The 57,671-nt window shown below is 63.9% G+C and carries 49 protein-coding genes (1 of these 49 cut by a window edge); 24 read left to right on the forward strand and 25 right to left on the reverse strand.

Annotated elements, in window-relative coordinates; translation table 11 throughout:
• The first annotated feature begins 209 nt into the window (after positions 1-209).
• Positions 210-1,091 (forward strand): DUF2242 domain-containing protein, encoded by an 882-nt coding sequence (locus B2Y33_RS22660; protein WP_206406029.1) that lies wholly within the window; start codon positions 210-212, stop codon positions 1,089-1,091.
• 49 nt (positions 1,092-1,140) lie between these two features.
• On the opposite strand, the gene B2Y33_RS22665 is transcribed toward B2Y33_RS22660, so the two are convergent.
• The 4 genes from B2Y33_RS22665 to B2Y33_RS22680 form a co-directional block, all read right to left on the reverse strand.
• Positions 1,141-1,800, reverse strand: a complete 660-nt coding sequence (locus B2Y33_RS22665; protein WP_049696338.1) for a 3-oxoacid CoA-transferase subunit B — start codon at positions 1,798-1,800, stop codon at positions 1,141-1,143.
• Between the two features lie 9 nt (positions 1,801-1,809).
• Entirely contained in the window at positions 1,810-2,502 is a 693-nt protein-coding gene (locus tag B2Y33_RS22670) for a 3-oxoacid CoA-transferase subunit A (RefSeq protein WP_028688139.1), read from the reverse strand.
• 440 nt (positions 2,503-2,942) lie between these two features.
• A complete protein-coding gene (locus B2Y33_RS22675) occupies positions 2,943-3,983 on the reverse strand; it encodes an AraC family transcriptional regulator (protein WP_206406030.1) in 1,041 nt (346 codons plus the stop codon).
• Positions 3,984-3,987: 4 nt separating this feature from the next.
• Complete coding sequence (locus tag B2Y33_RS22680) at positions 3,988-5,106, reverse strand: nitrilase-related carbon-nitrogen hydrolase (RefSeq protein WP_196110723.1); 1,119 nt, start codon at positions 5,104-5,106, stop codon at positions 3,988-3,990.
• A gap of 186 nt (positions 5,107-5,292) precedes the next feature.
• Here B2Y33_RS22680 and B2Y33_RS22685 point away from each other — a divergent pair, with 186 nt between their 5' ends.
• Together B2Y33_RS22685 and B2Y33_RS22690 are read left to right on the forward strand one after the other, a co-directional pair.
• A complete protein-coding gene (locus B2Y33_RS22685) occupies positions 5,293-7,329 on the forward strand; it encodes an NADPH-dependent 2,4-dienoyl-CoA reductase (RefSeq protein ID WP_196110528.1) in 2,037 nt (678 codons plus the stop codon).
• A 42-nt stretch (positions 7,330-7,371) separates the two neighbouring features.
• Entirely contained in the window at positions 7,372-8,262 is an 891-nt protein-coding gene (locus B2Y33_RS22690; protein ID WP_206406031.1) for a 1-aminocyclopropane-1-carboxylate deaminase/D-cysteine desulfhydrase, read from the forward strand.
• Here B2Y33_RS22690 and B2Y33_RS22695 read toward each other — a convergent pair.
• Both B2Y33_RS22695 and B2Y33_RS22700 read right to left on the reverse strand, forming a co-directional pair.
• The gene (locus B2Y33_RS22695; protein ID WP_027916507.1) at positions 8,253-8,798 is read right to left on the reverse strand and encodes a cytochrome b; all 546 of its coding nucleotides are present in this window, start codon (positions 8,796-8,798) and stop codon (positions 8,253-8,255) included. The two genes, B2Y33_RS22690 and B2Y33_RS22695, sit on opposite strands and share 10 nt — an antisense overlap.
• Before the next feature lie 128 nt (positions 8,799-8,926).
• Positions 8,927-9,859: a DUF1853 family protein gene (locus B2Y33_RS22700; RefSeq protein WP_236165962.1), complete on the reverse strand. Its 933-nt coding sequence runs from the start codon at positions 9,857-9,859 to the stop codon at positions 8,927-8,929.
• 87 nt (positions 9,860-9,946) lie between these two features.
• Here B2Y33_RS22700 and B2Y33_RS22705 point away from each other — a divergent pair, with 87 nt between their 5' ends.
• The 10 genes from B2Y33_RS22705 (at position 9,947) to B2Y33_RS22750 (ending at position 21,581) form a co-directional block, all read left to right on the forward strand.
• The gene (locus B2Y33_RS22705) at positions 9,947-10,837 is read left to right on the forward strand and encodes an NAD(+) kinase (RefSeq protein WP_027916509.1); all 891 of its coding nucleotides are present in this window, start codon (positions 9,947-9,949) and stop codon (positions 10,835-10,837) included.
• Positions 10,837-11,808 (forward strand): metallophosphoesterase, encoded by a 972-nt coding sequence (locus tag B2Y33_RS22710; RefSeq protein WP_027916510.1) that lies wholly within the window; start codon positions 10,837-10,839, stop codon positions 11,806-11,808. The genes B2Y33_RS22705 and B2Y33_RS22710 overlap by 1 nt, the downstream gene beginning before the upstream one ends.
• Entirely contained in the window at positions 11,805-12,692 is an 888-nt protein-coding gene (locus tag B2Y33_RS22715; RefSeq protein WP_206406032.1) for a rhomboid family intramembrane serine protease, read from the forward strand. The genes B2Y33_RS22710 and B2Y33_RS22715 overlap by 4 nt, the downstream gene beginning before the upstream one ends.
• Before the next feature lie 13 nt (positions 12,693-12,705).
• On the forward strand, positions 12,706-12,966 hold the full coding sequence (locus tag B2Y33_RS22720; RefSeq protein WP_023533690.1) for a YeaC family protein: 261 nt from the start codon (positions 12,706-12,708) through the stop codon (positions 12,964-12,966).
• A complete protein-coding gene (locus tag B2Y33_RS22725; RefSeq protein WP_027916512.1) occupies positions 12,963-13,793 on the forward strand; it encodes a DUF2797 domain-containing protein in 831 nt (276 codons plus the stop codon). Before B2Y33_RS22720 ends, B2Y33_RS22725 begins: the two co-directional genes overlap by 4 nt.
• Positions 13,794-13,806: 13 nt before the next feature.
• On the forward strand, positions 13,807-16,464 hold the full coding sequence (gene pepN / locus B2Y33_RS22730) for an aminopeptidase N (protein ID WP_059183187.1): 2,658 nt from the start codon (positions 13,807-13,809) through the stop codon (positions 16,462-16,464).
• A 235-nt stretch (positions 16,465-16,699) separates the two neighbouring features.
• Positions 16,700-17,725 (forward strand): WD40/YVTN/BNR-like repeat-containing protein, encoded by a 1,026-nt coding sequence (locus tag B2Y33_RS22735; protein WP_027916514.1) that lies wholly within the window; start codon positions 16,700-16,702, stop codon positions 17,723-17,725.
• Between the two features lie 20 nt (positions 17,726-17,745).
• Positions 17,746-20,121 carry an efflux RND transporter permease subunit gene (locus tag B2Y33_RS22740; protein ID WP_027916515.1) on the forward strand — a complete coding sequence of 792 codons (2,376 nt, stop codon included), beginning with the start codon at positions 17,746-17,748 and terminating at the stop codon, positions 20,119-20,121.
• A gap of 76 nt (positions 20,122-20,197) precedes the next feature.
• The gene (locus B2Y33_RS22745; RefSeq protein WP_206406033.1) at positions 20,198-20,485 is read left to right on the forward strand and encodes a DUF5629 family protein; all 288 of its coding nucleotides are present in this window, start codon (positions 20,198-20,200) and stop codon (positions 20,483-20,485) included.
• Entirely contained in the window at positions 20,451-21,581 is a 1,131-nt protein-coding gene (locus tag B2Y33_RS22750) for a lactonase family protein (RefSeq protein ID WP_206406034.1), read from the forward strand. The genes B2Y33_RS22745 and B2Y33_RS22750 overlap by 35 nt, the downstream gene beginning before the upstream one ends.
• Before the next feature lie 24 nt (positions 21,582-21,605).
• Here B2Y33_RS22750 and B2Y33_RS22755 read toward each other — a convergent pair whose 3' ends face one another.
• The 9 genes from B2Y33_RS22755 to B2Y33_RS22795 all read right to left on the reverse strand — a co-directional run bounded on the left by B2Y33_RS22755 (position 21,606) and on the right by B2Y33_RS22795 (position 34,013).
• Positions 21,606-22,199 (reverse strand): glutathione S-transferase, encoded by a 594-nt coding sequence (locus B2Y33_RS22755; RefSeq protein ID WP_028688150.1) that lies wholly within the window; start codon positions 22,197-22,199, stop codon positions 21,606-21,608.
• A complete protein-coding gene (locus B2Y33_RS22760) occupies positions 22,196-25,840 on the reverse strand; it encodes an AAA family ATPase (RefSeq protein ID WP_206406035.1) in 3,645 nt (1,214 codons plus the stop codon). The genes B2Y33_RS22755 and B2Y33_RS22760 overlap by 4 nt, the downstream gene beginning before the upstream one ends.
• Positions 25,837-27,072 carry an exonuclease SbcCD subunit D C-terminal domain-containing protein gene (locus B2Y33_RS22765; protein ID WP_206406036.1) on the reverse strand — a complete coding sequence of 412 codons (1,236 nt, stop codon included), beginning with the start codon at positions 27,070-27,072 and terminating at the stop codon, positions 25,837-25,839. Before B2Y33_RS22765 ends, B2Y33_RS22760 begins: the two co-directional genes overlap by 4 nt.
• A gap of 132 nt (positions 27,073-27,204) precedes the next feature.
• Positions 27,205-28,833: a BatD family protein gene (locus tag B2Y33_RS22770; protein ID WP_027916521.1), complete on the reverse strand. Its 1,629-nt coding sequence runs from the start codon at positions 28,831-28,833 to the stop codon at positions 27,205-27,207.
• Positions 28,830-30,548: a tetratricopeptide repeat protein gene (locus B2Y33_RS22775; protein WP_128610648.1), complete on the reverse strand. Its 1,719-nt coding sequence runs from the start codon at positions 30,546-30,548 to the stop codon at positions 28,830-28,832. The genes B2Y33_RS22770 and B2Y33_RS22775 overlap by 4 nt, the downstream gene beginning before the upstream one ends.
• Positions 30,545-31,621, reverse strand: a complete 1,077-nt coding sequence (locus B2Y33_RS22780; protein WP_027916523.1) for a vWA domain-containing protein — start codon at positions 31,619-31,621, stop codon at positions 30,545-30,547. The genes B2Y33_RS22775 and B2Y33_RS22780 overlap by 4 nt, the downstream gene beginning before the upstream one ends.
• Complete coding sequence (locus B2Y33_RS22785; protein ID WP_027916524.1) at positions 31,614-32,108, reverse strand: DUF4381 domain-containing protein; 495 nt, start codon at positions 32,106-32,108, stop codon at positions 31,614-31,616. The genes B2Y33_RS22780 and B2Y33_RS22785 overlap by 8 nt, the downstream gene beginning before the upstream one ends.
• The gene (locus tag B2Y33_RS22790; protein WP_027916525.1) at positions 32,105-33,049 is read right to left on the reverse strand and encodes a DUF58 domain-containing protein; all 945 of its coding nucleotides are present in this window, start codon (positions 33,047-33,049) and stop codon (positions 32,105-32,107) included. The genes B2Y33_RS22785 and B2Y33_RS22790 overlap by 4 nt, the downstream gene beginning before the upstream one ends.
• A 4-nt stretch (positions 33,050-33,053) precedes the next feature.
• Positions 33,054-34,013 carry an AAA family ATPase gene (locus tag B2Y33_RS22795; protein WP_023533720.1) on the reverse strand — a complete coding sequence of 320 codons (960 nt, stop codon included), beginning with the start codon at positions 34,011-34,013 and terminating at the stop codon, positions 33,054-33,056.
• 398 nt (positions 34,014-34,411) lie between these two features.
• Here B2Y33_RS22795 and B2Y33_RS22800 point away from each other — a divergent pair, with 398 nt between their 5' ends.
• Positions 34,412-35,638: an MFS transporter gene (locus B2Y33_RS22800; RefSeq protein ID WP_027916527.1), complete on the forward strand. Its 1,227-nt coding sequence runs from the start codon at positions 34,412-34,414 to the stop codon at positions 35,636-35,638.
• A 104-nt stretch (positions 35,639-35,742) separates the two neighbouring features.
• Positions 35,743-36,015, forward strand: a complete 273-nt coding sequence (locus tag B2Y33_RS22805) for a PepSY domain-containing protein (RefSeq protein ID WP_027916528.1) — start codon at positions 35,743-35,745, stop codon at positions 36,013-36,015.
• Between the two features lie 60 nt (positions 36,016-36,075).
• Here the strand turns inward: B2Y33_RS22805 and B2Y33_RS22810 are convergent, their stop codons facing one another.
• The 8 genes from B2Y33_RS22810 to lysA all read right to left on the reverse strand — a co-directional run bounded on the left by B2Y33_RS22810 (position 36,076) and on the right by lysA (position 44,228).
• Entirely contained in the window at positions 36,076-36,324 is a 249-nt protein-coding gene (locus B2Y33_RS22810) for a CsbD family protein (protein ID WP_023533700.1), read from the reverse strand.
• Positions 36,325-36,444: 120 nt separating this feature from the next.
• Positions 36,445-36,909 carry a redox-sensitive transcriptional activator SoxR gene (gene soxR, locus B2Y33_RS22815; RefSeq protein ID WP_033695215.1) on the reverse strand — a complete coding sequence of 155 codons (465 nt, stop codon included), beginning with the start codon at positions 36,907-36,909 and terminating at the stop codon, positions 36,445-36,447.
• 34 nt (positions 36,910-36,943) lie between these two features.
• Complete coding sequence (locus B2Y33_RS22820; RefSeq protein WP_059183183.1) at positions 36,944-37,708, reverse strand: GntR family transcriptional regulator; 765 nt, start codon at positions 37,706-37,708, stop codon at positions 36,944-36,946.
• 85 nt (positions 37,709-37,793) lie between these two features.
• On the reverse strand, positions 37,794-39,305 hold the full coding sequence (locus tag B2Y33_RS22825) for an MDR family MFS transporter (RefSeq protein ID WP_059183182.1): 1,512 nt from the start codon (positions 39,303-39,305) through the stop codon (positions 37,794-37,796).
• On the reverse strand, positions 39,295-40,440 hold the full coding sequence (locus tag B2Y33_RS22830) for an HlyD family secretion protein (protein ID WP_196110529.1): 1,146 nt from the start codon (positions 40,438-40,440) through the stop codon (positions 39,295-39,297). Before B2Y33_RS22830 ends, B2Y33_RS22825 begins: the two co-directional genes overlap by 11 nt.
• A gap of 71 nt (positions 40,441-40,511) precedes the next feature.
• Positions 40,512-41,927: an efflux transporter outer membrane subunit gene (locus B2Y33_RS22835; protein WP_376744000.1), complete on the reverse strand. Its 1,416-nt coding sequence runs from the start codon at positions 41,925-41,927 to the stop codon at positions 40,512-40,514.
• 106 nt (positions 41,928-42,033) lie between these two features.
• Positions 42,034-42,744, reverse strand: a complete 711-nt coding sequence (locus tag B2Y33_RS22840) for an AraC family transcriptional regulator (RefSeq protein WP_088523051.1) — start codon at positions 42,742-42,744, stop codon at positions 42,034-42,036.
• Positions 42,745-42,995: 251 nt separating this feature from the next.
• Complete coding sequence (gene lysA / locus B2Y33_RS22845) at positions 42,996-44,228, reverse strand: diaminopimelate decarboxylase (protein ID WP_196110530.1); 1,233 nt, start codon at positions 44,226-44,228, stop codon at positions 42,996-42,998.
• A gap of 123 nt (positions 44,229-44,351) precedes the next feature.
• Here lysA and B2Y33_RS22850 point away from each other — a divergent pair, with 123 nt between their 5' ends.
• On the forward strand, positions 44,352-45,257 hold the full coding sequence (locus B2Y33_RS22850; protein WP_027916536.1) for a LysR family transcriptional regulator: 906 nt from the start codon (positions 44,352-44,354) through the stop codon (positions 45,255-45,257).
• Between the two features lie 40 nt (positions 45,258-45,297).
• Here the strand turns inward: B2Y33_RS22850 and B2Y33_RS22855 are convergent, their stop codons facing one another.
• Positions 45,298-45,651, reverse strand: coding sequence for a hypothetical protein (locus B2Y33_RS22855; protein ID WP_145280826.1), 354 nt, complete (start codon positions 45,649-45,651; stop codon positions 45,298-45,300).
• A 77-nt stretch (positions 45,652-45,728) separates the two neighbouring features.
• Here B2Y33_RS22855 and B2Y33_RS22860 point away from each other — a divergent pair, with 77 nt between their 5' ends.
• Positions 45,729-45,863: a hypothetical protein gene (locus B2Y33_RS22860; protein ID WP_255212324.1), complete on the forward strand. Its 135-nt coding sequence runs from the start codon at positions 45,729-45,731 to the stop codon at positions 45,861-45,863.
• Positions 45,864-45,924: 61 nt separating this feature from the next.
• Complete coding sequence (locus B2Y33_RS22865; protein ID WP_027916538.1) at positions 45,925-50,790, forward strand: NAD-glutamate dehydrogenase; 4,866 nt, start codon at positions 45,925-45,927, stop codon at positions 50,788-50,790.
• A 260-nt stretch (positions 50,791-51,050) separates the two neighbouring features.
• Here the strand turns inward: B2Y33_RS22865 and ppsR are convergent, their stop codons facing one another.
• Positions 51,051-51,869, reverse strand: a complete 819-nt coding sequence (gene ppsR / locus B2Y33_RS22870; RefSeq protein WP_027916539.1) for a posphoenolpyruvate synthetase regulatory kinase/phosphorylase PpsR — start codon at positions 51,867-51,869, stop codon at positions 51,051-51,053.
• Positions 51,870-52,046: 177 nt separating this feature from the next.
• Here ppsR and ppsA point away from each other — a divergent pair, with 177 nt between their 5' ends.
• The 6 genes from ppsA to B2Y33_RS22900 form a co-directional block, all read left to right on the forward strand.
• A complete protein-coding gene (gene ppsA, locus B2Y33_RS22875) occupies positions 52,047-54,422 on the forward strand; it encodes a phosphoenolpyruvate synthase (protein WP_206406037.1) in 2,376 nt (791 codons plus the stop codon).
• Between the two features lie 103 nt (positions 54,423-54,525).
• Entirely contained in the window at positions 54,526-55,518 is a 993-nt protein-coding gene (locus B2Y33_RS22880; RefSeq protein WP_128610645.1) for an alpha/beta fold hydrolase, read from the forward strand.
• A 95-nt stretch (positions 55,519-55,613) separates the two neighbouring features.
• A complete protein-coding gene (gene rraA / locus B2Y33_RS22885) occupies positions 55,614-56,105 on the forward strand; it encodes a ribonuclease E activity regulator RraA (RefSeq protein WP_023533704.1) in 492 nt (163 codons plus the stop codon).
• 27 nt (positions 56,106-56,132) lie between these two features.
• A complete protein-coding gene (locus tag B2Y33_RS22890; RefSeq protein ID WP_027916542.1) occupies positions 56,133-57,128 on the forward strand; it encodes a zinc transporter ZntB in 996 nt (331 codons plus the stop codon).
• Between the two features lie 87 nt (positions 57,129-57,215).
• Positions 57,216-57,488, forward strand: a complete 273-nt coding sequence (locus B2Y33_RS22895; RefSeq protein ID WP_023533663.1) for a hypothetical protein — start codon at positions 57,216-57,218, stop codon at positions 57,486-57,488.
• A gap of 2 nt (positions 57,489-57,490) precedes the next feature.
• Positions 57,491-57,671: the 5' end (the start) of a mechanosensitive ion channel family protein gene (locus tag B2Y33_RS22900; RefSeq protein ID WP_027916543.1), read on the forward strand. Its footprint extends 644 nt past the window's final position; only the first 181 of its 825 coding nucleotides appear in the window; its start codon is at positions 57,491-57,493; its stop codon lies beyond the right edge, outside the window.

A 57,671-nucleotide genomic window follows, 5' to 3' on the forward strand; every position in this document is an offset into this window, starting at 1 on the left:
GTCCGCTGCGCCATCTTCGCACCAAGGGCCTTTGAACACCTTGGCGCTACGCGAAAGCGACCTTCGGGTCGCTTTTTGCGTTTTTGGCGTTTGCCGTATTGACCTCGCCGCCTGCATGAAACCTTGCGGGTACTTCACCGACCAGCGGTTCCTGTACCTGGCTGCTGTGTTGCACAATAGGCACCTTCTTGAAATACCCGGAACCCTCGATGACAAGATCTTCCGTTTCTGGTGCGCTCGTGCTGGCCGCCCTGTTGGCCGTGTCGAGCGGTTGTGCGTCCAAGAAACCTGCGGTGTACGAGCATGAGAACTTCGACGACTCAGGCACGTTCTCGCGCAGCTTTCCCGTAGGTGATGCCAACTCCTGCGAAGCCGCACGCCGTGCGCTGCTCAGCCAGGGCTATATCATCACCAGCAGCGGCCCTAACCAGGTGGTCGGCAACAAGAGTTTCCAGCAAAACAGCGATAACCACCTGCAGATCAGCTTCAATGTCACGTGTGCGCCCGATGCGAGCGACGAGCAGCACTCGACCATGTTCGCCAACGCCCTGCAGGACCGCTATGCCCTGAAGAAGTCCAATACATCGGCAAGCCTGGGAGTAGGGGTGCTTGGGTCGGTGTCGATGCCGATTGGCTCGAGCGATGACTCCATGGTGAAAGTGGCCAGTGAGACAGTCACCGCCGCGCAGTTTTACGACCGCTACTTCGCGTTGGTGGAAAGTTACCTGCCCAAGACCAAGCCCAAGGCCCAATCCTTGAGCCAGCCCAAAGCTGAACAACCCGCGCCCAAGGCTGAGAAGCCTGCGGTGGAACTGGGCTTGCCGGAGCAGGCGGCGGCAAACCCAGCGCCAGTCCCGGTCGAGGCTGCACCTGCACCTGCACCGGCTGAGTCAGACACTGCGCCCAAGGACGGTGCATCGCCCGCGGCCGTCGCGCCTAGCCAGCAGGCTCTCCAGGCACCTGACAGTGGGGATGAATTGAGCTCGCAGCCCGTTGCGCCCCCGGCCGATGCGGCGCCCATCGAGGTGCAGCCGGCCGTGCCAGCCCCGCAGGATCAAACGGCTACACAGGGCCCGCCCTCTACCCCATGAGGCCGCAAAGCCGGCGCCGCCACGCTTCGGGCGTCAAATCGGCCAGGCGCTAGCGAGGTTTGACGGACCGGTCGATCAGCGGTACGCCACTGAGCGCCTGCAGCGTTTGGAAGGTGATGGCCGCGCAAATCTCGACCACTTCGAGCCCTGCCGGCGTTACGTCCAGTACCGCGAGGTCCGTGTAGATGCGGCTCACGCACCCGATGCCCGTCAGAGGGTAGGTGCATTCGCTCACCAATTTGCTTTCGCCGGTTTTGGTCAGGTGGTCCATCATCACGAAGACTTGCCGGGCGCCGGTGGCCAGGTCCATCGCGCCGCCCACCGCGGGGATCGACCCCTCGGCGCCGGTGTGCCAGTTAGCCAGGTCGCCGTTCACCGAAACCTGAAAAGCACCGAGCACAGCGATGTCCAGATGCCCACCGCGCATCATCGAAAATGAATCGGCGTGGTGGAAATAGGCACCACCGGTCAGCAGGGTCACGTGCTGCTTGCCAGCATTGATCAAGTCGTCGTCTTCCTCGCCTGGCGCAGGGCTGGGTCCCATGCCCAGCACTCCATTTTCACTGTGCAGGAACACTTCCTTGTCGCCCAGGTAGTTGGCGACCAGTGTGGGGGCGCCGATGCCCAGGTTGACGTAGGCACCTTCCTCAATGTCGGCTGCAACACGCTGGGCCATGGCGGTACGCGAGAGTCGTTGGTTGATGGTCATGGCCAGGCCTCAGAATGGGTGGGTGGTCTGATGGGCGGCGGCGGGGGCCGCTACCACGCGTTGCACGAAGATGCCCGGCGTGACGATATGCTCCGGGTCCAGCTCACCCAGCGCGACGATCTGGTCGACCTGGACGATGGCGGTCTTGGCAGCCATGGCCATGATCGGCCCGAAGTTGCGGGCGGCCTTGCGGTAGATCAGGTTGCCCCAGCGATCACCCTTATGGGCCTTGATCAAGGCGAAATCGGCGTGCAACGGCATCTCCAGTACGTACTGGCGGCCGTCGATTTCCCGGGTTTCTTTGCCTTCGGCGAGCAAGGTGCCATAGCCGGTGGGTGAAAAGAAGGCGCCGATGCCAGAGCCTGCCGCGCGAATGCGCTCGGCCAGGTTTCCTTGCGGTACGACCTCCAGCTCGATCTTGCCAGCCCGATACAGGGCGTCGAAAACGTACGAGTCCGATTGGCGCGGGAACGAACAGATGATCTTGCGCACACGTTCGGCCTTGAGCAATGCAGCAAGGCCAGTGTCGCCGTTGCCAGCATTGTTGCTGATGATGGTCAGGTCGCGTGCACCGGTGGCGATCAACCCGTCGATGAGTTCAGAGGGCATGCCGGCCGTACCGAAACCGCCGATCAGCAGGGTCGAGCCATCGGTGATGCCCGCCACGGCGCTGGCAATGGTTGCGTGGGTCTTGTCGATCAAGGCGTAGCTCCCGTCGATGCTTGTAAAAAACGCCACCTGTGCAGTGCACCATGCTCCGAGCACTGACTGGCGTTTGATGGGGAATGAACATGAAGCTAGCTTGCCGCAAGCCGGGCCATGGGCGCAGGCGCCGAGGCAATATCTGGGCGATTACCGAACCGTTGTTGCGCGCGCGCGTCGCGTCGGCCTGTGTGAGGGGCGAATTGGATTAAACGAACGAGCCGGTCCGCAGGTCCATGATCCTGACACGCGAGGGCGCGCTGCGCGAAAAGCATCGTCACGTCACCCTCCTGTCACGTCATCGCGCTAGGGTGCCGATGAACTCAGCAAACCGTATTCGGATAAGGACGCAGGAAGATGGACGACTACCAGGAAGAGCTGCTGGAATTTCAGGCCCACGAGATGGACACGCCTGAACCGGCCGAAGACGCTACCGAACTTTAGTCCCCGCGTCGCTGCGTGCGGCGGTAACCGCCAGGCGTGAGCCCAGTCCAGCGCTTGAACGCGCGCTGGAAAGCCTCTGCCGAAGCGAACCCCAGCAGGTAGGCGATTTCGCCGAAGCTCAACTGGGTGTCGCGGATATAGGTCTCGGCCAAGTCGCGTCGTGTGCCGTTCAACAGGTCACGAAAACGCGTGCCTTCTTCTGCCAGCCTGCGACGCAGCGTCCAGGGCGGAAGTTGGAGCTGCAGGGCAATTTCGTCGAGCTCTGGTTCACGTCCACCGTTTAGCAGCGGCCCTAGCAAGTGGGTTATACGCTCGCCTAGGCTGCGCACGCGGGTCAGCTGATCCATGTGCGCCTCGCTCAGGGCCAGCAGTTGGTGCCAGGTGCTGGGGCAATGCCTGGGGTTTGGCAATTGCAGCGTGGCGCGGCTCAGGCGCAACTGGTTGCACTCGGCGGCAAAGCGGACCGGCGCGCTGCACAGGGGCTGATAGAGGGCGGCGTAGCTTGGGGCTGCGAACTCGATGTCCATCCGCTCGGCCACCACTGGCGTACCGACCAGGTCGCCCAGCTGGGCCAGCCAGCCGACGAGCAGCGAGTCGACCACAAAGCGGTTGTAGGCGTTGTAGGGGCTGATGGAGTAAAAACGCAGCCAAGCGCCTTCGCCATCTTCGCAGTAAGTGCAATGGCCTCGATAGTTGGACGCGTACAGCGGCTCGAAGCGTAGCAGGGTGCGCGCCGCCTCGCCCAGGGTCGGCGCTTGCCCTGCCGTGACCCCGGCCAGCCCGGTATGAGCCAGCCGGCTCAACTGGCCAATCTTCAAACCCAGTGCAGGCTCGGCGCACAATGCGATGGCGGCGTGGCCCAGGTGCATGTAGCGCGGTATCGACAGGCGCGCATTGGCCTGGGCCAGCCGCGCCGCGTCCAGGCCATAGCGTTCGAGCAAGGGTGCAGGGTCGTGACCCAGCCGTCGAATCGCCTCCGCCAAGGGTTGCACAAAGCCTACCGACAGGTCGCCCAGCCTTACCTGCGGGCGGCTCATGGTGCTAGAGCCATATGTTCAGCAAGCGGGCACCTGGGCTGGGTGGCCCAGCCAACAGGTCGCCGGCTTGCCAGACGAAACCCTGGCCATCGGCGCCGTGCTCCCAGAACTGGCCGCGCATGAAGACGCTCACACTGCTCACCTGGTGACCGATAGGCGCGGTCAGCCGGTGCCAGGCGTCCTGCTCGCTGACTTCGCCACGCTTGACGGCCAAACGCGCGCTGACAGGCTGATGGCGATTTCCCCGCCAGGGCTCCAGCCAGCTGTGCCTGCCGCTCAGGAAGGCAGGGATGGCCACCAGTTCGACCGACTGGGCCAGCAACTGGTGGTGATTCTCCGGATACCAGCTGTCGCTTCCCACCAATACGCCAAGCCGCCCCGCAGGCGTCTGCAGCACCTGCAGAGGCTGGTCCACACCCGGGTGTATGAACCGCCTGTTCTCGCTGTCCGGATAGTGCTGGGGCTGGGGTTGGCCCAGGATGGTGCCGTCGCCGGCGAACACCACGCTGCTGTTGAACAACGGGCCGCGCCCGGGGTGCAATGCACCCTCGCTGACGTAGGGTTGCGGCAGCACGATCGAGCCGGCTACCAGGGTTACGCCGAATTCCTTGGCCAAGCCGCCGAACACCTGCTGGTAATCGGCGGCCATCTGATCGGCCTTCATGCGCAGATGAGCATCGGCCCGTCGGTCATCGCCCTCGGCCGCGAGCATGGCCCAGCCATAGCGAAGCGGATTGCTCAGTTCGAACCATTGCAGGGCCTCACGCTGGTGGGTCACCTGGTACAACGCGTTCTTCTCGCCGCGTGCCCACAGCCAGGTACCGATGTGCTCAGGCAATACCACCACGGTGCGAGGCGTGATCAGGCCCAGCGTGCGCGCCTGCTCGAGGTAGGCGGCAAGCTTGCGGTGCAGACGTTGCAGGTCCTGGTAGTCCCCTGGGTACAGCAGCGGCTCGACGCCCAGCAGGTTGCCTTGTTCACCGGGTTGCCCGTGGTTGACTGCCAGCTCGATGCGCAGGTCGGACAGGTAGTGCCCCTGCGGGCGCTGTTGGGTCCAGAAGGCATAACCACACAAGGCGGCGATCACCACCAGCAGCAGGGCAGTTGTCAGGAGTTTTTTCATGAAACAGTAGAAGGCAATGGGCATGAGGGAGCCCTAGGGTAGACGCGCTGTTCGTGATGATCAATAACTTGTCAGTTCCGGTCATTGAGCCGGTTCAAACGGCTGTTTACTGTCTGCTTCATATAACGACAAGGCCGCTTTTAGGCCAGATGCCCGTTTACCGTGATCACCTTGGGAATCCGAACCATGACAGACACCCCTTACCCGCACCTGCTGGCCCCGCTGGACCTGGGCTTCACCACGTTGCGTAACCGTACCCTGATGGGCTCCATGCACACGGGTCTTGAGGAACGTCCTGGCGGGTTCGAGCGCATGGCTGCCTATTTTGCCGAACGGGCGCAGGGCGGCGTAGGGCTGATGGTCACAGGCGGCATTGCACCCAATGACGAGGGCGGTGTGTACGCAGGCGCCGCCAAACTCAGCACCGATGTCGAAGCCGAGCAGCACCGCATCGTCACCGAAGCAGTGCACGCCGCCGGTGGCAAGATTTGCCTGCAGATCCTGCATGCCGGGCGCTATGCCTACAGCCCGCGTCAAGTGGCGCCAAGCGCCATTCAAGCGCCGATCAACCCGTTCAAGCCCCGGGAACTGGACGAGGCGGGAATCGAAAAACAGATTGCCGACTTCGCCCACTGCGCGCTGCTTGCGCAAAAGGCAGGTTACGACGGCGTCGAGGTCATGGGCTCGGAAGGCTATTTCATCAACCAGTTCCTCGCCGCCCACACCAACCACCGCACCGACCGTTGGGGTGGCAGCTACGAAAATCGCATGCGCCTGGCCGTGGAAATCGTCAGCCGGGTGCGCGGCGCGGTGGGCCCGAATTTCATCATCATCTTCCGCCTTTCGATGCTCGACCTGGTCGAGGGCGGCAGCTCCTGGGACGAGATCGAGACCCTGGCCAAGGCCATCGAGCGGGCGGGGGCCACGTTGATCAACACGGGTATTGGCTGGCACGAGGCGCGCATTCCCACCATCGCCACCAAGGTGCCGCGGGCAGCCTTCAGCAAGGTCACCGCCAAGTTGCGTGGAGTAGTGGGTATTCCTTTGATCACCACCAACCGTATCAATACCCCAGAAGTGGCCGAGGCGGTGCTGGCCGAAGGGGATGCGGACATGGTGTCCATGGCCCGGCCGTTTCTGGCCGATCCTGCCTTCGTCAACAAGGCTGCCGCCGGGCGTGCTGATGAAATCAATACCTGCATCGGCTGCAACCAAGCGTGCCTGGACCATACGTTCGGCGGCAAGCTGACCAGCTGCCTGGTAAACCCACGGGCCTGCCATGAAACCGAACTCAACTACCTGCCCGTGCGCATGGCCAAGCGCATTGCCGTCGTGGGTGCCGGCCCAGCAGGCCTTGCCGCTGCAACAGTGGCCGCTGAACGTGGCCATGTGGTGACCTTGTTCGAATCGGCCAGCGAAATTGGCGGCCAGTTCAATGTTGCCAAGCGCGTGCCAGGCAAGGAGGAATTCAACGAGACCCTGCGGTATTTTCGCAACAAGCTACGCACCACGGGCGTTGACGTACGCTTGAACACGCGCGTCGACGTGCCAGCGCTGGTGGCCGGCGGCTATGACGAAATCATCCTCGCGACTGGCATTCTGCCCCGCGCGCCGGCGATCCCGGGGATTGGGCACCCCAAGGTGCTCAGCTACCTGGATGTGCTGCTCGAGCGTAAGCCTGTGGGCAAGACAGTGGCTGTGATCGGCGCAGGGGGCATCGGTTTCGATGTATCCGAATACCTGGTGCATCAGGGCGTATCCACCAGCCTGGACCGCGAAGCATTCTGGAAGGAGTGGGGTATCGATACCCACCTCCAAGCGCGCGGTGGTGTGGCGGGTATCACGCCACACCCCCACGCACCCGCCCGGCAGGTGTACTTGATGCAGCGCAAGACCTCCAAGGTAGGGGATGGCTTGGGCAAGACCACTGGCTGGATCCACCGCACCGGGTTGAAGAACAAGCAGGTGAAGATGCTCAATGGCGTCGAGTACCTGGCCATTGATGACGCGGGCCTGCATGTGCGCATTGGCGGCGGCGAGCCGCAGGTGCTGGCGGTGGACAACGTGGTGATCTGCGCAGGCCAGGACCCGCTGCGCGAATTGCAGGACGGTCTGGTGGCTGCGCGGCAGTCGGTACACTTGATCGGCGGTGCTGACGTGGCGGCAGAGCTCGATGCCAAGCGGGCGATCGATCAGGGATCGAGGTTGGCGGCGCAGCTTTGATTCACGGTCCATACCAGTGGCTGTGCTGATAGACTGGCGCCCATGCCTGTCGAACTCCCCCTGGCCCCTCTGCAACGCCTGACATTGCCCTGGCTGGCGAGGGGGCAGGTCGAGACCGCCATCCTGCGCCTTGACCTGATCGACCCTCTGATCAGCGGCAACAAGTGGTTCAAGCTGCGCCATCACCTTGAGCAGGCGCTCGATGCCAAGGCCCCTGGCCTGGTGAGCCTGGGCGGCAACCATTCCAACCACCTTCATGCTCTGGCCGCTGCCGGCAAGCGGTTGGGCCTGGCCACGGCCGGCCTGCTGCGGGGGCACCCGCGCCAAACACCCACCGTGCAGGACTTGCAGGCAATGGGCATGCAACTGCACTGGCTGGGTTACGAGGGCTACCGACAACGTAACGAGGTGGGGTTCTGGACGCCCTGGCACGCGCGCTATCCCGGCTGGCACTGCATCCCCGAAGGCGGAGGCGGGCAGGCCGGCGCCCAGGGGTGCGCGTCGATCGTGACCCACTTGCACGCGCAGCTTGCGACACTGGGCTGGCCGGACTATGACGCCTGGTGGCTGGCCGCGGGCACCGGCACCACGCTTGCAGGCCTGGTGCTGGCCGAGTCAGGGGCCCATGCCGTGCATGGGGCGTTGGCCGTACCCGACCACTATGGCGTGGCCGAGACCGTGGCGGCACTTGCCGGCACCCAGGGTTACCGCCTGCACAGTGCCAGCCGGGGCGGCTTCGGCAAGTTCGACGAACAACTGCTGGCCTTCATTGCCGACTGCGAGCAGCAGGCCGGGATCCCTTTCGAGGCGCTCTATACCGGCAAGGCATTGCTCGCGCTCAATGCTCAGGTCGAAGCCGGATTGTTCGCGCCCGGCACTCGCTTGGTGTTCGTCCATACCGGCGGTTTACAGGGCCGTCGGGGTTACTTGTAAGGCAGCATGCGCAGCAACGTATTGTCGCGTTTGACATAGTGATGATAAAGGCCGGCCAGCGCATGCAGGCCGATCAGCCAGTAGCCCCAGGTACCCACACGCTCATGCCAGCCCTTGATGAACTTGGCCAGGTCTACGTCAGGGCCGATCAGGTGCGGCAGCTCAAGGCCATAGAACGGTATCGGTTTGTCGGCGGCGCTGAGGATCAGCCAGCCGGCCAGCGGCATGCCGATCATCAGCAGGTACAGCAGCAGGTGAACCAGATGGGCCAGGCCGGTTTGCCAAGCAGGGGGTTTGGGTGAGATGGGAGGCGCGCGATGGAGTACGCGCATGGCCAGGCGCAGCCATACCAGCACGAACACGCTCAGGCCCAACATGAAATGCAGGTCTTTCATCAGGTTGCGCTCTGCGCTGTCGCGCGGGAAGATCCCGCGAAACTCGATACAGGCATAAACGGCGGCCAGCAGCACCAGCATCAGCCAGTGCAGGACAATGGACACGCGCGCGTAATGGGGCGCTGGGGTGCTCGAAACCATGGTTGATCCTCATCGGTCGGTGGGGTAGCGCTCTTGGTGGCGCTCAGGTCCAGTTTACGGGTTACCCGGGCTGCATCATTGCTCCAGGTCGGTGAAAAATATGTTGCCGCCTATGGGAGGATCTGCGGTCAGAGAGCCAGCGCGCCTGGCCACTGATCGGCAACCAGGAACACCCGCTCTACCTCTTGCCAGCTGCCGTCCTGCTGCCGTTGCACGTTGACCAGCAACTGCGCAGGCGCATCGGGCGCCAGCAGGTGCAGCCACGCGGCGAACTGAGCAGCGCTCCAGACCTCGCAGGCCGCACACCGTGCGGGGGCCAGCCAGGCGCTGCGCGCCAGCGGTTGCCAATGCCCGTCTGGTGCGCTGATCCAGTCCTTGCGATGCAACCACCGGCCACGCAAGTGCTGGGGGTGGACGCCCTGCGGCGCCTGGCTTGCGGCCAGCGTCGGGTAGAACAGGTAGCCCCCCATCCACATGCTGGCCTGCACCGTAGGCAGGTCGAGCCGCTCGAGGGCGGTACGGCCCTGGGTGCTGGCTGACATGGGCAACTGGTGGCGGCGGGTGTGTTCCAGCTTGGCTTGCAGGCGATCGTGGCAGCCAGGCCCCAGCCAGCCCCCAGGGTCGGTACCGAAGCGCTCAGGGCCCAGGTACAGCTTGATGGCCAGTTCCAGGTGATGCACCCCATCGCGATCACGCAGCACCACATCCAGCTCGCCCAAGGTCCGGCCGTCTTCGCGGATAGCCAGGTTGGCCGCCAACAGTTCGACGCCGGGCGCCTGTTGCAAGGCAAACTGCCACAGGCGTTCGTAATACAGCCCGAGGCGGCGGCTGCCAAGGCCCTTGAGCCAGTGCTGCAAGGGCGTGTCATCGGCGTCCAGCCCGTGCAGCCAGGCCTGTAACGCCTGCGGCCGCTCCACCCAGAGGCTGCCTGCCAGCGGGTGGCGCTGGGGGCAGCCTGCGTTCTCCAGCAGCGGCGGCGAGAGCAGGGTCCAGGCAAGGTCACGCACCGCGGGGCGCTGGAACAGCCGGGGCAGGTGCACGAGCGAAGGAAATGGCATCATCCTGCGAGCATAGCCGGTTTGCCGCTGCTTCGTGGTTCGCCCATAATCGCTGCATCGTCACCCGTCGCAGAGCCTTGCAGGAGCCCCATGGAGCAATTTCGCAATATCGGTATCATCGGTCGTCTCGGCAGCTCGCAGGTGCTGGACACCATCCGCCGACTGAAAAAATTCCTCCTCGAGCGCCACTTGCATGTGATCCTCGAAGACACCATCGGTGAAGTCCTGCCCGGCCACGGGCTGCAGACTTCCACCCGCAAGCTGCTGGGCGAGGTCTGTGACCTGGTCATCGTGGTCGGCGGCGACGGCAGCCTGCTGGGCGCTGCGCGTGCCCTGGCGCGTCACAATATCCCGGTACTGGGCATCAATCGGGGCAACCTGGGCTTTCTCACTGACATCCGTCCGGATGAACTGGAAGAGAAAGTCTCCGAGGTGCTCGAGGGTCACTACCTGGTCGAGAACCGTTTCCTGCTGCAAGCCGAAGTGCGCCGTCATCAGGAGGCGATCGGCCAGGGCGATGCGCTCAACGACGTGGTCCTGCACCCCGGCAAGTCCACCCGCATGATCGAATTCGAGATCTACATCGACGGCCAGTTCGTCTGCAGCCAGAAGGCCGACGGCCTGATCGTCGCCACCCCGACCGGCTCCACCGCCTACGCATTGTCCGCAGGTGGCCCGATCATGCACCCCAAGCTCGATGCAATCGTCATCGTGCCCATGTACCCGCACACCTTGTCAGGGCGGCCGATCGTCGTCGATGGCAACAGCGAGCTGAAGATCGTGGTGGCCAAGGACCTGCAGATCTACCCGCAGGTGTCGTGTGACGGTCAGAACCACTTCACCTGTGCACCCGGTGACACCATCACGGTGAGCAAGAAGCCCCAGAAGCTGCGCCTGATCCACCCGCTGGACCACAACTACTACGAAGTCTGCCGCACGAAGCTTGGCTGGGGCAGCCGCCTGGGGGGCAGGGACGACTGATGCTGGATCCGGCGCGCAGTTTCGACATCATCGGTGACGTTCACGGCTGTGCCTTGACCCTCGAGCGTTTGCTCGACGCCCTCGGTTACCAGCGCATTGCCGGCGTCTGGCGCCACCCTCGGCGCCAGGCGCTGTTTTTGGGCGATATCGTGGACCGCGGCCCGCGTATCCGCGAAGCCCTGCACATCGTTCACGACATGGTCGCCGCCGGGCAGGCGCACTGCATCATGGGCAATCACGAATACAGCGCCCTAGGGTGGGTGACGCCGGCACTGCCGGGCAGTGGCAAGGCCTTCGTGCGCGAACACACCCCTCGCCACGCCAGGCTCATCGACGAAACCCTCACCCAGTTCGCCCATCACCCTGCGGACTGGCAGGCGTTTCTCGACTGGTTCCAGACGCTACCCCTGTTCATCGATGCCGGTCGCTTTCGCCTCGTACACGCCTGCTGGGATGCACGCCTGATCGAGCCTCTGCGTCGCCAGTACCCCGACGGGCGCGTCGACCGCCACTTCGTCCAGGCGTCGGCGGTGAGCGGCAGCTTTGCCGCCAACGTCTGCAACCGCCTGCTGCGCGGCACCGACATGCGCTTGCCCGATGGCCTCACCCTGACCGGTGGCGATGGCCTGACCCGCGCCTTCTTCCGCACCAAGTTCTGGGAAGACGACCCGCAGACCTACGGCGACATCGTCTTCCAGCCTGATGCGCTGCCAGCGGAGGTGGCCAACACACCGCTGAGCCACAGCCAGAAGAGCGCGTTGCTGCGCTACGCCGAGGACGAGCCCATGCTGTTCGTTGGCCATTACTGGCGCAGCGGCCGGCCCGCCCCGATTCGCAGCAACCTGGCCTGCCTGGACTACAGCGCCGTGTTGTACGGCAAGCTGGTCGCCTACAGGCTGGACGATGAAACCCGTATCGACCCCCGCAAGTTCGTCTGGGTGGATGTCGACCGACCACAGGCTAGCCAATGAACATTATCCAAGTGATGCGCCTGCCGCTGACGGTGGACCTCAGCGGTTTCGTGCAGATGCTGCAACGCTTGCAGGTACCGCACCGGGTCAGCGAGGAGGGCGAGGACCAGGTACTCTGGGCGCCTGAAACCCTGGCCGACGAGGTGTTGCACCTCTACCAGCGCTACCCCGATGGCAACGCCGACCTGCAGGCCGAGCCTGACCCCGCGTTGCCCGACCAGCAGGTGCAAGAGGTGCCACAGCCGTCGCTGCTGGCCCAGGCAAAGGCTTGCAAGGTCACTGCCCTGACGCTGCTGCTGACCTTCATGGTCGCTGGGCTCACGGGCTTGGGCGACAACTTCACCACCATCAGCTGGTTCACGTTTCTCGATTTTCACGTGCAGGGCGATTACCTGTACTTCGCGCCCCTGGCCGAGGGCCTGGCGCACCGGCAATGGTGGCGGCTGGTCTCGCCCATGCTGCTGCATTTCGGCGCGCTGCACCTGGCCATGAACAGCCTGTGGTTCTGGGAGCTGGGCAAGCGCATCGAACTGCGCCAGGGCCCGTGGACGTTGCTGGGGCTCACCCTGCTGTTCAGCCTGGTATCGAACCTGGCCCAACACTACACCACAGGGCCTGGCCTGTTCGGTGGGCTTTCAGGCGTGCTTTATGGCCTGCTCGGGCACATCTGGCTGTATCAATGGCGGGCGCCAAACCCGCACTTCAACCTGCCCAAGGGCGTGCTGGTGATGATGCTCCTCTGGCTGGTGGTGTGCCTGACCGGCGTCGTCGGCACCCTGGGCCTGGGCCAGATCGCCAACGCCGCGCACGTCGGCGGGTTGCTCATCGGATGCCTGACCGGGCTCTTGGGTGGGGCGCTCGCCCGGCGTAAACTGTCGGCTTGAATCAGGAGACAACATGTCCACTTTCGCGCAAATGATCGAAAACATCACCCCGGAAATCTACGAGAGCCTGAAACTGGCCGTGGAAATCGGCAAATGGTCGGACGGCCGCAAGCTGACTGCCGAGCAGAAAGAGCTGTCCCTGCAAGCGGTCATCGCCTGGGAGATGAAAAACCTGCCCGAGGACCAGCGCACCGGTTACATGGGCCCGCAGGAATGTGCGTCCAAGTCCGCCCCCGTTCCCAACATCCTGTTCAAGTCGGACTCGGTACATTGATCGAACTCGCTCGTGGCTCGTTGAGCAAAATGGCCGTCAGCCTGGCGGCCCCCGTGGTGCAATACAGCTTTCGCCTAGGCGATACCCTGGTGCCAGTCAACCCGCTGATCGGCAAGCCGCTGCGCCTGCACTACCTGGGCGCCATCCACTGCAGCCACTGCGGCAAGCGCACCAAGAGCAGCTACAGCCAGGGTTACTGCTACCCCTGCATGACCAAGCTGGCCCAGTGCGACATGTGCATCATGGCCCCGGAGCGCTGCCACTACGACGCAGGCACCTGCCGCGATCCGTCCTGGGGCGAGCAGTTCTGCATGACCGACCACGTGGTCTACCTGGCCAACTCCTCCGGTATCAAGGTCGGTATCACCCGCGCCACCCAGTTGCCCACCCGCTGGCTCGACCAGGGTGCCAGCCAGGCCTTGCCTATCCTCAGGGTGGCCACCCGGCAGCAGTCCGGGCTGGTTGAAGACCTGCTGCGCAGTCAGGTGCCGGACCGCACCAATTGGCGCGCCCTGCTCAAGGGTGACGCCGCGCTGCTTGATCTGCCGGCCTTGCGCGATCAGGTGCTGGAGGCGTGTGCCGAAGGGCTTGGCCAGTTGCAGGCGCGCTTCGGCCTGCAGGCGATTCAGCCCCTGACCGACGCCGAGGTCGTGCACATGACGTACCCGGTCCAGGCTTACCCCACCAAGGTGGTCAGCTTCAACCTGGACAAGACCCCGATCGTGGAGGGCACGCTGCTGGGCATCAAGGGCCAGTACCTGATCTTCGACACCGGTGTGATCAATATTCGCAAGTACACGGCCTACCAGTTGGCCGTGCTCCAGTAAAAGGGACCTGCAGATGCGTACCGAACAACCGCAAGTGATCCATCTCAAGGACTACAAGGCGCCTGAGTACCTGATCGACGAAACGCACCTGACCTTCGAGCTGTTCGAAGACCACACCCTGGTCCACGCGCAACTGATCATGCGCCGCAACCCGGTGCATGGGGGCGGCCTGCCTGCGCTGGTGCTCGACGGCCAGCAACTCGAACTGGTGCGCGCCGCCCTCGACGATGAACCCTTGCAGGCCGGCGACTACCAGATCGACGCAGGCAGCCTGACCGTCCAGCCACGGGCAGCGCAATTCACCCTCGACACCACCGTCAAGATCCATCCAGAAACCAACACAGCGCTCGAGGGGCTGTACAAGTCCGGCAAGATGTTCTGCACCCAGTGCGAAGCCGAGGGTTTCCGCAAGATCACCTACTACCTCGATCGCCCCGATGTCATGAGCATCTTCACCACCACGGTGATCGCCGAACAGCATCGCTACCCGGTGCTGCTCTCCAACGGCAACCCGGTAGGCAGCGGCCCTGCCGAGGATGGCCGTCACTGGGCGACCTGGGAAGACCCGTTCATGAAGCCGGCGTACCTGTTCGCCCTGGTCGCAGGCGACCTGTGGTGCGTGGAAGACACCTTCACCCGCCAGTCGGGCCGTGATGTGACCCTGCGCATCTATGTCGAGCCGGAGAACATCGACAAGTGCGACCACGCCATGGTCAGCCTGAAGAAGTCCATGCGTTGGGACGAAGAGGTGTATGGCCGCGAGTACGACCTGGACATCTTCATGATCGTCGCGGTCAACGACTTCAACATGGGGGCCATGGAAAACAAAGGCCTTAACATCTTCAACTCCAGCTGCGTGCTGGCGCGCGCCGAAACGGCCACCGATGCCGCGCATCAGCGGGTCGAAGCGGTGGTGGCCCATGAGTACTTCCACAACTGGTCGGGCAACCGCGTCACCTGCCGCGACTGGTTCCAACTGTCGCTCAAGGAGGGCTTCACGGTGTTCCGCGATGCCGAGTTCAGCGCCGACATGAATTCACGCACCGTCAAGCGCATCGAGGACGTTGCCTACCTGCGCACCCATCAGTTCGCCGAGGATGCGGGCCCCATGGCCCACCCGGTGCGCCCGGACAGCTTCATCGAGATTTCCAACTTCTACACCCTGACCGTGTACGAAAAAGGCTCGGAAGTGGTACGCATGGTGCGCACGCTGCTGGGGGCCGAGGGCTTCCGCCAGGGCAGCGACCTGTACTTCGAGCGTCACGATGGGCAAGCGGTGACCACCGACGACTTCATCAAGGCGATGGAAGATGCCAACGGCGTCGACCTGACTCAGTTCAAGCGCTGGTACAGCCAGGCCGGTACGCCGCGCCTGGAGGTGAGCGATGCCTACGATGAAGCGGCGCGCACCTATAGCCTGACGTTCCGCCAGAGCTGCCCACCCACCCCAGACAAGGCCGAGAAGCTGCCCTTCGTGATTCCGGTCGAATTGGGCCTGCTCGATGCCCAGGGCAACGACCTGCCGCTGCAATTGGCGGGCGAGTCCTCGGCAGTGGGCAGCACCCGGGTGCTGTCGGTGACCGAGGCCGAGCAGACCTTCGTCTTCCAGGGTATTGAAGCGCGGCCGCTGCCGTCGCTGCTGCGCGGTTTCAGTGCCCCGGTCAAGCTGAGCTTCCCATACGACCGCGACCAGTTGATGTTCCTGATGCAGCACGACAGCGACGGCTTCAACCGTTGGGAAGCCGGTCAGCAACTGGCCGTTCAGGTGTTGCAGGAGCTGATCGGCCAGCACCAGCTTGGTCAGGCGCTGCAACTGGACCCGCGTCTGCTCAAGGCGTTGGATACGGTGCTGGGCGACACCTCGCTCGATGCTGCCATGGTGGCCGAAATGCTCTCGCTGCCAGGGGAGGGCTACCTGACCGAGATCAGCCAGGTGGCCGATGTGGACGCCATCCACGCAGCCCGCGAGTTCGCTCGCCGGCAAATTGCCGAGCACTTGTTCGAGCCGCTCTGGACGCGTTACCAGGCCAACCGCGCGGTCTCGCGTAACACCGCGTACGTTGCCTCTGCCGAGCACTTTGCTCGCCGCAGCCTGCAGAACATCGCCCTGTCGTACCTGATGCTCAGCGCCAAACCGCAGGTGCTGGAAGCGACCCTGGAGCAGTTCGAGCAGTGCGACAACATGACCGAGCGCCTCACGGCCCTGGCGGTGCTGGTCAACTCGCCCTTCGAGGCCGAGCGCGCCAAGGCCCTGGAAAGCTTTGCTGAACACTTCAAGGACAACCCCCTGGTCATGGACCAGTGGTTCAGCGTGCAGGCGGCCAGTACCTTGCCAGGTGGCTTGGCACGGGTGAAGGCGTTGATGCAACACCCGGCCTTCACCCTGAAGAACCCGAACAAGGTGCGCGCGGTGGTCGGCGCCTTTGCCGGCCAGAACCTGGTCAACTTCCATGCTGCCGATGGCTCCGGCTACCGCTTCCTGGCGGATCTGGTGATCGAGCTCAATGCGCTCAACCCGCAGATCGCCTCCCGGCAATTGGCGCCGCTGACCCGCTGGCGCAAGTATGACGCCGCCCGGCAGGCCCTGATGAAGGGTGAGCTGGAGCGGATTCTGGCCGCTGGTGAACTCTCCAGTGACGTGTACGAAGTCGTGAGTAAAAGCCTGGCATGACGCCTGGGGGGCGCCTGATGGCCCCCCGATTTCGACTGCCAACGTTGTTACGCTGCATCTTCTGCGCATGAACCACGCGCCTTGCGCTGATAACAAAACATAACACCCCGCCCGTTGTGCTCCTCCAAATCCTCCCGTTACGATCACCGCACGCCCTTGCAGGCCTCTATTGCAGGCATTTGTGCGTTTCTGCAAGGTATTGACCCACCCAACAAAAATACAATCGGGGGCAGTCATGAGGAATTGGAGCAGGCGCGCTGGATGGCCGATGGCGGCCGCAGCAGTGCTCACCCTTGCACTGAGTGGATGGCAAGGCGCGCAGGCTGCGTCAGCCGATGAATACTCCACCGAATCGGCCAAAGCCAGTCAAAGGCTGTTGATCGACGCTGCCCATGCGGGCACGCGCGTGGTCGTGGTCGGCGACCGTGGCCATATCCTGTTCTCCGATGACCAGGGCAGCACCTGGACTCAGGCCCGCGTGCCAACCCGCCAGTTGCTGACGGCTGTCTTTTTCCTTGATGACAAGCGCGGTTGGGCCGTGGGCCACGATGCGCAGATCCTCGCCACCGGCGACGGCGGGGCGACCTGGAGCAAGCAGTTCGAAGACGTGTCGCGCGAAGCGCCCTTGCTCGACATTGTGTTCCTCGATGCCCAGCACGGCCTGGCCGTCGGCGCCTACGGCGCCTTGCTCGAAACCACGGACGGGGGCCAGCATTGGCAGGACGTGGCCGAGCGCCTCGACAACCCCGACCAGTTGCACCTCAATGCCATCACCCAGGTGCGTGACGCTGGTTTGTTCATCGTCGGGGAGCAGGGCAGCATGTACCGCTCCGAGGACAACGGGCAGCACTGGCAGAAAGTGGAAGGGCCTTACCAGGGGTCGCTGTTCGGCGTGATCGGCACTGCCCAGGCGCGTACCCTGCTGGCGTTCGGCTTGCGCGGCAACCTGCTGCGCTCCACCGACTTCGGCGACACCTGGCAATCTATCCCCTTGCAGGCTGCGCGAGGCGAGCTCGAATTCGGCCTGGCCGGTGCCACCTTGCTCGATGACGGCACCGTCGTGGTGGTCGGCAACGGCGGCAGCGTGTTGCGCAGCACCGATGCCGGCCAGACCTTCAGCGTCCACAACCGCCCGGACCGCATCGCCCTGTCCGGCGTCAGCGGCCTGCCCAACGGCGAGCTACTGCTGGTAGGGCAGGGCGGCGCCCACATCGCCAATGCCAAGGGGCTCGATGCCGCCGGCAGTGAGGCACAGCCATGAGCAGCCAGGAGCACATTCCCATGCAGCCGCATCATCAGGACAAAGCCACACTGCTCGAACGCCTGATCTTCAACAATCGGCCGGCGGTCATCATCCTCTGTGTGTTGGTCAGCCTCTTCCTGTTCTGGCAGGCCACGCAAATTCGCCCCTCCACCAGCTTCGAGAAAATGATCCCGTTGCAGCATCCGTTCATCGAACAGATGATGGAGCACCGCAACGACTTGGCCAACCTGGGCAACACCGTGCGCATCTCGGTCGAGGCGGTCAATGGCGACATCTTCGACAAAAACTACATGGAGACCCTGCGCCAGATCCACGACGAGGTGTTCTACATCCCAGGCGTCGACCGGGCTGGGCTCAAGTCGCTGTGGAGCCCGAGCGTGCGCTGGAGCGAAGTCACCGAGGAGGGGTTCTCCGGTGGCGAGGTGATTCCCAACACCTACGACGGCTCGCAGGCCAGCCTCGATACCCTGCGCGACAACGTGCTGCGGTCCGGGCAGATAGGGCGGCTGGTGGGCAACAACTTCAAATCCAGCATCATCGACGTGCCACTGCTGGAAAGTTACCCCGACCCACAGGACCCAGGGCGGGTGGTCAAGCTCGACTACCAGCAGTTCTCCCACTTGCTCGAAGAAAAGATTCGCGACAAGTTCCAGGCTCAGAACCCCAATGTGAAGGTGCATATCGTCGGGTTCGCGAAGAAGGTCGGTGACCTCATCGACGGGCTGGTCATGGTGGTGATGTTCTTCGGCATCGCCCTGCTGATCACCTGGGTGCTGCTGTACTGGTTCACCTGGTGCATCCGCAGCACCATCGCGGTGCTCATTACCACATTGGTGGCGGTGGTGTGGCAACTGGGGCTGATGCATGCGGTCGGCTTCGGCCTGGATCCGTATTCGATGCTGGTGCCGTTCCTGATCTTTGCCATCGGCATTTCCCACGGTGTGCAGAAAATCAACGGCATTGCCCTGCAATCGAGCGATGCAGACAACGCCCTGACGGCGGCCAGGCGCACGTTCCGGCAACTGTTCCTGCCAGGCATGATCGCCATTCTCGCCGATGCCGTGGGCTTCATCACCCTGTTGATCATCGACATCGGCGTGATCCGCGAACTGGCCATCGGTGCATCCATCGGCGTCGCGGTGATCGTCTTCACCAACCTGATCCTGCTGCCGGTGGCCATTTCCTATGTGGGTATCAGCAAGAAGGCCATCGAGCGCAGCAAGCGCGACGCCACCCGCGAGCACCCGTTCTGGCGGATGCTGTCGCGCTTTGCCAGCCCCAGGGTGGCGCCGGTTTCCATCGCCCTGGCCCTGGTCGCCTTCGCCGGGGGGCTGTGGTACAGCCAGAACCTGAAGATCGGCGACCTCGACCAGGGCGCACCGGAGCTGCGGCCCGACTCGCGCTACAACCAGGACAACAACTTCATCATCAGCAACTATTCCACCAGTTCCGATGTGCTGGTGATCATGGTCAAGACGGCCGCCGAGCAGTGTTCGGTGCATTCGACCCTGGCGCCGATCGACGAGCTGATGTGGACCATGGAAAACACGCCGGGTGTGCAGTCGGCCATTTCCCTGGTCAGCGTGTCCAAACAGGTGATCAAGGGCATGAACGAGGGTAGCCTCAAGTGGGAAACCCTCTCGCGCAACCCCGATGTCCTGAACAACTCCATCGCACGGGCCGATGGCCTGTACAACGGCGATTGCTCGCTGGCCCCGGTGCTGGTGTTTCTCAATGACCACAAGGCCGAGACCCTCGAGCGGGTGACGGCCGCTGCCAAGGCGTTTGCCGACAGCCACGACAGAGAAGGCTTGCAGTTCCTGCTGGCTGCCGGCAACGCCGGTATCGAAGCGGCCACCAACGAGGTGATCAAGTCGGCCGAATTGACCATCCTGATCCTGGTGTACCTGTGCGTGGCGGTCATGTGCCTGATCACCTTCCGTTCCTTCGCCGCGACCCTGTGCATCGTGCTGCCCTTGGTGTTGACCTCCGTGCTGGGCAACGCGCTGATGGCGTACATGGGCATCGGCGTCAAGGTGGCGACGCTGCCGGTGGTTGCGCTGGGGGTAGGCATTGGCGTGGACTACGGCATCTACATCTACAGCCGTCTGGAGAGCTTCCTGCGCGCCGGGTTGCCGCTGCAAGAAGCCTATTACCAGACGCTGCGCTCCACCGGCAAGGCGGTGCTGTTCACCGGCCTGTGCCTGGCCATCGGGGTATGTACCTGGATCTTCTCGGCGATCAAGTTCCAGGCGGACATGGGCCTGATGCTGACCTTCATGCTGTTGTGGAACATGTTCGGTGCGCTGTGGCTACTGCCGGCGCTGGCGCGGTTCCTGATCAAGCCCGAGAAGATGGCAGGCAAGGCGGGGGGCTCGATTTTCGCCCATTGAAACGACCGGGCGTTGCGCGGCCATGGGGGTATAATGCAGGGCTTTTCCACATGCAATGTCCCGTACAGGTACCCCCATGTCACCACTTGCCAGCGCCTTGCAACACAGCGACATGCTTCTGATAGACGGCCTTCACGCGTTCGATTTCACCTGCGACGAGCAGGGCCTTGCCATCGAATGCATGGACGGCCGCCAACTGCGGCGTTGGGTATTCACCGCCGCGCAGGTCGATGCGGCCAGTAAAGAAGTGAACGACTGGCGCATCTGCACTGCCGAAAGTGAGCACCGACTGATCTGTCTGGATGCATTTCGCGCACCGGAAGAAGACCATGAACCGGACCTGGAAGACTCTGCTGACCGCTAGCTGCATGACCCTGACCTACACTGCCCAGGCTGCCACTCTGCTGGTTGGCACCTACACAGACGGTGCCAGCCAAGGCATCTACCGCTACGCCTTCGACAGCGAAGCCGGCACAATCCGCCCCGAACCGCTGCAGGTGGTAGAGAGCGTCAGTCCCTCGTGGCTGGTGCTTTCCGAAGACAAGCGCCTGCTGTTTGCCGTCAATGAAACCGCAGACGGTCACGTCAGCGCATTCAACATTGCCAGCGATGGGAGTGTACGCCTGCTCGATCAAAAGCCCAGCCAGGGCGACGAGCCGACCCACGCCAGCCTCAGCCAGGACCAGCGTTATCTGTTCGTGGCCAACTACGCGGTCGACCCCGACCCAGGCGGCGGCCTTTCGGTGTTGCCAGTCGACAGGCAAGGCGCCTTGCAGTCGGTGGTCCAGCAGGTGCGTCATCAAGCCAGTGGGGTCAACCCCGAGCGGCAGGCCAGCGCCCATGTCCATTCTGTGGTGCCGTCTCCAGACGGCCAGCATGTCTATGCCAGCGACCTGGGTGCAGACAAGGTGTGCGTCTACCGCTACGACGGGGCGAGCACGAAAAAGCCACTGACCCCGTCCCAGCCTGCCTCGGTGTCGTTGCCTGCGGGCAGTGGGCCACGGCATTTGCTGTTCGACGCCAGCGGCAAACATGCCTACCTGACCTTGGAAATGCATGCCGAAGTGGTGGTGTTCGATGTCCAGGAGGGCAACCTGATCGAACGCCAGCGTCTGCCATTGACCGAACGCCAGGAGGCGGCTGCCAAGGCAGGCGCGGGCCTGCACCTGTCGGCGGACGGTCGCTTTCTGTACGTCAGCAACCGCGGCACGGCCAATGAGATCGTCGTGTTCAGCGTGGGCAAGCAGGATGGACGGTTGGCGTTGGTGCAGCGTCGCTCGGTCGAAGGTGACCACCCCCGTGAATTCGCGCTGGACCCCACTGACAAGTTCCTGCTGGTTGCCAATCAGAAGAGCAACCAGATCAAGGTCATGCGCCGCGATCCGCTCACGGGCAAGCTGGGGGAAACGGTACAGACTTTCGATCAGCCGGCACCGTCGGACCTGAAGTTCATACGATGACGTTCAAGCGGTAAGGCGCTTGAATCACTTGGCCATAATGGCCTTGAACACGTCCGAGGCCAACCAGCCTTGCAGCCAACCACGGACCCTCGGATAGGGGGCTGTGGCAAACCAGTCGGGCTGGACCGCGGCAAACTGCCGGATCAGCGGCAACAGGGCGGCATCAGCGATGCTCGGGTGATCGGCCAACAGGTAGGGGCGGTTTTGCAGCAGGTGCTCCAGATGCTCCAGCCAGGGGTGCGTAGCGTCGCGGTAGTCGTGCTGTGACTGCTGGGGATACCGCTCGGCATACTTGTACAGGTTCACCTGGGCCTTGAAGGTGGTGTCGTTCACGGCGATCAGTGCATCGGCTTGCTGCGCCGCTTCGGGCGAGCTCGACAGGCGCCAGTCTTGCGGGTCGTTCTGCGCCAGTGCCCAGCGCATGATATCCAGGCTTTCATCGATTACCTGATCTCCGGTGTCCAGCACCGGGACGGTGCCCTTGGGTGACAGTGCCAGCAGGGCGGCGGGTTTGTGCTTCATGGCCACCTCCTGCACGGTCACCTCGCAGCCGGCATAGCGCAACGCAAGCCGGGCACGCATGGCCCAAGGGCAGCGGCGAAACGAATAGAGGATCAACCGCACACCTCAACGTCACTCAAGCCGTTGCCCAGGCGCCGGACTTGAATCTGCACCGGTATGCGTTCATGCATTTCCTGCACGTGGGAAATCACAGCCACTTTGCGACCTTGGGCCTGCAAGCCGTCCAACGCATCCATGGCCAGTTGCAAGGACTCGGGATCGAGGCTGCCGAAGCCTTCGTCGATGAACAGCGACTCGATGCGCAAGGTGCTCGATGCCATCGAGGCAAGCCCCAGGGCCAGGGCCAGGGAAACCAGGAAGGTCTCACCGCCTGACAGCGAGTGCACCGAGCGCAGTTCATCGCCCATTTCGGTGTCCAGTACCAGTAACCCCAGCGCACTGCCGCCGCGCTTGAGCCGATAGCGCCGCGCCAGTTGACGCAGCTGAGCGTTGGCATGGTGCAGCAGCAGATCGAGGTTGTAGCCCTGGGCGATCTTGCGGAACACGTCCCCCGAAGCCGAGCCGATTAGACCACTGAGCCGCGCCCAGCGCTGCCACTGCTGTCGGGCTTGCTCCATCTGCTCGGCCAGGGCCTGCGAGGCGTGCTGTCGCCGCTGGTCATCCGCCTGTTGGGCCCGCAGCTCGGCGCAGGTCTGCTCGTGAACGACCAGACGCTCACGCAGTTCGAGCAGCGCCTGGTCCACAGCCTGGACCGAAGTGTCCAGCGTGATCAGCGCCGCGTGCTGGTGCAGGCGCTGCTCGCGTTCCTGAAGCAGCACACGGCTCTGCTCGAGGGTTTTTTCAGCGCCCTGCAGGCGCTGGCGCAGTTCACCGACCTGAGTGTCGTCCATGGCCAGCAGACGATCGAGCCCTGTATCGTCCAGCTCCGGGTGCGCGTCGCGCCACTGGGCGATCTGATCATGCAGCTGCCTGGCTTCTTGCTCCAGCGCCTGCAACTGCTCGGTGCTGGCCTTGAGCTCACCGGCCACTTGCACAGCCTGGGTATGCAAGCCTTGCAGGCGCTGGGCGAGGTCCGCCTCGACCGCGCGCGCGTGCTCCAGCGCGGTGTCCATGTGCTGTTGCCAGGCCTCGGCACTGATGTGCTCGCCCAGTAATTGCGCGAGCATGGCCATTGCGTGCTGGCGCTGCTCCTCCAAGCCTCTGAGCTGCTCACCAAGCTGCGCGAGGCGTTGCACACGCACCTGGTGTTGATCGTGCAGTTTGTCCAGCTGGACCTGGCGGGCTTGCTGTTCTTCCAGCTCATCGTTGCGTTGGTCGAGCTGGTGCAGGCGCTGGGCGATCTGTTGGTCGAGGGCAAGAAACGCATTGGCCGGATCGTCTTGCAGGGCCTTGAGCGCTTCGTCGGGCAGTACCCCGGCCAAGTCCGCGAGCCCTTGCTGAAGGAGGCGCTCGTCGTTTTCCAGTGCCAGGTGCTGTTGCTCCAGATGGCGCTGCGCTTGTTGGTGCGCGTCCTGGGCGGCTTGCAGCTGCTGGTTGAGGCGAGCGGCCTCTTTTTGCAGGGTGAGCAAGGCCCGCTGGCGCGTCTCGTCGTTGCCGATTTCGGTATCCAGGCGCCGTAGTTGGCCGTCGAGCCAGCTGCTGCGGGCATGATCGTCCTGGGGTGCCAATGCAGGCCAGAGGGCGTGCTCATGAAGCTGCGCGACCAAAGGCTGCAAGTGTTCGTCCAATACCGGCAGCTGTTGCTGATAGTCCTTGAGCTGGGCATTGACCACCCCTAGCTGGGTGCGCAGTTCCACCAGGCGCGTATTGAGCGCTGTGAACTGACGCTGGGCAGCCGCTTCTTCGGCCTGGTCATGTTCGCCCAGGCTTTGCAGCAACACCTCGGGTTGGTGGAACGGGTGTTCGGCGCTGCCGCACACCGGGCAGGGCTCGCCGCCCCGCAGTTGCTCACGCAGGGCTTGGACCGTGGTGTTGCGGGCCAGCCGCTGGCGCTCCAGCAGTTGGCGCGTCAGGTTCAGTGCCTGCTCGGCGCTTTCCAGCTCAGCCTTGGCGGCCGTGCCTTCGCCGATCAGGCGCTGGCGCTCGACCATGGCTTGCTGCTGACGTTCACGCAGGGTGGCCTGTTGCTGATGCAACTCAAGCACGCGGGCGTGTACAAGCGTCAATTGCTCCACGGCGCGATGCTGCTTGCGGTTGTCCTGCAGCATGCTGCCGAGCAGGTCGATTTGTTCTGCCAGGGCGTCGGGCTGCGCCTTGGCTTCCCGGAACAGGGCGTCATGGGCGTCGCGTTCGGCCTGAAGGTGCGCAGTGGCCTGGCTGGCTTGAGCCTGCAGGCCGGGCAGTTCCTCGCGGCCTTTGCCCAGGCGGCCGCCGATCAGCATCACCTGCTTGAGCTGCGGCAGATAGGCATGCCACGCGCTGGCCAGCCCGGCCAGGTGCTGGCTGTGGGCCAACGCCGTGTCGATCTGGGCCAGTTGCTGTTGACTGCGTTCTTGGCTGGCGTGCAGTTGCTGCAACTGCTGTTGGGCCTCAGCCACCTGATGTTCGGCCTGCTGGCTGTCGCTGCGCTGGACGGCCAGTTGCTGATCGAGCCGGGCCAAGTTGTCCTGGGCCGTGAAGGCTTGACGCAGCAAGGGACCGGCGTCGCTATGGGCGGCCTGGGCGGCGGTCAACGCAAGACGGGCTGTTTCCAGCGCCTGCTGCTGCTCGGCCGTACGCTGCTGCAGCTCGGCGAGCTGCCGGGTGTGTTCGTCAAGTTTGGCGGTGATCGGCGCGCGCTGCGCTGCCAGTGCCTGCTGGCGGTGAAACTGATGGCGCTGCGGGGCAAGACGCTCAAGGCGCGCCAGGTCCAGGCGCGGCTCGGCCAAGGCTTGCCAGTCCTGCTCGGCAGCCTCCAGGGCAGTGCGGGCCTGCGCGTGCTGGGCTTGAAGCTGCTCCTGCTCGATCAACCCGCTGCGTTGCTGCTCCAGCTGTCGCTCGCCAGCCTGGTCGGCTTTGAGCTGGTGCTGCGCCTGTTCCAGGCGTTGGTCCAGTTCGGCGCGGGCGTCTACTGGCATGGGCAACAGGTGGCTAGCTCGCTCTTTCAAGGCGGCATGCGCCTCGCCGGCCTCGCGGGCTCGGGCAAACGCCCGTTGGCCCAGCCGCGAATAGATCGAGGTGTTGGTCAGTTTCTCCAGCAGTTCGCTGCGCTCGCGGTCGTCGGCCTTGAGAAACGCGCTGAACTCGCTTTGCGCCAGCATCACGGCGCGGGTGAACTGTTCGAAGTTAAGGCCCAGGCGCGTCTCGATCAGCTGCTTGTATTCGTTCTTGCCGCTGCCCAGCACCTGCTCGCTGTCCAGGTCGTAGAAGCTCTGGCGGCTGAGCTGGAGTTTGCCATTGGCCTTCTCGCGGGCGCGGTTCGCTTCCCAGCGCGCCCGGTAGCGGCGCCCGTCCACGCCGACGAAATCCACCTCGGCAAAGCCACTGCCGGTACCGCGGCGCAGCAGGTTGCGCGGGTCCGAGGTGGGTATCTCGCCATCGCCGTCCGGCACCTTGGCCTCACGGCCGATGTCATTCAGGCGTGGCACCGTACCGAACAGCGCCAGGCACAGCGCGTCGAGCAGGGTGCTTTTACCCGCCCCCGTGGGGCCGGTGATGGCAAACAGACCCGCGCCTGCCAGGGGCTCCTGGGTGAAGTCGATATCGATCGGGCCCGCCAGCGATGCCAGGTTCTTCAGGCGAATGGCAAGAATCTTCATGGTTGCTCTTCTTCGTGCTGTACGTCCTGCAGCAGCAGGGCGAAATCGGCCAGCGTCTGCTCATCGGCAGTGTCGCCATAGGCTTGCGCCCAGGCACGGCTGAACAGGTCTTGCGGGGTCATCTGGGCCAGCTCGACGAACGCCGGGCCTTCGTCATCGGCCGTTCGGCCGGCGTACTCGGCACCTATGCGAATCAACCGTACCGCCTTTTCGTGCAGGGCGGTTTCGATCTGCTGGCGCAGGTCGGGCTGCGGCTCGTTCAGCACGACGCGCACCTCCAGCCAAGGCTGGCGGTTGGGATCATCGAGCAGGTCCACCACCGGCAAGTCGGCCAGTTGCGTCAGGACCTCGTCCAGTGGGGCCGGCCCTATGCGTTGCAACGGCACCGCACGCGGAACTGGGCGAGCCTCGACACTGGCCAGCGCCGCGCCGTCGAAGGTGACTTCCAGCACCTGGTGGGGGTAGTTCACCTCGGCAAACGACAACGGGATGGGCGACCCGCTGTAGCGGATCCGTTCTTCGCGATTGACCTTCTGGGGCTTGTGCAGGTGGCCCAGGGCGACGTAGCTGATGGCTTTGTCGAAGAGCTTGGCCGGCAATGCCTCGGCGTTGCCGATGATCAGGCTGCGCTCGGAGTCTTCGGAGACCGCACCGCCGGCCATGTGGGCGTGGCTGATGGCGATCAGCGCCTGGTCCTTGCGCTGCCTGGCCTGGGCGGCGGCGATCAGTTGCTGGTGGACCCGGGTGATGCCTTGCAGGTAGTCGTCGCCCAGTTGCAGGCCGGTCACCTCCGCCGGCCGCAGGAACGGCAAGGCCAGGCACCAGGCGGTCACCTTGCCCCGCGCGTTGGTCAGCGGAATCAGCAGCCGCTCGACATCCAGTTGTCCATCGTCCAGCCAGTGCACACGGCCCAGTGCATGGGTGCGCAGGCGGCGCATCAAGGGTGCAGGCAGCTCGATGCGCGAGCCGGAGTCGTGGTTGCCGGCGATCATCACGATGTCGAGTTTCGGCTGCTGTTCGTGGGCCCTGACGATGAAATCGTACAAGCGCTCCTGGGCCTTGACCGGCGGGTTGACGGTGTCGAAGACGTCGCCTGCGATCAACAGCGCATCAGGCTGGCGCAGGTGCAGCTGGCCGAGCAGCCACTCGAGGAAGCAGGCGTGTTCGAAGTCGCGTTCCTGGCCATGGAGACTTTGGCCCAGGTGCCAATCGGAAGTGTGAAACAGACGCATGGATGACCTGTGGGTATGAAGTCGGGCGAGCGGGCAAGGGCGTTATGGTACCCCATGGGCGCGGCGCTGTGCGGGCCGGTAAAGCCGGTCGGTACGCGGCGCGAACCCGGTCGATGACGCGCCGCCACATGCTCACTTGGGATACAGCGGTGGCAGGCTGGCGCTCTCGCCGGTGGGCAGCAGCACCTGTTCGGCCGGTGGAATGGTGCCGATCGCCCGCCACAGGTCTTCACCTTGCCAGTGCTGGCCGCTTTCGCTGTACAGCGCGCCGTTCAACCCATCCAGGGCGTCGGACAAGGGTACGAAGCGCGCCGCCATCTCGGCCAGGGTCTGCGGCTGTTGCCGCGCCCAGGCATCCAGGGCCTGGCGCGTGGCCTGGGGGTCGTTGGCCAGGCAGGCGCGCTTGAGGTCGTCCAGCAGGGTGCGCGGGCTCGGCCCTGTCTGCGCCGCACGCAGCACCGCTGGCTGCGAACGGGCGCGCCACCACAGGGTGAAGCCCAGCAGCGTGGTCAACGCAAGCACCAGGGTCGCCAGCTGCCAAGGCCACAGCAGTGTGCTGCTGCCATTGCCCACCACCGGGGCCTCGGCCACCAGGGCAGGGTTGTCCTGCACGGTGATCGAGCGTGCAGGCAGGCCACTGTGCTCGAGGTGATCTTCGCGGGTGTTCCACCATGTCACTTCCAGCGCAGGCAAGGCCAGCGGGCCGCTGTGGGTGGGAATGAGCGCCTCGCGTTCCTCGCGGGTGGCGGTCATGCCCCGTTCGCTGATCTCGTTGCGCAACAACGGTTGATCGGGGTAGCGGCGCAGGCCATTGGCTTCGGTGGGCGGCACTGGCGGCAACTGAGCGCTGGACAGCCCTTCGGCGCGCAGGGTGACGGTGCGGGTCAACGAATCGCCGATCTGGGTCTGCTGCGCGGCAGGATCGGGGCTCCAGCGTTCCTCCAGGGTCAGGCTACGCGCGGGCAGCCAGGGCAGCCCGGCCGGCCACTGGGCCGGGACGGGCCGTACCGTCAGACGCAGCGGCGTAGAGCTTACCTGTACCTGGCGGCCGGCACGGGCAGCGCCGTTGCCGTTCTGCTCGCCCTGGCTATTGGCCGCAGCCGTGGCGGTGAAGGTCAGCGAAGGAATGTCCAGGGTGCCGCTTTGCTGGGCATAGACGGCATAGCGCGTTTCGATCACGCCATGGCGCACACCCTGAATTTCCTTTTCGTAGGTGCGCGATTCGCCCAGGGGCTCGACCTTGGCGTTTTCCAGTTGCAGCGGGCTGAGGCTGCTGTCGTCATACAGCGCAACCGAATGGTAGATGCGCAGGGTCAGTACAGCCTGGGCCTGCACGTAGACATCGGTGCTGTCCAGGGTCGCCTCGATGAACACCTGGGCGTTGTCCTGGCGGTTGGCATCGGCTTGCAGCACTTGCAGGTCTACCGGCTGGCTGAACGACTGCCCCAATTGCAGGGCAGGGATCTGCAGGCTGCCGCTGCGCCGGGGCAGGAGCGTGATGATCCAGCGGGTGCTGGCGCGGGTCTCGCCATCGAGGGTGTGCAGGCTGTTCAACTGCCGGGTACTGCGCACCTCGAAGTCACCTTCCAGTGCCCGCAGGTCAGGCTTGCCGAACTCGGTCACATCCTGGCTTTCGAGGGTCAGCTCCAGGCTCTCGCCGGCTTCCAGACGTGTACGGTCGACACTGGCCTTGAGCGACGGCTCGGCGTGAGCCAGCACGTTCCAGAGCAGCATGAGGAGAAAGACGCCGCAGCGACTCATCGTGGGGTTTCCTGTTGCAATTGCTGTTCGTACCAGAATTTGCGCCGTAGCAACTGCGCGGGATTGTCGGGGATTTCTCGGAGCCATTGTTCCAGCGCCTGGCGTTGCTCGGCATCGAGCGCGGTGGTGACAGGCGCGTGGGGTGGGTCGACCACATCGTCATCCTCGCCTGGCGGGTTGCCAGATGCGCCCTGGTCACCGCCGTCGCCTTGGGCCGAGGCGCCGTCCCCCGCCTGCTCGTCGGAACCGGGCGCAGGCTCTGCCGGGCTACCTTGCGCGCTGCTGTTGCCCTCGGTTTCACGACCAGGCGAATCCTGGGCGTCGGTGCTGCCGGGCTGTTCGGCAGCCTTGCCTTGGCGCTGGGCCAGCATTTGCTCGACCAGTGCCTGGTTGTCCAGCGCCGCCTGCAGGTCTGGCTGACGCTCCAGGGCTTGATCATACGCGTCCAGCGCCGCTTCCAGTTCACCACTGTATGCCAGAGCATTGCCGCGATTGTAGTGCGCGGCGGCCGTGTCGACCTGCAGAAACGCCTCGGCAGCGCCGGCATAGTCACCCGCCTGGTACAGGGCCATGCCTCGCCATTGCGGGTCACGGAAGCGGCCGGCCGCTTCGGCCGCTCGACCCTGCTCGAGCAGGCGCTGGCCTTGCTGGTCGGGGCGCAGCCACAGATCGTCGAGCTCGAACGCCTGGCCGGGCTGGGGCAGGGCCAGCAACAGCGGCAGGCAGAACAGCCAACCCCGCCGACCGGCACAGGCCGCCAGCAGCAGCAACGGAATCAGCAACCAGTAGCCTTGGTCGGCCCAGCTGTCCAGTTGCAGGGTCTGGCCTTCGCTGCGTGTGCTGCGCGGGTTGTCGAATAGCCCTAGGCCGCGCAGGTCCAGGTCATCGATGCGGGCATGCCGGTAACGCCCGCCAGTACCATTGATGAAGCCTTTGAGCGCCGCGCCGTCCAGCCGTGGCAACAGGATCGCGCCCTGGTCGTCCTTGAGAAATTCCCCGTTGGCCTGGCGCACTGGCGCCCCGTCACGGCTGCCGATGCCCAGCATCAGCAGGCTTGGGCCATGGCGACCCAGGGCTTGGCTGATGCCTTGGCGCTCGGCGGCGCTGAGCGAGGACCCGACCAGCAGCAGTCGGCCCTGGCCAAGGCCGCTCTGGGCGAGCAGGGCTAGGCCCTTGTGCACGGCAAGGTCTGCCCGCTGGCCGGGCTTGGGCATGATCGAGGGGTCGAGTGCTTCGAGCAGGTTGCGTGTTGTGGCCAGGTCGTCGGACAGCGGCACCAGGGTATGCGCCGACCCTGCGTAGACCACCAGTGCGGTCTGGCTGTCACGGCGGTGCTCGAGTACGTCGAGTATCTTGCGACGCGCCTGCTCAAGACGATTGGGCGGGCTGTCCTCGGCCAGCATCTGCGGGGTCAGTTCCAGCAGGATGACCAGAGGATCGGCAGGCCGCTGGCGGCTTTCCTCCATGCGTTGCCAGCTCGGGCCCAGCAGGGCCAGCACCACCAGCAGCCAGGCAAGGCCCAGGGCTATCCAGGGTAGCTTGCTGGTGTTGCCACTGCCGCCACCGAGCAGCACGTTATGGAAGGCCGGGGGCAGGATCATTTGCCAGCGCCCGGCGCGCCTGCGCCGGTGCCAAAGCTTGAACAGCAACCAGCCGAGCACGGGAACGCTCAGCAACCACAGCGGGCGCAACCATTGGGGCCATAGATCGATCATCGCGGCCTCCTCAGGCGCAGGCGTTTGAGGCGCTGCCGCCATTGTGGGTGCGGTTGCAGAAAGCGCGGCTTGCGCAATTGTCGTTGCAGCGGGTTGTCCGGCCACTGCACGCTGATCACCAGCAGCACGCTCAGCAGCAGCGCCAAGGCCAGTGGCCAGGCATACAAGGCCTTTGCCGTACGCGCCTGGGTCGGCTGTTGCGCCACCGGTTCAAGCCGGTCAAGCGTGTCACCGATGGCATCGAGTTCGGCGCCATCATGGGCGCGGAAGTACGCGCCCTGGGTGGTCTCGGCGATTTCGCGCAAGGACGCTTCATCCAGGTCCAGGCTTGGGTTCAGGCCCAGTAGGCCAGGGGTGCCGGTGGCTTGCGGATCGGCGCCAATGCCGATGGTGTAGATGCGCACGCCCTCCTGAGCGGCCAAACGGGCGGCGGTGAGGGGGTGGATCAGCCCGCCATTGTTGGCCCCGTCGGTGATCAGCACCAGCACTCGGCTCTGCGAGGGCCGCTGGCGCAGCCGCTTGACGGCCAGGCCGATGGCATCGCCAATGGCGGTGTTCTTGCCGGCGATGCCGATCTGGGCTTCATCGAGAAAGGTGCGCACCGTGCGCCTGTCGAAGGTCAGCGGGGCCTGCAGGTAGGCTTGGCTGCCGAACAGGATCAGCCCCACCCGGTCACCTTCACGGTCCTGCAAGAAGTCGCCCAGCAGCGCCTTGACCAGGTCGAGCCGGCTGATGTCTTCGCCCTGCCACTGCATGTCCGGGAAGTCCATCGAGCCGGACACGTCCACTGCCACCAGCAGGTCGCGCCCACTGGCTGCCACCGGCATCGGCTCGCCCAGCCATTGGGGGCGAGCGGCGGCGCACAGCAACAGCAGCCAGATCACGACGAACGGGGCCTGCTGGCGCCAGGTCGGCAGGTTCAGGCGGGCGCGGCGCCCCGCCAGGCTTTCAAGCTCTTGCAGGAAGCCGACTTTGAGGACAGGCTCTCCACTGTCGGCGGCAGGCAGCACGAGCCGTGCCAGCCAAGGCAGGGGCAGCAAGGCGAATATCCACGGCCAGGCCAGTTCAAACATGCTTGCGAATCCAGGTTTCCACCGCCTGGCTAAGCCCGGCGATGGCCTTGTCGTCCAGGCGGCATTCGGGCTTGTAGGCCCCTTCGACCAACACCATCCAGCGGGTCAGGCCTGCTGCCGGGCAGCGGTTGTCAAGAAAGGCCAGCCACTGCCGGCCATTTAGCGTGTGGCTATTGGCCAAGGGGTAGTGACTGCGACACAGCCGTTTGAGCAGGGCATTGATCTGCTGCAGCCAGGCGCCGGCAGGCGCTTTGTCGTAGGGGCGGGGCAGACGCGCCAGTTCCTCAAGCGCCGCCACGCGCACCGGGTCGAGCGGCTGCTCGGTGCGTGGTAGGGGCCGTTTGCGTGGGCGCCAGCGACGCACGCGCCACAGGCCCCAGGCCAGCACGGGCAACAACGCCAACAGCAGCCACCAGCCAGGCGCCGGTGGCCAGGGGCTGATCGGCGGGGGCGCGATCAATGGCTGCAACTGGTCAAGCGGGTTCACGAGGCGCTGCCCATGCGCTGGGCACTCAGGTAATCGCGCAATTGCTCGATCATCTCGCTTTGCGTGGTCAGTGGCATCAGCAGCACCCTGAGCTTTTGCGCCATCAATTCCCAGCGCTCGATGCGCGCCTCGGCTTGGTGCCGGTAGGCCTGGCGCAGCCCTTCGTCCAGCGTGTCCAGCTCCAGCTGCGCGCCCCGTTGCGCGAACCTCAGCAAGCCGGCCGCTGGCAGAGCGTGGTCCAGCGGGTCCGATACCGGCATCAGCAACAGGTCGCAGTGACGCGAGAGCATGGCCAGGTGTTGTTCGCACTGGGGCGTCAGCGAGCGCTCATCGCAAATCACGATGGCCAGACTGCCTGGCCTCAATACTTCACGCGCCCTGCGCAGCGCAAGGCCAAGGCTATCGGCCTGGGCGACGCCTTCGGTGTGCAGCGACTGGTTGACCTTGGCCAGACGATTGAGCAGTTGCAGCAGGCTTTGCTTGCTGCGCCTGGGTTTGATCTCGTGGGGATCGTTGTCACCGAACACCAGCCCCCCGATCCGGTCGTTGTGCCCCAGCGCGGCCCAGCCGAACAGGGCCGCCGCCTGAGCCGCCAGTACCGACTTGAACACCAGCCCGGAGCCGAAGAACAGCCGCTGGCTCTGCTCCACGAGAATGAAGATCGGCCGCTCGCGTTCTTCGTGAAACAGCTTGGTGTGAGGCTCCTGGGTGCGGGCAGTGACCCGCCAGTCGATGTTACGCACATCGTCACCGGCCTGATACACCCGAACCTGATCGAAGTCCACACCCCGGCCCCGCAGCTTGGAATGGTGCAGGCCCACCAGCGGGCTACGTTGGCCGGGGTTGGAGAACAGCTGGATTTCGCGCACGCGGTGGCGCATGTCGATGAGTTCGGCAAGGGTGATACGAATGCCGGGCTCGATCAGCGGGGTGCTGGACATGGGGTCAGGCAACGGCCACGACGTCGAGGATACGCTGCACGACCCGGTCCTGGTCGACCCCCGCCGCCTCGGCTTCGAACGACAGGATGATGCGGTGGCGCAACACGTCGAACAGTACCGCCTGAATGTCCTCGGGGCTGACGAAATCGCGCCCGGCAAGCCACGCATGGGCCCGTGCGCAGCGGTCCAGGGAAATCGAGCCGCGCGGACTGGCGCCATAGGCAATCCAGTCGGCCAGTTCGTTGTCGAATTTGGCCGGCGTACGCGTGGCCATGACCAGTTGCACCAGGTACTCCTCCACCGCGTCCGCCATGTACAGGCCGAGGATTTCCTTGCGAGCTGCGAAGATCGCCTGCTGGCTGACCCGCCGCTCGGGCTTGGTCTCACCGCCCAGCGCCTCGCCGCGAGCCTGGGCCAGGATGCGGCGCTCCACGGCAGCGTCGGGGAAGCCGATCTTGACATGCATCAGGAAACGGTCGAGTTGCGCCTCGGGCAGGGGATAGGTGCCTTCCTGCTCGATCGGGTTCTGCGTGGCCATGACCAAGAACAGCGGCGACAGGTCGTAGGTGCTTCGCCCCACACTGACCTGGCGCTCGGCCATGGCTTCGAGCAGCGCCGATTGCACCTTCGCCGGCGCCCGGTTGATTTCGTCCGCCAGCACCAGGTTATGAAAGATCGGCCCCTGCTGGAACACGAAGCTCCCTGTCTCGGGCCGATAGATCTCGGTGCCGGTGATGTCGGCGGGCAGCAGGTCGGGGGTGAACTGGATACGGTGAAATTGCGCCTCGATGCCCTCGGCCAGTTCCTTGATGGCCTTGGTCTTTGCCAGGCCCGGCGCACCTTCCACCAGCATGTGGCCATCGGCCAACAGCACGATCAGCAGCCGCTCGACCAGCTTTTCCTGGCCAAGGATCTGGGAAGAGAGAAAGGTGCGCAGCGCGATCAGCGCCTCACGGTGTTCCATCGGCGACGGTTCCTGATAGAGGACCAGGCGGCTGATGGCAGCGGCCCGGCAAGGGTTGATACTTTAATCCATCCGAGGGGGTGGCGACCAATGGCGGCTTGGAAATTTATCTGAAGGGCGGCCTATCAGAAGATCAGCGCGGTCCTCGGGATAAGTGCCGTAGCGTTGAAATCCTGGGTTTGCTGCGCTGCCCATCACAGCCCATCGCGGCCAGTCCGGCGCCCCGGCCAAGCCGTTCCAAGTCCAGCGTAACCCTGAGCCCTGCGCTCTATCGATCACGGCGATAACCACTATCGAGCGGCCGGCCTCTCGCCTGGCGGCCCGTGCTCTTTATACTCGCGGCCTGATTTAGCCTCTCGTGCGCCTCGTTCAGGCGCCATGTCATGGAAATGTGCACAATGCCAAGCGTCAGCCCAGCCCCTCGTGGTCTGCCCGAACACCAACAGCAAAGCCTGCTCCAGCAATGGCTGGCCATTCTCTCCGTGGCCGTGGGCGCGTTCGCCTTGGTGACCAGCGAGTTTCTTCCAGTCGGCGTGCTGAACGACGTCGCCAACGATCTGGGCATCAGTGCAGGCCTTGCCGGGCTGATGGTCACCTTGCCCGGCATCATGGCAGCCCTGGCGGCGCCGACCATTTCTGTCGGTGTCGGCAACCTGGACCGGCGCTACCTGCTGATCGGCCTGACCTTGATCATGATCCTGGCCAACGCCATCGTCGCGTTTGCCGGTAATTTTCACCTGTTGCTGCTGGGGCGCGTGCTGCTGGGGGTGAGTATCGGCGGCTTCTGGGCGACCGCCATTGCCTTGAGCAGCCGCCTGGCGCCCGATGGCGTCGGGGTGGCCAAGGCCAACTCGATCATCATGGCCGGCGTTACCCTGGCCACGGTCATCGGTGTGCCGGTGGGTACCTGGCTCAGCGGGCTGATGGGCTGGCGGATGACGTTCCTGGTCACTGCCGTGGTAGGGGTGCCGGTACTGTTGGCGCAGGTCATGCTCCTGCCCCGGTTGATGCCGGAGAAGGCCATTCGCATCAGCGACCTGCCGGCGTTGTTCATCAATCCACAGGCGCGCGTGGGCCTGATTGCCGTGTTGCTGATCGGGCTGGCGCATTTTGCCGCCTACACCTACGTGGCCCCTTTCTTCAAGCAAAACGCCGGCTTCGATGGCCCAACCATTGGCTCATTGCTGCTGCTCTACGGGGTGGCGGGGTTCATGGGCAATATCTTCGCAGGCTTTGCGGCCAACCGCAGCGTGCGGCATACCTTGCTGCTGGTGGCGCTGCTGATTGCCGTGAGCACGGCGCTGTTCCCGCACTTTGCCACTGGCATGACAGGCGCTGCGATGCTGATCGCGTTATGGGGCTTTGCCTTCGGGGCGTTTCCTGCCTGCGCGAACATCTGGATGTTCGTGGTCGCGCCCAAGGATGTGGAGCGGGGCATGCCGCTGTTCGTGGCCATGTTCCAGGTCATCATCGCCGTAGGGTCGTTCTTTGGTGGGCAGGTGGTCGATCACCTGGGCACTGGTGTGCTGCTGAGCATGGCCACGGCACTGGTAGGTTGCGGTTTCGTGACGGTGCTGGTGCTCGGGCGCAGTGTCAGTAATGCACTGGTCAGCCAGCCGGGTTGAGGGCGCTGAGCCACTCGCGTCCGTGCGGCACTGGGAGGATTGGAATGAACGCGGCGTACCGACTGTCGGTCGCATGTTCACACCCTCCAAGAAGGAAACCTGCAATGAAAGCGATGACTCGACTGTTCACTGGCCTGGCCCTGGTTGGCGCGATGGGCGCTTCTGTTGCCTGGGCCGATCAGCCCGGCGCCGACTGGAAAGTGAACAAGGATCAGGCCGAAGCTGCCCTCAAAGGCGCCGGCTACACCCAGATCACCAAGATCGAAGCCGATGACGGTCATTGGGAAGGCGAGGGGATGAAAGCTGACGGCAAGCAGTACGAGTTCAAGGTCGACCCGCGAGATGGCCGTATCGTCAAGGATGAACTGGATAACTGAGTTCAGCCTGCATTGAAAGCCCATCAGGCCCACGCACCTGCGTGGGCCTGATGCATTCGGTCAGCGGCGCAGCAGACGCGACACCACCATGGCCAGCGCGGCACCGATGGCCACGGCAGCAAACGGCTTTTCCTTGACGAAGGACGAGACGCAGTTCACGGCATCGCCGTAAGTCTTGGTCACCTGGCCAGCAGCCTGACGGCCTTCACCTTCGGCTTCCAGGGCCGGATCGTCGATCAGACGGCCTACAGCGCTCTGGGCTTTACCCGCAATGTTCTCTGCTACACCTTCGATCTGTTCGCGTTTCATGGTTCGGTCATCCTTTCGCTAACGGGATTGGTTAAATAGCAAAAGGTTAGGGCGTTAGCGCCGCCGATTGGTTCCAACCAAAGCGGCGCCAGATACTACCGCGCCGCGCACCTGCTGCGGTTACGTGCCCTCACGCACGTGCCGTTCCAAGATCCTGGGCCCGCTGCCTTCCTCGCCCAGTACATCCTGTGGGTTGCGTAGCGGGCATTGCTCCAGCGACAGGCAGCCGCAGCCGATGCAGTTGTCCAGGTTGTCGCGCAACGCCTGGAGCAGGCGAATGCGCTGGTTCAGGTCTTCTCGCCACGCACTGGACATTTCGCCCCACTGGGCTGCCGTGAGCTTGCTGTTGGGCGGGTAGCGCCCCAGCGCCTGCTTGATTTCATCCAGGGCAATACCGGTGCGCTGGGCCACCTTGATGATCGCCAGGGTGCGCAGCACCAGCGACGGATAGCGGCGTTGGTTGCCAGCCGTGCGCGTGCTGGCGATCAAACCCTTGCTTTCGTAGAAATGCAGTGCCGATACCGCGATACCGCTGCGGCGAGCCACCTCACCTACGGTAAGCATCCGTGTCGATTCTGCTGCCATGCGAGTGGATCTCCAATGGGTGTACTGGGGGGCGTCAGAACGCTGGGGGGACAGCCGCGGCGCTTGCGGGCATGCGGTCGCGACGTAACTGGTTGACCAGGCTGTAGCGATCAGCGGGGTAGAGGTTTTCGCAGACCGCCATCAGGTCGCCGTTTTCCTCGCGGTAGTGGCGCACCACGCACAGCGCCGGTGCCCCCGGCTCGGCACTTAATACACGGGCCTGGTCAAGGGTCAGTGACTGTGCCTGAACGTGCTGGTCGATCACGGCGATCACCCGCTCGTAGTGCTGCTCGATCAGGCGGGCGATCAACTGCTCGGGATGTGCCTGGGCCAGTTCGATCACCTGCGCGTAGTCGGATTGGGCATAGACGGCGCTTGCACACACCACCAAGGGGTGGCCCGCAGAGGTACTGTGCAACGCCTCGATGCAGAAGTACTGTTCCCCTGGCACCAGCCCCAGTCGCTCGGCCTCCTCAGGGGCAGCCACGAATTGGCGAACAGCGCGAATCTGACGCACGGGTGCCTGAAGATGATGCGAGAGCTCTGCCAGGCTCGCTATCGACTGCCGGTAGCCGATCTGAGGGTGGCGCGCCTCGACGCGTGTCCCAATGCGCTTGCGCCGCGACACCAGGCCCAGGCTCTGCAACTGCTCGACCGCCGCGCGAACCGTATGCCGGCTCACACCGTAGAGCGCGCACAGTTCGATTTCAGTGGGCAACAAGCCCCCGACCGGATAGCGGCTGCTGGCGATTGCCTCGATCAAGTCCTTGGCCACAGTGGCATAGCGGGCTTGGTGCATGGGTAGAACCTGTCTGGACGTTGTACAAAGGCGCCAGTGTACCAGCCGTTCGTCGCTCCCGAGCCAAGCGCCCGCCATCGCCTCATTACCCCTTGTGCGACCTCAGCAGCAATGCTGCCACCGCACAGCCGAGCAACGCCAGGCAAGCCAGGTAGAAGGCATCGCTGTAGGCCATCAGGTAGGCTTCGCGGCGAATGGTGCCCGACAACCCTTCGAGCCACTGCTGCGAATGCCAGAGCCATGTCTGCACGGTCGGATCCAGGCGTGTGTGCAGTTGCGGCTCGAACACGGTCACATGCTCATGGATGCGCGCACTGTGCAGGCGTTCGCGCGTGGCCACCAGTTGGGTCAGGCCAGCCGTGCCGATGGCGCCACCCAGGTTGCGCAGCATCGAGAACACCGCCGAGGCCGACCCGGCCTCGCGCTTGTCCAGCCCGGCCACTGCCAGCACGGACAACGCAACCATGATGAACGGCTGGCCGATACCCCGTACCACGGTGGAGGGGATGATCACATTGTCGGCACTGTCGGCCGTCAGGCTGGCGCCCATCCAGCAGCCCAGCGCCATGATCAGGAACCCGCTGGCCACCATGAACTTGGCGCTGGTCCACCGCATCAGGCGCGGCATCAAGGGCGCCAGCAGCAACTGCACGAGCCCGTAGGCGATCAACGCCACACCCACGTCCCGTGCACTGAAGCCTTGCAGTTGCGAGAGGTAGTTGGGTACCAGAAACACCAGCCCGAAGGTGGCCGCCCCGAAGATGAACATCGCCAGGCTGGCCACGCCGAAGTTGTAACGGCCCAGCAACCGCAGATTGATGAACGCGCGCGGGCCGAACAGCTGGGTCGTCACGAACAGCACCAGGGCCAATGCTGACACCACGGTCATGCCCGTAATGAACGAAGACCCGAACCAGTCCAACCGGCCGCCTTCTTCCAGCACGATCTGCAGCCCGCCCAGGCCAATCACCATGGCGGCGATGCCGAGCCAGTCACCGTGGCGCAGCAACTGCAACTTCATCGGCCTGGCCTCGATGGACCAGGCAATGGCGCACAGCAGGGCAATACCAGGAAACAGCTGCAGGTAGAAGATCCAGCGCCAGGAGTACGCATCGGTCAACCAGCCGCCGATCGAAGGGCCCGCTGCCTGCGCCACGCTGTTGGCCAGGCTGAACAACGCCATGCCCATGGCCATTCGACTGGCCGGCAGTTCGGTGATGATCAGCTGGAACGACAGCGGGATCAGCACGGCGCCGGCGGCGCCCTGGATTACCCGGATCACGATCATGGTTTCAAGGTTCGGCGCCCACGAACAGGCCACCGACGCGATCAGGAAGACCAGCGAGCCCGTCCACATCACCCGGCGCAGGGAGAACACCTCCACCAGCCAGGCCGTCAGGGGGATCATCACGATCTCTGCCACCAGGTAGGCGGTGGATATCCATGACCCTTCCTCGAAGCTGGCGCCCAGCGAGCCGCGTATCTCGGGCAGTGCGGCACTGGTGACGTGCACGTTCATGCCGGCCATGAAACAGCCGAACAGCCCGCCCAGCACAGCCACCCAGGCGCGCAGGGATACCGGTTGTTCAGCGCGCATCGGCAGGCTCCGGCGTGCGCGTGTCGACGGTGGTCACCACCGACATGCCGGGCAGTATCTGCGGCCCGTTTACGGGCAGGTCGAGCAGGATGCGCACCGCAAAACGCTGGACGATCTTGGTGAAGTTGCCTGTGGCATTGTCCGACGGCAGCAACGCGAAAACATTGCCCGAGGCCGGCGAGAAGCTTGCTACGTGACCTTCGAATGCCTGGCCACGGAAACTGTCCACCTGTACCTGTACAGGCTGCCCTGGGCGCATCCGAGCCAACTGGGTTTCCTTGTAGTTGGCGACGACATAGGCCTGCGCGACCGGCACCACTGCCAACAACGGCTGGCCCGGCACCACGTATTGCCCTGCACGCACGTGGCGCTTGCCCACCACGCCTGCCACCGGTGCGCGCAGCACGGTGTCCTGGGCGTCCTGTTCGGCCAGTCGGCGTTCGGCCCTGGCGCTTTCGAAGGCGGCCAGGTGCTGCTGCAGGTCAGCCTTGGCCTGGGCAGCGCCGGCCTTGGCCATCCGTTGCTGCGCCTGTTGTTCCCGCCATGCTGCCTTCGCCCCTTGCTCGACAGCCTTGGCCTGGTTGGCAGCGGCCAGCGCCTGCTCCAGCCGTTGGGTCGTGGCTGCCTCGTCGCGTACCAGGCCTTGGTAGCGTTGCAGGTCCAGCTGGCTGCGACGACGTTCGGCGCTGGCACTGTGCACGGCGGCCTCGGCCTTGAGGGTGGCCTGCGCCTGCTGCTCGATGCGCTGCACGGCCAGCTCGCGGCGAGCCCGCGCCGCGTCTATGGCCGCCTGCGCCTGATGTTCGGCAGCGCGCGCGCGATCCCTGCGGGCCTGGTAATCGCGATCCTGCAACCGGACCAGCACAGCGCCGGCTTCAACCGGCTGGTCGTCTTCGACCTCCACCGTTGCCACATAGCCCGCCACGCGCGAACTCAATGCAACCCAATCGGCGCGGATGTAGGCGTCGTCGGTACTCTCCAGGTAGCGCCCGGTGGAGAACCAGTAGCCAGCGAGCGCCAGTAGCGCCAGCACGCCCAGGCATGCGGCTGCGCTATAGAGCAACCGCCGTCGTGTGCGAAGGGTCGCCTGCTCGGCAGTCGGGGTTGAGGGGTGCGTTTGTGCAGCAGCGTTCATGGTGGGGTTCCATTGTCCAGTGGAGGCGGTTGCGCTTTGCAAGCGTCGGCGGAGCCTTGGGCGTGGCGGCTTCACCACCCGCCGCCCAGTGCGCGGAACAGGTCGATCTGGGCACTGGCCACCTTGCCGCGCGCCTCGATGAGCTGGTCATGCAGGGCGATCAGCTCGCGTTCGCTGTCAAGCAGGGCCAGCCCGTCCTGGGTGCCCGCACGGTAGCTGGCCTGTGCCAGGGCGAAGCCGCGCTGGCTGTGCTCGAGCGCAGCCTGCAGCGAAGACAGGTGCTGCTGCTCGCCGGCATGGCGGGCCAAAGCCTGGCGCACATCCTTCAGGGCCTTGAGCGCCACGCTGCGGTAGTGAGCGCGCTGGGCCTGCTGCAAAGCCTGGGCCTTGCCCAACCGGGCGCGGTTGGCTTTCAGGTTGGGAAATTCCCAGCTGATCAATGGGCCGACGCCAAAGGTGATGGCGCGGCTAGCCCCCAGGCCACTGATGTGACGGTCAGCGCTAGCCAGTTGGGCGCCAAAAAGAACCTTGGGGTACAGGTCGGCGCGCACGATGTCCGTTTCCAGGCCGGCGGCTTCCAACGCTTGTTCAGCCTGGCGTACGTCGGGGCGCCGTTCGAGCAGGTGCCAGCCATCGCCTGTGGGCAGCGTTGCCGTGAGCGAAGGGATGGCAGCGCAGGGGTGTGTGCGATCAACCGTGGCGTCACCGGCCAGGGTGCTCAGCTCGAACAGCGCCACCTGGCGCCGCGCCTCGAAAACAGGTATCCGGGCGCGCACCTGTTCACGCAGGCCGAGCAGCCGCTCGCCGTCCAGCGCCGTGGCGATGCCGGCCTGACGCTGGCGGTCGCTCAACAGCAGGCTGCGATCAAGGGTGCGCAGGGCTTGCCTGGCCTGGCTCAGGCGGGCGGTGTAGACGCATTGTTCGATGTAGGCACGGCTGGTCTGGGCGGCCACCAGCAGTCTCACGGCATCGTGCGCGGCGTTCGCAGCCTGCGCTTGCGCCTTGGCGCGATCGATTTGGGCTTGCGCCTGCCCCCACACGTCCACCTGATACGCCAGCGCCACGCCCGGATTGAAGTGCCAGGAGGCGGAAGCATGGCTGTCACGGGCCTGGGCCAGGGTCTGATCGTCACTGTCCCTGCCGTAGGTTGCAGCAATACCCAGCGAGGTAGCAGGCAGGCGCTGCGCCTCAAACTCGCCGATGCCAGCCAGCAGTGCCCGCACGTTGGCTTCGGCCTGGGCCAGGTCCTGGTTGTTGGCCAATGCGCGCTCCACCCAGCGTCCGAGTTGCGGGTCCTGGTACAACTGCCACCAGCGCTCGGGCAAAGGCTGCGCGCTAACCCCGGCCTGGGTCTCGGCCAAAGGGTTGACCCGCATGGCCGCCGGGGGCTGTTCGGAGGCGACAGGGTGCATGCAACCTGCCAGCAGGCCGAACGTCAGCACAGCGCAAAGCTGTACGGGGGAGGGGATCATCAACGAAGTGGGCATCATGAACATCGCTTGTCAGTCATGATGCAACGTTAGCGAGACCGGTCAGGTCAAGGCTGCCGTAAGCGGGACAACCGTGCGCGCCAGCGGGACAATTCGAACCGCTTCAGCGGGGGCGTGCGCTCCCGTCCTGCCAGTCGCTGGGCGCGTATCCCAGAATACGCCTGAACATGGCTGCAAAGGCGCTTGGGCTCTGGTAGCCGTGTTCGAGCGCCACGGTGATGATCGGACGGCCTGCCGCCAGGCACTGCTGGCTCAGCATCACCCGCGCCCGAGCGCGCCACTGGCCGTGGGACATGCCCAACTCGCGCTGAAACAGCCGGGCCACATTGCGCGTGCTCATGTTCAGCGCAGTGGCGCACTCTTCAAGCGAATGCGCCTCGGCGGGTGACCGCAGCATGCGCTCGCACCAGGCCCTCAGGCGCGCGTGCGTCGGCATTGCAACGAACGTGTCGATGCGCCTTGCATGGGCGAGCTCGCCGAGAATGAGCGCCCGTACGTGCTCGCCCTCCCGGACACCGAGCATTCGCGAGGCTGCCAGGATCAATTCACGCAGCAACCCCGTCACCACGATCACCTGGCAGTGGCCGACATGGGGCGCCAGCAGCAGGGAGCGCATGCTGACGACGCCTTCCATGACAATGGCATGGCTGACGCCGGCCGGCACCCACAACGCATTACCCCCATGGATCACCCAGCTTCCCGAATCGGTACTCACATGCACAATGCCACTGGCCGCGTAGATCAGTTGGTCGTGGGCGTGGCAGTGGCTGGCGACGTGATCGCCGGGGGCGTAATCCATTTCGAGTGTCTGCATGTGGGGGATCCATCGTTGGAATGGATCCAATTGTAAAGGGGGATCGTGTGTGGAGGTTGCAAAGGGTGGGGTAGTGTGCGGTTTGAATGTGACTGAATTGCTTGATTCTAGGAAAAGATAAGAATTTATTGCGAGCTATTTGGTTTTCACAGTTCACATTCTATTAACGAGCGAAGTGTGTGGGGAGCACTGGGTGGTCTATCCCCGCAATGCCGGCTCGCCATGGCGGTCGGCATGCAGGGAATTGGAAGTTACAAGCCGGCCTCAAGCGCGAGTAGCGCGTCAATGGTCTGCCGACGGCGGATCAAGCGTACGGCTTGGCCTTCGATCATCACCTCTGGCAGCAAAGGCCGGCTGTTGTAGTTGGACGACATGGAGGCGCCGTAGGCACCGGCATCGTGAATCACCAGCAAGTCGCCAACCACGGCCTGGGGCAAGTCCTGAGGGCAGAGCGCCTGTTCATCCTGAGTGAACACGTCCCCCGATTCGCACAGTGGGCCGGCGACCACGGTCGGTTGCCGCGGGCGGTCTACGGGGTGGCCGTCGGCATCGAGCAGGGTCATGGCATGGTAGGCCCCGTACATCGCAGGACGCATCAGGTCGTTGAAGCCAGCATCGACCAGCACGAATGTGTTGCGGCCCACCTGCTTGACGGCACGGACTTCGGTCACCAGATAGCCCGACTCGGCTACCAGAAAACGCCCTGGCTCGATCTCCATGCGCACCGGGTGGCCGAGCACGGCTTCGATTTCCTGCCGTGCCACTGCCCAGGTTTGCGCATAGCGCTGCAGGTCCACCGGCGTGTCGGTATCGCGGTATGGCGTCGAGAGCCCACCGCCGATCGAGAACGCTTCGATGTCGGTGTCCAGGCGCGCGATCAGCTCGATCATGGCACGAGCCACCTGTTCCAGATGGGAGTAGTCAACGCCAGAGCCGATATGCATGTGCACGCCTACCAGGTGCAGGCGATGGGCCCGGATGCAGGCGAGCGCCTGCGGCAGGTCCTCGTGCCAGATGCCATGCTTGCTGTTCTCGCCCCCGGTATTGGTCTTGCGGCTATGGCCATGGCCGAACCCTGGGTTGATGCGCAGCCAGACACGGTGCCCTGGCGAGTGCTCGCCCAACTGGCGCAGCATGTCGATGGAGCCTGCGTTGACTTCGATCTTTTCCGCGACCGCGCGCGCCAGGGTGGCGCGGTCCAGCACGTCGCAAGTCAGCACCACCCCCGCAGGCTCGCCCGCCACACTGGCGCCGGCTGCAAAGGCGCGTTCCATTTCCCCGAGCGACACCGCATCGAGCACCAGCCCGTGCTGGCGCATCAAGCGCAATACCTGCAGGTTGGGGTTGGCCTTCTGGGCGAAGCGTACAGTGTCGAATGGCTTGAGCTGTTCTATCCGGCTGATGATGGTGGCGGCGTCGTAGGCCCACAGTGGTGAACCGTGCTGGCGAACGGCGTCGGCAAGCACAGAGTAGGGATGGTTCATGATCGAAGGACTCGGGACAGGGGGAAGTAGCGAGCATGGCCCGTAGACTCGATTCAGAAAAATAGCTATTTTTGCGCCACCCATTCAGACCTGATATGACCTGTGAATACCGTCGGTGCTGCCATGAAACTCTCCGCCCGCCACATCGAAGTGTTCCGCGCCATCATGGTCTCGGGCAGCGTGACGGGCGCGGCGCGTCTGCTGTTCACCTCGCAGCCGACGATCAGCCGTGAGCTGGCGCGGCTAGAGCACGTGACCGGCCTGCATCTGTTCGAACGCACGGCCGGTCGCTTGGAAGCCACCGCCCAGGCGTTGCTGCTGATCGATGAAGTAGAGCGGGCGTATGTAGGCCTTGAGCGCATCGATCGTTTTGCCCAGGCCATTCGCAATTTTCAGCAGGGCCAGTTGGCCGTCACCTGCCTGCCGTTGTTTTCGCAGACGCTACTGCCCAAGGTCTGCCAGCGTTTCCACAAACAGCACCCTGGGGTGAGCGTGAGCATCGTGGCCCAGGAGTCACCGTTGCTGGAAGAGTCCCTGGCCACCCAGCAGCACGACCTGGGCCTGACGGAGGTCGCGCAGATACCCCGCGGGGCGAGCGGGGAATTGCTGTTCAGCGCCAACATGGTCTGCGTGCTGCCTGAGCACCATCCGTTGCAGGCCAGGTCACGGCTGAGCCTGGCGGACTTCCATGAGATCGATTTCATCAATCTGGCCAGCCTGGACACCTATCGCCAGCGTCTGGACCACCAGTTTCGCGCGGCCGGGGTGAACCGTCGCACGGTCATCGAGACCACCAGCGCCGCCTCGGTGTGCGCCATGGTCAGGCAGGGCCTGGGCGTCGCCATCATCAACCCCCTGAGCGGGCTGGAGGCGGCCCAGAGTGGTTTGCCCATCAGGCCGCTGGAGATCTCGATCGCCTACCAGGTGATGCTGGTCAGGCCAGACCACCGGCCGGCCTCGGCGGCGGTCGAGCCGTTCTGTCAGACACTGCGCGAGCAGGCGCAGGCGATGCAGCGCGCACTGGCCTAGCCCCTGCGGCCTATGGCAAGCCTGCGCAGTGATCGGTGGATTAGAGTTCGCAGATGAACGTGCCGGTGCCGCTCAGGATGTTTTCCAAGGTTTGCCTGATCTCGTCCAGATCGCTCAGCGTGCTGGTCAGGTTGATCTGAAGCACCTCATCACCGCGCAAGGCGTCCCGGTCACCTGCCGCCACTTCGATCAACAGGCCACTTGCGCTCAAGGTCACTTTCAAGCCGTCCAGGGTCGAGGGCTCATCATCCAGGGTCAGGTCGACCGTGTCTTCGTCGGGGTAGCGGGTCAGCAGGAACATCTGGCCTTTGTCGCTGTGGCAGCACAGGGTGGCCATGTTGTCCTCCTCTTCATCGCAGGGGGTGGCGAACAGCACGGCGGTGTCGATTTGCATGGCGGGCTCGGATCAAAGGAAACGGAAGGGAATTCTGACAGTCTTGCTTACATGCATAAACGTAAAGTTACCGCCCCTTGAACGAAATTGTCGCAGCGCTGCAAGCCTTGATGACCGGTCAGTCGTTAAGCTTCGCCCAGTCCTGGGCGTGCATGCGCACGCTCAACGCCTGGTTTTCATCGTTCGCCCTGCCTGCAATCGTCTATCGTTGATCCCGGCACGGCGCACGCAGCGACGCTTCAACTATTACAAAGCCCAAGCGGAGTACCACAGATGGCGTTCTTCACCGCGGCCAGCAAAGCCGACTTCCAGCATCAACTGCAAGCGGCCCTGGCGCAGCACATCAGCGAACAGTCCCTGCCACAAGTGGCGCTGTTCGCCGAACAGTTCTTCGGCATCATCTCTCTGGACGAACTCACCCAGCGCAGGCTTTCCGACCTGGCCGGCTGCACCCTGTCGGCCTGGCGCATCGTCGAGCGTTTCGACCCCGAGCACCCGCAGGTGCGCGTGTACAACCCCGATTACGAACGCAACGGTTGGCAGTCGACCCACACGGTCGTCGAGGTGCTGCACCATGACCTGCCGTTTCTGGTGGACTCGGTCCGCACCGAGCTGAACCGCCGTGGCTACAGCATTCATACGCTGCAGACCACGGTATTGAGCGTGCGCCGCAACGCCAAGGGCGAATTGCTGGAGCTGCTGCCCAAGGGTACCCACGGTGAAGGGGTTGGGCACGAGTCGCTGATGTACCTGGAGATCGATCGCTGCGCCAACGCTGCAGAGCTGAGCGTGCTGGCTCGGGAAATCGAGCAGGTGCTGGCCGAGGTCCGCGTGGCGGTCGATGATTTCGAGCCGATGAAGGACAAGCTGCGTGAAGTCGTGGCGCTGGTCGAGCAGACCCCGTACGGGCCGGCCCAGCACGAAAAGGGCGAGGTCAAGGCGTTCCTGGAGTGGTTGCTGGACAACCACTTCACCTTCCTGGGGTACGAAGAGTTCACCGTCCAGGCCGATCAGGCCGGTGGCCAGATGGTTTACGACGCGCAGTCGTTCCTTGGGCTGCCGCGTCGCCTGCGCGTTGGCTTGACCCCCGAAGAGCTGCGCATCGAAGACTACGCCGTGGCCTACCTGGCCGAGCCGCTGCTGCTCTCCTTCGCCAAGGCTGCGCTGCCAAGCCGGGTACACCGCCCGGGCTACCCTGACTACGTGTCCATCCGTCAGCTCGATGCCTCGGGTAACGTGCTCAAGGAACACCGCTTCATGGGCCTTTACACCTCCACGGTGTATGGCGAAAGCGTGCACGCCATCCCCTACATCCGGGTCAAGGTCGCCGAAGTGGAGCGCCGTTCCGGCTTCGATACCAAGGCTCACCTGGGCAAGGAACTGGCGCAGGTGCTCGAGGTGCTGCCGCGCGACGATCTGTTCCAGACGCCGGTCGATGAGCTGTTCAGCACGGTCATGTCCATCGTGCAGATCCAGGAGCGCAACAAGATTCGCGTCTTCCTGCGCAAAGACCCGTACGGGCGCTTCTGCTATTGCCTGGCCTATGTGCCGCGTGAAATCTATTCCACCGAGGTTCGGCAGAAAATCCAGCAGGTGTTGATGGAACGCCTGAAGGCCAGCGATTGCGAGTTCTGGACCTTCTTCTCCGAGTCGGTACTGGCCCGTGTGCAGCTGATCCTGCGCGTGGACCCGAAGAACCGTATCGACATCGACCCGCAGCAGCTCGAGCGTGAAGTCATCCAGGCCTGCCGTTCCTGGCAGGACGATTTCTCGGCGCTGGTCGTGGAGAACTTCGGCGAAGCCCAAGGCACCAACATCCTGGCCGATTTCCCCAAAGGCTTCCCGGCTGGCTACCGCGAGCGCTTCGCCGCCCATTCGGCGGTGGTGGACCTGCAGCATGTGCTGGCCCTGTCGGAAAGCAAGCCACTGGCCATGAGTTTCTACCAGCCGCTCACGCGGGTTGGCGAGCGCACCCTGCACTGCAAGCTGTACCACGCCGACACCCCTCTGGCGCTGTCGGACGTACTGCCGATTCTGGAAAACCTCGGCCTGCGCGTGCTGGGAGAGTTCCCCTATCGACTGCGCCACGCCAATGGCCGCGAATACTGGATTCACGACTTCGCCTTCACCTACAGCGAAGGCCTGAGCCTGAACATCCAGGAACTCAATGACACCTTCCAGGATGCATTCATCCACATCGTCGGCGGCGATGCCGAAAACGATGCCTTCAACCGCCTGGTGCTGACCGCGGGCCTGCCGTGGCGCGACGTGGCATTGCTGCGTGCCTATGCACGCTACCTGAAACAAATCCGTCTGGGCTTCGACCTGGGCTACATTGCCAGCACGCTGAACAACCACACCGACATCGCGCGCGAGCTTACCCGCCTGTTCAAGACGCGTTTCTACCTGGCCCGCAAGCTGACCCAGGACGACCTCGAGGACAAGCAGCAGCGCCTTGAGCAAGCGATCCTCAATGCGCTGGACGAGGTGCAGGTGCTCAACGAGGACCGCATCCTGCGTCGCTACCTGGACCTGATCAAGGCCACCCTGCGCACCAACTTCTATCAGCTCGATGCCAACGGCCAGAACAAGTCGTATTTCAGCTTCAAGTTCAACCCCAAGCTTGTGCCCGAACTGCCCAAGCCGGTGCCCAAGTTCGAGATCTTCGTCTATTCCCCTCGGGTCGAGGGTGTGCACCTGCGCTTTGGCAACGTTGCGCGCGGCGGCCTGCGCTGGTCGGACCGCGAGGAAGACTATCGCACTGAGGTGCTGGGCCTGGTCAAGGCGCAGCAGGTGAAGAACTCGGTAATCGTACCTGTCGGCGCCAAGGGTGGTTTCCTGCCACGTCGCCTGCCACTGGGCGGCACGCGTGACGAGATCGCGGCAGAGGGCGTGGCGTGCTACCGCATCTTCATCTCGGGGTTGCTCGACATTACCGACAACCTCAAGGACGGTGGCGTCGTGCCGCCGGTCGGCGTGGTGCGTCACGACGATGACGACCCGTACCTGGTCGTGGCGGCCGACAAAGGCACCGCCACGTTCTCGGACATCGCCAACGGCATCGCCATCGACTATGGCTTCTGGCTGGGTGACGCCTTCGCATCGGGTGGCTCGGCAGGCTACGACCACAAGAAAATGGGCATCACCGCCCGCGGTGCCTGGGTCGGCGTGCAGCGTCACTTCCGTGAGCGCGGCATCAACGTGCAGGAAGATCCGATCACGGTGATCGGTGTGGGCGACATGGCCGGCGACGTCTTCGGTAATGGCTTGTTGATGTCCGACAAGCTGCAACTGGTAGCGGCCTTCAACCACCTGCATATCTTCATCGACCCCAACCCGGAGCCGGCGTCCAGCTTTGCCGAGCGCAAGCGCTTGTTCGACTTGCCGCGTTCGGCGTGGACCGACTACGACACCAGCATCATGTCCGAAGGCGGTGGCATTTTCCCGCGTAGCGCCAAGAGCATCGCCATCACGGCGCAGATGAAGGAACGCTTCGCCATCGAGGCCGACCGCCTGACGCCCACCGAGCTGCTCAATGCACTGCTCAAGGCGCCCGTTGACCTGCTCTGGAACGGTGGCATCGGCACCTACGTCAAGGCCAGTGGCGAAAGCCACGCCGACGTTGGCGACAAGGCCAACGACGCCTTGCGTGTCAACGGCAACGAGCTGCGCTGCAAGGTGGTAGGCGAGGGCGGCAACCTGGGCATGACCCAGCTTGGCCGGGTGGAATTCGGCCTGCACGGCGGCGCCACCAACACCGACTTCATCGACAACGCCGGCGGCGTGGATTGCTCCGACCACGAGGTCAACATCAAGATTCTGCTCAACGAGGTTGTGCAGGGTGGTGACATGACCGAGAAGCAGCGCAACCAGCTGCTCGGTAGCATGACCGAGGAAGTGTCCGGCCTGGTGCTGGGCAACAACTACAAGCAGACCCAGGCGCTGTCGCTGGCAGCGCGTCGCGTGCGCGAGCGCATTGCCGAGTACAAGCGCCTGATGGCCGACCTCGAGGCCCGTGGCAAGCTTGACCGGGCCATCGAGTTCCTGCCTTCCGAGGAACAGCTGGCCGAGCGCCTCGCCGCCGGCCAGGGCCTGACCCGTGCAGAGCTCTCTGTACTGATCTCCTACAGCAAGATCGACTTGAAGGAGCAGTTGCTCAAGTCCCAGGTGCCGGACGACGATTACCTGACCCGCGACATGGAAACCGCGTTCCCGCCGTCGCTGGTCAGCAAGTTCGCCGACTCCATGCGCCGCCACCGCCTCAAGCGCGAGATCGTCAGCACCCAGATCGCCAACGACCTGGTCAACAACATGGGCATCACTTTCGTGCAGCGGTTGAAGGAATCGACCGGCATGAGCCCTGCCAACGTGGCCGGGGCTTACGTGATCGTGCGCGACATCTTCCACCTGCCGCACTGGTTCCGTCAGATCGAGGCGCTGGATTACCAGGTCCCCGCCGAGATCCAGCTGACCCTGATGGACGAACTGATGCGCCTGGGTCGTCGAGCCACGCGCTGGTTCCTGCGTAGCCGTCGCAATGAGCAAGACGCTGGCCGTGATTGCGCCCACTTTGGGCCGAAGATCGCCCAGCTTGGGCTCAAGCTCGACGAACTGCTCGAAGGCCCGACCCGGGAACGCTGGATGGTGCGTTACCAGAGCTTCGTCGATGCGGGGGTGCCGGAGCTGTTGGCACGCATGGTGGCCGGTACCAGCCATCTGTACACCTTGCTGCCGATCATCGAGGCGGCTGATGTGACCGGTCACGAGCCGGCGCAGGTGGCCAAGGCGTTCTTCGCCGTGGGCAGCGCGCTTGACCTGACCTGGTACTTGCAGGAAATCAGCAATCTGCCGGTGGAGAACAACTGGCAGGCCCTGGCCCGGGAAGCCTTCCGCGACGACATCGACCTGCAACAACGCGCCATCACCATCTCGGTATTGCAGATGGCCGATGCACCGCAGGACATGGATGCCCGCGTCGCGCTGTGGGCCGAGCAGCATCGGGTGATGGTGGAGCGCTGGCGCGCCATGCTCGATGACCTGCGCAGCGCCTCGGGCCATGACTACGCGATGTATGCAGTGGCCAACCGCGAACTGGTCGATCTGGCCATGAGTGGGCAGGCGACTGTAATGCCGTCCTGAGTCATTGCTGTAATGAAAAAGCCCCGGCCGTGATGCCGGGGCTTTTTTGTGGGTGAGGTGTTGGGCGATTGGTTATGGAATGACGGTCAACGGGGCGCGCAGCGGCCCCAGTCATCTGTGATGCAGAACTCAAGTACCGAGGCCGCTGATGCCCGCCGCCGGCACCGAGCAGCACCCATAAGCCAACGATAGAGACAGGCGTTGCTCACGATGTCTGCGCTCAAACCCTACGACATCACCAGACCAAGCCCGCCACTGCCTTACTTGAACCGCCGCTCCACACCCTTCTCCACCAGGATCTTGGCCGATATTTCTTCCACCGAAAAATGCGTGGAATTGATGTTGGGAATGTTCTCGCGGCGGAACAGGCTCTCGACTTCTCGCACCTCGAATTCGCACTGGGCGAAGCTCGAGTAACGGCTATTGGGCTTGCGCTCGTGGCGAATGGCGGTCAGCCGGTCGGGGTCGATGGTCAGGCCGAACAGCTTGCTGTGATGCTTTTTCAGCACCGCCGGCAGTTGCAGGCGCTCCATGTCGTCTTCGGTCAGCGGGTAGTTGGCCGCGCGGATGCCGAACTGCATGGCCATGTACAGGCACGTCGGGGTTTTGCCGCAACGGGACACACCCACCAGGATCAGGTCGGCCTTGTCGTAGTAATGGGTGCGAGCGCCGTCATCGTTGTCCAGGGCGAAGTTCACCGCCTCGATGCGCTCCATGTAGTTGGAATTGCCACCAATGGAGTGGGATTTGCCCACCGAATACGAGGAATGGGCGGTCAACTCCTGCTCCAGCGGGGACAGGAACGAGGAGAAGATGTCGATCATGAACCCATTGGAGGTGGCGAGGATCTCGCGGATGTCCTGGTTGACGATGGTGTCGAAGATGATCGGCCGCATGCCGTCGCGCTCGGCCGCCGCATTGATCTGCTGAACCATGTTGCGCGCTTTTTCGGGGGAGTCGATGTAGGGCCGGGTGAATTTGCTGAAAGGAATGCTCTCGAACTGCGCGAGCAGGCTCTGGCCCAGGGTCTCGGCAGTGATGCCGGTGCCGTCGGAGATGAAGAACGCGGTTCGTTTCATTTGCGATCGGGGCCTTAGTGATGATGACGTTTCTTGATTATGATAAGTTCGCTTTGCCGAATGCGGCTGTCGGCATTCTCACTTATTTTCCAGGTACAGGCCACATGCGTCCGGCCCAGTCAAGAAGACAGGCGGGCGCCGTTGAGCTTTTCCAATACAGCTAGTGGAGAGATCACCTTGGTAGAGTACGTAGTTTCCCTCGAAAAGCTCGGCGTCCATGATGTGGAGCATGTGGGGGGCAAGAACGCATCCCTGGGCGAGATGATCAGCAATCTTGCCGGTGCCGGCGTGTCCGTGCCGGGCGGCTTTGCCACTACGGCTCAGGCGTACCGTGATTTCCTCGAGCAAAGTGGGCTCAACGACCGCATCCATGCGGCGCTCGATGCCCTGGACGTGGACGATGTCAACGCCCTGGCCAAGACCGGCGCGCAGATTCGCCAGTGGGTGATGGAAGCCGAATTCCCGGCGCGCCTAGATGCCGAGATCCGTACCGCCTTCGCCGAAATGGCCAATGGCAACGACAACATGGCCGTGGCCGTGCGCTCCTCGGCCACCGCCGAAGACCTGCCAGACGCCTCGTTCGCCGGCCAGCAGGAAACCTTCCTCAACATCCGCGGCGTGGACAACGTGATCCGTGCTGCGAAGGAAGTGTTCGCCTCGCTGTTCAATGACCGTGCCATCTCCTACCGTGTGCACCAGGGCTTCGACCACAAGCTGGTCGCGCTCTCGGCTGGCGTGCAGCGCATGGTTCGCTCCGAAACCGGTACCGCCGGCGTGATGTTCACGCTGGACACCGAGTCGGGATTCCGTGACGTCGTGTTCATCACCGGTGCCTACGGCCTGGGTGAAACCGTGGTCCAGGGCGCGGTCAACCCTGACGAATTCTACGTACACAAACACACCCTGCAGGCTGGCCGTCCGGCCATCCTGCGCCGCAACCTGGGCAGCAAGGCGATCAAGATGGTCTATGGCGAAGAAGCCAAGGCCGGTCGTTCGGTCAAGACGGTTGAAGTCGATCGCGCCGAGCGTGCCCGCTTCTGCCTGACCGACGACGAGGTCGTTGAGCTGGCCAAGCAGGCGATGATCATCGAGCAGCATTATCAGCGCCCGATGGACATCGAGTGGGCCAAGGACGGTGACGATGGCCGGTTGTACATCGTCCAGGCCCGCCCCGAGACCGTGAAAAGTCGCGCCAGCGCCAACGTCATGGAGCGTTACCTGCTCAAGGAGAAAGGCACCGTACTGGTCGAGGGCCGCGCCATCGGCCAGCGCATCGGCGCCGGCAAGGTCCGCGTGATCAACGACGTGTCCGAGATGGACAAGGTGCAGCCAGGCGATGTGCTGGTCTCGGACATGACCGACCCGGACTGGGAGCCGGTGATGAAGCGTGCCAGTGCCATCGTCACCAACCGTGGCGGGCGTACCTGCCATGCGGCCATCATTGCCCGTGAACTGGGTATTCCGGCGGTCGTCGGTTGCGGCAACGCTACCCAGATTCTCAAAGATGGGCAGGGCGTGACCGTCTCCTGCGCCGAAGGCGATACCGGCTTCATCTTCGAGGGTGAACTGGGCTTCGACATCAAGCAGAACTCGGTGGACGCCATGCCCGAGCTGCCGTTCAAGATCATGATGAACGTCGGCAACCCGGACCGCGCCTTCGACTTCGCCCAGCTGCCCAACGCCGGTGTAGGCCTGGCGCGCCTGGAATTCATCATCAACCGCATGATCGGCGTGCACCCCAAGGCATTGCTCAACTACGCCGGCTTGCCGGCCGACCTGAAGGACAGCGTCGACAAGCGCATCGCCGGTTATGACGACCCGGTCGGTTTCTATGTGGAGAAGCTGGTCGAAGGCATCAGCACCCTGGCAGCGGCGTTTTATCCCAAGAAAGTGATCGTGCGCCTGTCGGACTTCAAGTCCAACGAGTACGCCAACCTGATCGGCGGCAAGCTGTACGAGCCCGAAGAAGAAAACCCGATGCTGGGCTTCCGTGGAGCCTCGCGCTACATCAGCGAGGCGTTCCGCGATTGCTTCGAACTCGAGTGCCGCGCACTCAAGCGCGTGCGCAACGAAATGGGCCTGACCAACGTCGAGATCATGGTGCCGTTCGTGCGTACCCTCGGTGAGGCCAGCCAAGTGGTCGACCTGCTGGCTGAAAACGGCTTGGCCCGTGGCGACAACGGCCTGCGCGTCATCATGATGTGCGAACTGCCGTCCAACGCCATCCTGGCCGACGAGTTCCTCGAATACTTCGACGGTTTCTCCATCGGATCGAACGACCTGACCCAGCTGACGTTGGGTCTGGACCGTGATTCGGGCATCATTGCCCACCTGTTCGATGAGCGAAATCCCGCGGTCAAGAAGCTGCTGGCCAACGCCATCGCGGCGTGCAACAAGGCCGGCAAGTACATCGGCATTTGCGGTCAGGGCCCTTCGGATCACCCAGACCTGGCCAAATGGCTGATGGAGCAGGGCATCGACAGCGTATCGCTGAACCCGGACTCGGTGCTCGAAACCTGGTTCTACCTGGCCGAAGGCCAAAGCGCGACCTGATACCGCAAAACGCGAGGGGCGTCTGGCGTCCCTCGCCTGGTTTTTTCCAGGGCGAGTTCCAGCGATGGATTTCGCCCTTTTTTGTGCGACAAGCAACCGACCTATGCAAAGCAGCAGTACATTATTTCCCGTCGCCTTGCTCAGTGCCGAGCGTCGCGGCGACCTCAGTGAAGATGTCTATCGCATCAAGGCCGGCTTGGGTCCCGATCCCAGCGTGGAGCTGGCCGTGACCCGGCTGGGCTTGGCTGACCAGAACACCGCCCAGGGTATTCCGGTCATCTTGCTGCATGGCAGCTTTTCCAATCGGCGTTTCTGGTATTCACCCAAGGGCGGTGGCCTTGGGGCCTACCTGGCCCGGGCCGGCTTCGATGTATGGATCCCCGAGATGCGTGGTCACGGGCTGTCGCCGCGCAATCGGGATTGGGCACAGAACACGGTGGCCGCCTACGCGCGCGACGACGTACCGGCCATCGGTGCCTTCGTGCATGAGAAAGCGGGCAGGGCGCCCCTGTGGATTGGGCATTCGTTGGGCGGCACTACCTTGGCGGTCGCCCTGGGGAGCGGCGCGTTGGCTGCGCAGCATGTGTCGGGTGTGGCGCTATTCGGTTCCCAGGTAAGCCGCAGCTACTGGCCGTTGAAAGTGCCTCCGGTGGTGTGGGGCATGCGGTGGCTGCTGCGCCGCTGGGGGCATTTGTCTGGCTCGCGCTTTGGGCGCGGGCCAGAGGATGAACCCGTCGGCCTTGCCTTGGAACACATGCGCTGGCACGGATTGTTCGGGCGTTTTGGCGACAAGCAGGGCGACTGGTGGGCAGGCCTTGCTCAAGTCGACGTGCCGACCCTGGCCGTCGCAGCCACGGCCGACCAGCAGAGCCCGCCGTGGGCCTGCCGCACGTTGTTCGAGCAACTCGGTGGCGCGCACAAGCAGTTCCTCTGCCTTGGGCCTGCGGCGGGCTTCGATGCCTTTGGCCATGCGGACATGCTGGCCAGCCAGGCTGCCCACGTGCAGGTATGGCCGCTGGTAGAACGCTGGCTGCGTGAGCCCAGGTTGCCGGTGCATGCGTCCATTGAGGCCTTGGCGCTCGTGCCCGCGCTATGAAAGGCGCTGACCGTGCGGTCTCGGGTGACTGCGGTGTGCTCCAAGGTGTAGCCTTGGCCCTCAATCGCTTTCGTTGTGACTGACAGGAGCTTGCCATGCAGCATTACGTAACGCCCGACCTGTGTGACGCCTATCCGGACCTCGTGCAGGTGCTGGAGCCGATGTTCAGCAACTTTGGTGGCCGCGATTCGTTCGGTGGCCAGATCGTCACCATCAAGTGCTTCGAGGACAACTCGCTCGTGCGTGAGCAGGTCGAACTCGATGGCCGGGGCAAGGTGTTGGTGGTCGACGGCGGCGGCTCGCTGCGTCGCGCCCTGTTGGGCGACATGCTTGCCGAAAAAGCGGCGAAAAACGGCTGGGAAGGCCTGGTGATCTACGGCTGCGTGCGCGACGTCGACGCACTGATCCAGACCAACGTGGGTGTGCAGGCGCTGGCCAGCCACCCGCTCAAAACCGACAAGCGTGGCATTGGCGACCTCAACGTCGTGGTGAGTTTCGCGGGCGTGACCTTCAGGCCCGGTGAATACGTGTACGCCGACAACAACGGCGTACTGGTCTCGCCAAGCCCGTTGCAGATGCCGGAGTGACGCGCCGCTGGCGCTGATGGAGCTTTGATGTTCGAGGAAGACAACGCGCAGTGGGGGCTGGTGCATGCCCTGGTGCTCGATGGCAAGGGCGGGGCACGCGCCATCGCCCGAACCGAGCTGGCCGATTTGCAACTGCAACCTGAGCAAAGCCTCTGGTTGCACTGGGACCGCAGCCACCCCCAAACCCGGTCATGGCTGCTGAGCGAGAGTGGCCTTAGTGAATTCGCCTGCGAGCTGTTGCTGGAAGAGAACACTCGGCCGCGCTTGCTGCCGATGGCCGACGAGCAATTGTTGCTGTTTCTGCGTGGGGTCAACCTCAACCCTGGTGCCGAGCCTGAGGACATGGTTTCGGTGCGAATCTTCGCCCAGGCCCAGCGCGTGATTTCGCTGCGCTTGCGCCCGCTCCGGGCCAGCGACGAAGTCCTGCTGCAACTGGAGCAGGGCAGGGGGCCGAAGACAGCTTCCGAGTTGCTGTTGCTGATGGGCGAACTGCTGACCGAGAAAGTCCAGGGTTTGGTCAGCGATCTGTCCGAATTGGTCGACCTCGAAGAAGAAAAGGTAGAGGTTGACGAGCGACACCTGCCTGATCAGGGCAGCTTGCAGCAGATCCGCCGCCGCGCGGCTGGGCTGCGACGTTTCCTGGCCCCGCAGCGCGACATCTATGCACATCTTTCACGCAGCAAGTGGAGCTGGTTTGCCGAGGTCGATGCCGATTACTGGAACGAGCTGAACAACAGCCTGATCCGCTATCTCGAAGAGCTCGAACTGACCCGCGAACGTGCGGCATTGGTGCTTGAGAGCGAAGACCGCCGCCGCAGCGAACGGATGAACCGCACCATGTACCGGTTTGGCATCATCACCTGCATCTTTCTGCCAATGAGCTTCATCACCGGGCTGTTGGGCATCAACGTGGGTGGCATTCCTGGGGCGCAGAACCCTTACGGGTTTCTCATGGCGTGCCTGGTGGTGGTGGGGCTGGCAGCAGGGCAATGGTGGTTGTTCCGGCGCTTGCAGTGGGTATAGCCGCCAGCGCGCCAGCAGCCAGGTCGACACAAGGTGTGACCCGTCGCCAGGCCGTCTCGTCTCTTGCTGATACTACGCGAGGTGCCCATGCACGATCCGTTCGAACAATCCCTGCGTGACCTGCTCAAGGCATCCCCGTCCGGCAATGACCGCCATGACCAGGATGATGCCGCCTGCCTGGGTCGCGTGCTCAAGACCGCCAACCGTCAGGTTGGCGCCGGTGATCTGTTCAGCTTGCTTGGCCGTTGGAGCCAGGCGCTGATGATCGCCATCAACAATGGCTCGGCGCACGTCGCGCCGGTGCGCAGACATTCTTCCCGCAACGCTGCCGCTGGCAGCAAAGCTGATAAGGCCGACTGAATATGGAACTCGATCTCTGGACCCAGAGCCTGGTCACCGCCATGACCGCCCTATGGACCAAGGTGGCGAACTTCATCCCCAACTTGTTCGGCGCGTTGGTGGTGGTGCTGCTGGGCTTTGTGGTAGCCAAGCTGCTCGATACCTTGCTCTCCAAACTGCTGGCCAAGCTTGGCCTTGATCGCC

Origin of the sequence: Pseudomonas sp. UBA5666 (assembly GCF_002420785.1) — a bacterium.
Lineage (GTDB): Bacteria > Pseudomonadota > Gammaproteobacteria > Pseudomonadales > Pseudomonadaceae > Aquipseudomonas > Aquipseudomonas fulva.

Bases quoted from the DNA above. Each gene is read 5' to 3' on its own strand.
- B2Y33_RS22745 (WP_206406033.1), top strand. From the start codon at position 20,198: ATGTCACCACTTGCCAGCGCCTTGCAACACAGCGACATGCTTCTGATA.
- B2Y33_RS22705 (WP_027916509.1), top strand. From the start codon at position 9,947: ATGGAGCAATTTCGCAATATCGGTATCATCGGTCGTCTCGGCAGCTCG.
- B2Y33_RS22665 (WP_049696338.1), bottom strand. From the start codon at position 1,800: ATGACCATCAACCAACGACTCTCGCGTACCGCCATGGCCCAGCGTGTT.
- B2Y33_RS22840 (WP_088523051.1), bottom strand. From the start codon at position 42,744: ATGCAGACACTCGAAATGGATTACGCCCCCGGCGATCACGTCGCCAGC.
- B2Y33_RS22825 (WP_059183182.1), bottom strand. From the start codon at position 39,305: ATGCGCGCTGAACAACCGGTATCCCTGCGCGCCTGGGTGGCTGTGCTG.
- B2Y33_RS22680 (WP_196110723.1), bottom strand. From the start codon at position 5,106: ATGAAAAAACTCCTGACAACTGCCCTGCTGCTGGTGGTGATCGCCGCC.
- B2Y33_RS22835 (WP_376744000.1), bottom strand. From the start codon at position 41,927: ATGCCCACTTCGTTGATGATCCCCTCCCCCGTACAGCTTTGCGCTGTG.
- B2Y33_RS22805 (WP_027916528.1), top strand. From the start codon at position 35,743: ATGAAAGCGATGACTCGACTGTTCACTGGCCTGGCCCTGGTTGGCGCG.
- B2Y33_RS22695 (WP_027916507.1), bottom strand. From the start codon at position 8,798: ATGGTTTCGAGCACCCCAGCGCCCCATTACGCGCGCGTGTCCATTGTC.
- B2Y33_RS22800 (WP_027916527.1), top strand. From the start codon at position 34,412: ATGCCAAGCGTCAGCCCAGCCCCTCGTGGTCTGCCCGAACACCAACAG.
- B2Y33_RS22765 (WP_206406036.1), bottom strand. From the start codon at position 27,072: ATGCGTCTGTTTCACACTTCCGATTGGCACCTGGGCCAAAGTCTCCAT.
- B2Y33_RS22770 (WP_027916521.1), bottom strand. From the start codon at position 28,833: ATGAGTCGCTGCGGCGTCTTTCTCCTCATGCTGCTCTGGAACGTGCTG.
- rraA (WP_023533704.1), top strand. From the start codon at position 55,614: ATGCAGCATTACGTAACGCCCGACCTGTGTGACGCCTATCCGGACCTC.
- lysA (WP_196110530.1), bottom strand. From the start codon at position 44,228: ATGAACCATCCCTACTCTGTGCTTGCCGACGCCGTTCGCCAGCACGGT.
- B2Y33_RS22760 (WP_206406035.1), bottom strand. From the start codon at position 25,840: ATGAAGATTCTTGCCATTCGCCTGAAGAACCTGGCATCGCTGGCGGGC.
- ppsR (WP_027916539.1), bottom strand. From the start codon at position 51,869: ATGAAACGAACCGCGTTCTTCATCTCCGACGGCACCGGCATCACTGCC.
- B2Y33_RS22880 (WP_128610645.1), top strand. From the start codon at position 54,526: ATGCAAAGCAGCAGTACATTATTTCCCGTCGCCTTGCTCAGTGCCGAG.
- B2Y33_RS22700 (WP_236165962.1), bottom strand. From the start codon at position 9,859: ATGATGCCATTTCCTTCGCTCGTGCACCTGCCCCGGCTGTTCCAGCGC.
- B2Y33_RS22810 (WP_023533700.1), bottom strand. From the start codon at position 36,324: ATGAAACGCGAACAGATCGAAGGTGTAGCAGAGAACATTGCGGGTAAA.
- B2Y33_RS22790 (WP_027916525.1), bottom strand. From the start codon at position 33,049: ATGTCCAGCACCCCGCTGATCGAGCCCGGCATTCGTATCACCCTTGCC.
- B2Y33_RS22780 (WP_027916523.1), bottom strand. From the start codon at position 31,621: ATGTTTGAACTGGCCTGGCCGTGGATATTCGCCTTGCTGCCCCTGCCT.
- B2Y33_RS22775 (WP_128610648.1), bottom strand. From the start codon at position 30,548: ATGATCGATCTATGGCCCCAATGGTTGCGCCCGCTGTGGTTGCTGAGC.
- B2Y33_RS22740 (WP_027916515.1), top strand. From the start codon at position 17,746: ATGCAGCCGCATCATCAGGACAAAGCCACACTGCTCGAACGCCTGATC.
- B2Y33_RS22735 (WP_027916514.1), top strand. From the start codon at position 16,700: ATGAGGAATTGGAGCAGGCGCGCTGGATGGCCGATGGCGGCCGCAGCA.
- B2Y33_RS22795 (WP_023533720.1), bottom strand. From the start codon at position 34,013: ATGGAACACCGTGAGGCGCTGATCGCGCTGCGCACCTTTCTCTCTTCC.
- B2Y33_RS22710 (WP_027916510.1), top strand. From the start codon at position 10,837: ATGCTGGATCCGGCGCGCAGTTTCGACATCATCGGTGACGTTCACGGC.
- B2Y33_RS22865 (WP_027916538.1), top strand. From the start codon at position 45,925: ATGGCGTTCTTCACCGCGGCCAGCAAAGCCGACTTCCAGCATCAACTG.
- B2Y33_RS22895 (WP_023533663.1), top strand. From the start codon at position 57,216: ATGCACGATCCGTTCGAACAATCCCTGCGTGACCTGCTCAAGGCATCC.
- soxR (WP_033695215.1), bottom strand. From the start codon at position 36,909: ATGGCAGCAGAATCGACACGGATGCTTACCGTAGGTGAGGTGGCTCGC.
- B2Y33_RS22855 (WP_145280826.1), bottom strand. From the start codon at position 45,651: ATGCAAATCGACACCGCCGTGCTGTTCGCCACCCCCTGCGATGAAGAG.
- B2Y33_RS22830 (WP_196110529.1), bottom strand. From the start codon at position 40,440: ATGAACGCTGCTGCACAAACGCACCCCTCAACCCCGACTGCCGAGCAG.
- B2Y33_RS22720 (WP_023533690.1), top strand. From the start codon at position 12,706: ATGTCCACTTTCGCGCAAATGATCGAAAACATCACCCCGGAAATCTAC.
- B2Y33_RS22675 (WP_206406030.1), bottom strand. From the start codon at position 3,983: ATGAGCCGCCCGCAGGTAAGGCTGGGCGACCTGTCGGTAGGCTTTGTG.
- B2Y33_RS22660 (WP_206406029.1), top strand. From the start codon at position 210: ATGACAAGATCTTCCGTTTCTGGTGCGCTCGTGCTGGCCGCCCTGTTG.
- B2Y33_RS22850 (WP_027916536.1), top strand. From the start codon at position 44,352: ATGAAACTCTCCGCCCGCCACATCGAAGTGTTCCGCGCCATCATGGTC.
- B2Y33_RS22685 (WP_196110528.1), top strand. From the start codon at position 5,293: ATGACAGACACCCCTTACCCGCACCTGCTGGCCCCGCTGGACCTGGGC.
- B2Y33_RS22715 (WP_206406032.1), top strand. From the start codon at position 11,805: ATGAACATTATCCAAGTGATGCGCCTGCCGCTGACGGTGGACCTCAGC.
- pepN (WP_059183187.1), top strand. From the start codon at position 13,807: ATGCGTACCGAACAACCGCAAGTGATCCATCTCAAGGACTACAAGGCG.
- B2Y33_RS22750 (WP_206406034.1), top strand. From the start codon at position 20,451: ATGAACCGGACCTGGAAGACTCTGCTGACCGCTAGCTGCATGACCCTG.
- B2Y33_RS22690 (WP_206406031.1), top strand. From the start codon at position 7,372: ATGCCTGTCGAACTCCCCCTGGCCCCTCTGCAACGCCTGACATTGCCC.
- B2Y33_RS22890 (WP_027916542.1), top strand. From the start codon at position 56,133: ATGTTCGAGGAAGACAACGCGCAGTGGGGGCTGGTGCATGCCCTGGTG.
- B2Y33_RS22820 (WP_059183183.1), bottom strand. From the start codon at position 37,708: ATGCACCAAGCCCGCTATGCCACTGTGGCCAAGGACTTGATCGAGGCA.